Genomic DNA, 42272 nt, shown 5'->3' with positions numbered 1-42272 from the left:
GCGCCCCGGCGGGGCCCGGGGGGGGGCCCCCCCCCCCCCCCGCGCGGGGGGCGGGCGCCCCCCCCCCCCCCCCCGGCCCGGCGGGGGGGGGCCCCCCGCCCCGCCCCCCCCCACGACGGCACCTCCATGGTGACCCGGCTCACAGCACAGGCATACCCGACCGGCACCGCTCGTGCTGTACCCTCGGCGACTCCGGCTTCACTAGTCAAGTTTGAGGACTCCTGTCATCGCTGCGCAGACGACTCCCCCGGCACCCTCCTCCGCACCCTCCCCCCACTCCGAACTGGCCGGTTGTCCGGCCGTGTTCGTACCGGGCGATCCCGCCCGCACCGGCCGGGTCGCGTTCTGGCGGCCCGACGGCTCGCCCCCGCCGGCCGCGAACGCGGCGTCGGCCGAGGACCTGACCGTCGTGGTGCCCGGCGACGACGGGATCGAGGCAGTGCGTGTGCCCGCCACCGTGCTGCCGGTGCGCGACGCGCTCCCGTTCCTCACGCGCGCGCGTGCCGGTGGCACGGGGCACCGGGCCACCCTCTTCTGGGGGGCCGCCGCCGTGCACGCCCTGTACCTGGCGGCGCGCGGTCTGCTGCTGCCCGGCCTCTCCCCCGCCGACCACGACGCCTGGCGCGTCGGCCCGCTGGACGCGGAGGACGTCGAGGCGATCCGCCGGCTCGCCGCCTCGATGCCGCCCGAGGCGCACGCGATGCCGCTGGACGGCATTGAGCCACCGCGACTGCCCGACCCCGAACGGCTGCTGCGCGCCTTCCTCGACGCGGTCGCCGACACCCTCCCCCGCTCCCCCGCCGCCCGCCTCGCGACCGGCACCGCCGCCTTCGCGGCACCGGGGCCGCAACGGCTGCCCGGACTGCGGACCTGGGCCGCCGACATCGCCGCGGGCCACGACGCCGGCGTACGGCTGTCGCTGCGGATCGAGGTGCGCGGGCTCACGGACGCCGCTGACGCCGCGGACGTGTCGTTCCGGGCCGTCCTCCAGATGCACGGCGTGCACGACCCCGCCCTCGTCGCGGACGCCGCCGAGGTGTGGGCCGGTGCCTCCCCCGCGGCCTTCGGCTCCCGCGCGCGGACGGACGCCCTGCTCGCGCTGCGCCGCGCGGCGCGGGCCTGGGCGCCGCTCACCCCCTTGTTGTCGGCGGCCGTGCCGGACGCGGTGGACCTCGCGGAGGAGGAGGTCACCGAACTCCTCGGCGCCGGAGGCCGGATGCTCGCCGGCGCGGGTGTCGACGTCCACTGGCCCAAGGAGTTGGTCCGTGAACTCACCACCCGCGCGGAGGTCGGTCCCGCCGACGACGGGCCGGGGGCCCGAAGGACCGGGTCCGCGGACGGGCCGTCGTTCCTGTCCGCCGACGCGCTGCTCGCCTTCGACTGGTGGTTCGCCCTGGGCGACCGGCGGCTCACGCGCGGGGAGCTGGACCGGCTGGCCGAGGCGAACCGTCCTCTCGTACGGCTGCGCGACCAGTGGGTCCTGGTCGACCCGCAGGAGCTGGCCCGGGCCCGCGCGCGCCAGGACCGCAGGATCACGCCGGTCGACGCGCTCGGTGCGGCCCTGACGGGCTCCGTGGAGGTCGACGGCAGCCTGATCGAGGTCCGGCCCACCGGGTGGCCGGCGGACCTGCGGGACCGGCTCGCGGACCCCGGGGCGCAGGAGCCCGTCGAGCAGCCCGCCGCCCTCGCCGCCACGCTGCGGGACTACCAGCGGCGCGGCCTGGACTGGCTGGCCCGGACGACCTCCCTGGGCCTGGGCTGCTGTCTCGCCGACGACATGGGGCTCGGCAAGACCGTCACCCTGATCGCCCTGCATCTGCACCGCCAGGCCGATCCCGGGTCCGCGGGCCCCACGCTCGTGGTCTGCCCGACCTCCCTGATGGGCAACTGGCAGCGGGAGATCGAGCGGTTCGCGCCCGGCACACCGGTGCGCCGCTTCCACGGCGCGCGGCGGACGCTGGACGACCCGGCCGACGGCGGGTTCGTGCTCACCACGTACGGCACCATGCGGCTGGACGCCTCCCGGCTCGCCGAGGTCGCCTGGGGCATGGTCGTCGCCGACGAGGCCCAGCACGTGAAGAACCCGTACTCCTCGACGGCCCGCCGGCTGCGTTCCATCGGCGCACGCGCGCGCGTGGCGCTCACCGGCACGCCGGTGGAGAACAACCTGTCGGAACTGTGGGCGATCCTCGACTGGACGACTCCCGGCCTGCTGGGCCGGCTCGGCACCTTCCGGCGGCGGTACGCGGACGCCGTCGAGGGCGGGCAGGATCCGGCCGCGGCGGACCGGCTGGCCCGTCTGGTGGGGCCGTTCCTGCTGCGCCGCCGCAAGTCGGACCCCGGGATCGCGCCCGAGCTGCCGCCCAAGACGGAGACCGACCACACCGTGTCGCTCACCCAGGAGCAGACGGCGCTGTACGAGGCCGTGGTGCGCGAGGCGATGGCCGAGATCGCCGGCGCCGGCGGCACGGCGCGGCACGGACTGATCGTGAAGCTGCTGACCGGCCTGAAGCAGATCTGCAACCACCCGGCGCAGTTCCTCAAGGAGGAACGGCCGGTGGTCGCGGGGCGGTCGGGAAAGCTGGAGCTGCTGGACGAACTCCTCGAGACGATCCTCGCCGAGCAGGCCGGTGTCCTGGTGTTCACGCAGTACGTGCGGATGGCCCGGCTGCTGGAGCGCCATCTGGCCGCACGGGGCGTACCGGCGCAGTTCCTGCACGGCGGCACACCGGTCGCCGCACGCGAGGAGATGGTGCGCCGCTTCCAGGACGGCGGGGTCCCGGTCTTCCTGCTGTCGTTGAAGGCGGCGGGGACCGGGCTGAACCTCACCCGCGCGGAGCATGTCGTGCACTACGACCGCTGGTGGAACCCCGCCGTCGAGGCGCAGGCGACGGACCGTGCGTACCGCATCGGCCAGACCCGGCCGGTGCAGGTGCACCGCATCATCGCCGAGGGGACCGTCGAGGACCGCATCGCCGGTCTGCTGGAGCGCAAGCGTGAGCTGGCCGACGCGGTCCTCGGCTCCGGCGAGGCGGCGCTCACCGAACTGACCGACGCCGAGCTGGCGGAACTGGTCGAACTCCGAGGGGGACTGGGATGACCCGGTACGACGGTGACGGGGCCGGCGTGGAGCGCACCTTCGCCACGCTGCCGCCCGCGCGGGGGCGTGGTTTCGCGCAGACCTGGTGGGGCCGGGCCTGGCTGACGGCGCTGGAGGGCACGGCGCTGGACTCCGGGCAGCTCAGGGCGGGCCGCGGGCTCGCCCGCGCGGGCGCGGTCGGCGCGGTGTCGGTACGGCCGGGACGCATCACGGCGGTCGTGCAGGACCGGGACCGTACGGCCCACCGCGCGGACGTGCTGCTGCAGGAGCTGTCCGGGGAACAGTGGGACCGCTTCCTGGACATGACCGTGGAGCGGGCCGGGCATGTCGCGGCGCTGCTCGACCGCGAGATGCCGACGCACCTGGTCGAGGACGCGGAGCTGGCCGGCGTCGAACTGCTGCCGGGCCTCGGCGACCTGGAGCCGGAGTGCGACTGCGGCGCCTGGGACCACTGCGGTCACACGGCGGCGCTGTGCTATCAGGTGGCCCGGCTGCTGGACCAGGACCCGTTCGTCCTGCTGCTGGTGCGGGGACGGGGCGAACGCGCCCTGCTGGACGCGCTCCGGGCTCGGGGCGACGCGTCCGCCGGGCGGCCCGCCCGGGGTCCGGAGGGCGTGGACGCGGCCGAGGCGTACGCGGCCGGTGACATCCTGCCGTCGCTCCCCGGCCCTCCCGCCCTTCCCGTGGAGCCGGGGGTTCCGCCGTCGCTGGAGACGGGGGCGGAACCCGTGGCCGGGATCGATCCGTCCGCGCTGGAGTTCCTGGCCGCCCGGACCGCCGTGCAGGCCCACCGGTCGCTGGCCCGGGCACTCCGGGACGGGCACGAACGGCAGCCCGTGGAGCCGGAACCGGCCGTCGCGCGGGACGCGGTGCGGCTGGCCGCCGGGGAGCCCGGCCGCGCGGTGGCGGAGCGGCTCGCCGAGGGGTCGGGGCGCGGCCGGGAAGGGCTGGCCGTGGCCGTACGGGCCTGGCGGCACGGCGGTGCGGCGGCCCTGGCCGTGCTCGACGAGGAGTGGACTGTGGACGGCGAACGGCTGGCACGCGCGCGTGCCGCCCTCGACTCGGCGTGGGACGAGGACGAACGGCCGGTGCTCCGGGCCCGGGCCAACCGGTGGACGGTGGTCGGCGCACCCGTCCAGCTGCGCCTGGACCGCGAGGGCCGCTGGTGGCCGTACCGCAGCGAACGCGGCCGGTGGGTCCCGGCAGGGGGCTGCTCCCAGGACCCGGCGACGGCGCTGGCCTCGGCGGAGCGCGCACTCGACGGATAGCCACCGGCCGGGTCCCCGCCCCGCCCGCGGCACCCGGCCCGCGACGGACCCCGGCCGCCGTACCGCGGGGAACGCGGCCGCCGGGCCTCGGCGGGGACTACCACGGCGCCGGCCTCGGCGGAGGTCCCTTCGGGGGAGCGTGCCCGGCGTGGGGTTCCCCGTGGCGGGCCCGCTCCCTGCCGCCGGCGTGCGCCCCACGGTCGTACGGTGCACGGGGCGCGCCTGCAAGTTGCGTGGCGAGCCGGCTCGGGCCGCGCCCTCGCACGCGGGACGTCGCCGCCAGGAGGCCCCGCGCCGGCGCGGACACGGGCCGGCGCGGACACGGGCCGGCGCGGACACGGGCCGGCGCGGACACGGGCCGGCGCGGGCGTGGGCCCGCGCGGGCGTGGGCCCGCGCGGTCGCCGCGCCCCGGGCTCCTGCGCACGCGCGCAGCGCCTGCCACGACCGGGTGCGGACCACGCCGAGGGCGTGGCCCGCACCCGGACAGGTGCGCGAGGGCGTGGCCGTCCCGTGGCAGGGGCGGGACGGCCACGCCCTCGCGGCCGGGGTTCAGCCCCGGGCGCCCAGCAGGTGGTCCATCGCCAGCTGGTCGAGGCGCTCGAAGGCCATGCCCCGCGCGGCGGCCTCGTCGACGTCGAAGTCCTCGAAGGCGGACCGGTCGTCGAGCAGGGCCTGGAGGCCGTCGGCCGCCGTCGGCTGGGCCAGCTGGTCCAGCCGGGCCGCGCGCAGCGCCTCCTGCACCTCCGGGTCGGCGCGGAACGCGGCCGCGCGCTCCTTGAGGATCAGGTAGTTGCGCATGCAGCCGGCCGCCGAGGCCCACACGCCGTCGAAGTCCTCGGTCCGCGGCGGCTTGAAGTCGAAGTGCCGCGGTCCCTCGTACCCGGCCGACTCGAGGAGGTCCACCAGCCAGAACGCGGCCCGCAGGTCGCCCGCACCGAAGCGGAGGTCCTGGTCGTACTTGATGCCGGACTGGCCGTTGAGGTCGATGTGGAAGAGCTTGCCCGCCCACAGCGCCTGCGCGATGCCGTGCGGGAAGTTCAGACCGGCCATCTGCTCGTGGCCGACCTCCGGGTTGACGCCGTACAGCTCCGGGCGCTCCAGGCGCTCGATGAACGCCAGGGCGTGGCCGACGGTGGGCAGCAGGATGTCGCCGCGCGGCTCGTTCGGCTTGGGCTCGATGGCGAAGCGGATGTCGTAGCCCTGGGCGGTGACGTACTCGCCGAGCAGGTCGAAGGCCTCCTTCATGCGGTCGAGGGCGTCCCGCACGTCCTTGGCGCCTCCGGACTCGGCACCCTCACGGCCGCCCCAGGCCACGTAGGTCTCGGCGCCGAGCTCGACCGCGAGGTCGATGTTGCGGATGGTCTTGCGCAGCGCGTAGCGGCGCACGTCGCGGTCGTTCGCGGTGAACCCGCCGTCCTTGAACACCGGGTGGGTGAACAGGTTGGTGGTGGCCATCGGCACCTTCATGCCGGTGTCGTCCAGCGCCTGCCGGAACCGCTTGACGTGCTCCTCGCGCTCGCTGTCGCTCGAGCCGAAGGGGATGAGGTCGTCGTCGTGGAACGTGACGCCGTGGGCGCCCAGTTCGGCCAGGCGCCGCACCGACTCGACCGGGTCGAGGGCACGCCGCGTGGCGTCACCGAAGGGGTCCCGTCCCTGCCAGCCGACGGTCCACAGTCCGAAGGTGAACTTGTCCTCGGGGGTGGGCTGGTAGTTCATGCCGCGGCTCCTTGCTCGCTGAGGCTATTTCGTCATGGCGGTTTACAAATTAGTATGCAGGAACATTTCTGGGAAGAGACACACCCCGCCGGGGCGCGGAAGAGGGAGAGACCGATGTCAGCAGCCGAGGGTCCGCTCGTCGTCGGCGTGGACACATCCACCCAGTCCACCAAGGCGCTGGTCGTCGACGTGGCCACCGGCCGGGTCGTCGCGAGCGGCCAGGCGCCGCACACGGTGACCTCGGGGGCGGGCCGGGAGAGCGATCCTCGCCAGTGGTGGGACGCGCTCCGCGAGGCGCTGCGCCAGTGCGGCGAGGCGGCGCACGAGGCCGCCGCGGTGTCGATCGGCGGGCAGCAGCACGGCCTGGTCACCCTGGACGGGCACGGGGAGCCGGTCCGTCCGGCGCTGCTGTGGAACGACGTGCGTTCCGCGCCGCAGGGCCGCCGGCTGATCGAGGAGCTGGGCGGCGCGAAGTTCTGGGCCGAGCGCACCGGAAGCGTGCCGGCCGCCTCCTTCACGGTCACCAAGTGGGCCTGGCTGGCGGAGCACGAGCCGGACGCGGTGCGCGCCACCAAGGCGGTCCGGCTCCCCCACGACTACCTCACCGAGCGGCTCACCGGGGAGGGCACGACCGACCGCGGCGACGCCTCGGGCACCGGATGGTGGGCTTCGGGGACGGAGGCGTACGACGAGGAGATCCTCGCGCACGTGGGCCTCGACCCGGCGCTGCTGCCGCGCGTGGTGCGCCCCGGGGAGGTCGCCGGGACCGTGCGCGACAGCCACGACCTGCCGTTCTCCAAGGGGACCCTGGTGGCCTGCGGCACCGGCGACAACGCCGCCGCCGCGCTGGGCCTCGGGGTGCGTCCCGGCACGCCGGTGATGAGCCTCGGCACCTCGGGCACCGTGTACGCGGTGACGCAGCGCAGGCCGGCCGATCCGACCGGCACGGTGGCGGGGTTCGCCGACGCCCGCGGCGACTGGCTGCCGCTGGCCTGCACGCTCAACTGCACGCTGGCCGTGGACCGGGTCGCGGCGCTGCTGAACCTGGACCGCGAGGCCGTCGAGCCCGGGGGCGGCGTCACGCTGCTGCCCTTCCTGGACGGCGAGCGCACCCCGAACCTCCCCCACGCCTCCGGTCTGCTGCACGGGCTGCGCCACGACACCACCGGCGGGCAGCTGCTCCAGGCCGCCTACGACGGTGCCGTGTACTCCCTGCTGGCCGCGCTCGACCTCGTCCTCGACGAGGACGCCGACCCGTCGGCGCCCCTGCTGCTGATCGGCGGCGGCGCCCGGGGCACCGCCTGGCAGCAGACCGTACGGCGGCTGTCGGGGCGGTCCGTCCAGGTGCCCGGGGCCAAGGAGCTGGTCGCGCTCGGTGCGGCGGCGCAGGCGGCCGGGCTGCTCACCGGGGAGGACCCGGCCGCGGTCGCCCGGCGCTGGGACACGGCGGCGGGCCCGGTGCTGGAGGCCGTGGAGCGGGACGAGGAGACGCTGGCCGGGCTGGCCGGGGTACTCTCCGACGCGGCCCCGCTGCTCGACCGCGGTACGACCGCCGGCTGACGGCACCCGCCGGCACGGCGCCGGCCGGAGACACCGGCCGGCCGGCTGTGGCGGCCGTCGGCGCACGACGACCGCGGAGACCGAGGAACGACGGAGGAATGAGCGCACCGCTGCACAAGGCCCGCCCGGCCGGTCCGGGGCGCGCGCTGCCCGACACCCAGCAGGGCATGCGCCGCCGCAACCTCTCGCGGGTGATGCACACCGTCAGGGCCGAGGGGCCGCTGTCCCGGGCCGGTGTCGCCTCCCGCATCGGGCTGACCCGCGCGGCGGTGTCCACGCTGGTCGACGAGCTCATCCGCTCGGGCCTGCTGGAGGAACTGGGCCCGGAGCGGCCCGGACGCGTGGGCCGTCCCGGTTCGGCGCTCGCCGTCAGCGGGCGCGGCCCGGCGGGGATCGGTGCCGAGGTCGGCGTCGATCACCTCGCGGTCTGCGCGGTCGACCTGCGCGGCCGGGTCAGGTCGCGGGCGGTGCGGCACGTCCCGAACCGGGACCGCTCCCCCGGGCCGGTGCTCGGGGAACTCACCGAGCTGACGGAGCGGGTCGTCGCCGAGGTGGAGGGCGAGGGCCTGTGGCCGGCGGGGCTCGCGGTGGCCGTACCGGGTCTGGTGGCGCGCGACGCCCGGACCGTCGTGCGCGCCCCGAACCTCGGCTGGCTCGACACGGACCTCGGCGACCTGCTCCCGGCGGGCCTGCCGCTCACCGTGGCCAACGAGGCCAACTTCGGCGCGCTGGCCGAACTGTGGCTCGGCGAGGACACCCCGCGCGACTTCCTCCATGTGTCCGCCGAGATCGGTATCGGTGCCGCGGTCGTCGTGGACGGGCGGCTGCTGCACGGAAACCGCGGCTTCGCCGGCGAGTTGGGCCACGTACCGGTATGGCCGGACGGGCCGGGGTGCGCCTGCGGCGGGCGGGGTTGCCTGGAGCAGTACGCCGGTGAGGAGGCGGTGCTGCGCGCGGCCGGACTGGAGCCGGGCGAGGACCGCGTCGGCCTCCTCGCGGGCCGCGCCGAGCAGGGCGACGCGGCCGTACGGCGCGCCCTGGAGGAGGCGGGGACGGCACTCGGGATCGCCCTGACCGGGGCGGTCAATCTGCTGGACCCCGAGAGCGTGGTGCTGGGCGGAGCCCTCTCCGGGCTCGCACCCTGGCTGCTGCCGTCGCTCCGCTCCGAGCTGGCCCGCCGTACCGCGGGGCCGGCCTGTCCCGTCTCCGTGTCCCCGCTGGGGTCCGAGGGCCCGCTGCTGGGCGCGGCGCACTCGGTGGTGCGGGGAGTCCTGGACGACCCGGCGGCGGTGGCCGAACGGGCCTGACGCGCGCCCCGGGACACGCGGCCTACCCGCGCGCGAGCCTCTCCTCGAGTTCCGCGCGGTCGGCGACGAACCACATCTGGCGGCCGCGGTTCGCCTCCCGCACGAAGTCGCGCAGGGCGTCGCTCTCCGCAACGCGGGAGGCGATGTCGCCGACGATCACCAGACGGAGCCGGTAGTTGACGAACTTCTGCACCACGTCCCCGGCGACTCCCGAGCGCAGGGCGAAGAACTCGTCGGCCACCCGTTCGACGGGGACGGCCACCACCTCCGCGTGACAGCCCATGGCATCGCCGATCAGATCGAGGGCGGTGGCGCCGCCGCTCAGCTTCGGGCCGTCCTGGTCGCACACGAGGACGGGAACGCCGTGCCAGGTCATCAACTCGTCGACTGCCATGACATGATCGTATGTCAGGTTCTCACCGGTGTTCCGGCAACCTCACCACCTCACCTCTCGATTACGAATCGCCCAACTCCTGGTGTCCGGACGTTGAGCGGGTGACGATGAGGGCATGACACCGGCGCAGCGAGCCATGGAGCGACTGCTCACCTGGTCCGATCTCACGGCCTGTCCGGCCGGTTGCGGCACGGGGCAGGCGCTCCGCACCACCCGTGACGAGATCGTCCACTTCCACTCCGCGCGGGACGTGGACCTCCACCTCACCCGTCGGGCCATCCAGCGCTTCCACTACGACCTGGGCGGGTCGAGCGCGATACAACTGGTGCCGGACTCGGGCTGGGTGACGGTGCATCTGGACTGCGCCACGGACGTGGACCTGCTGCTCAGTCTGGTGAGCGTCGCCCTCAAGGCGCACCAGAACAGGCCCCCGTCCACGCCGCCGGCATCGGCGGGGTGCAACTTCCACCGCGTCACCGTGCTGCCGCGGGAGCCGGTCACCGACCGCTGAACCGCGTTCGGCGCGGTGGTCTCACGGCCGCAGACCGCCGACGATGTCGGCGGTCGCCGTGAGGCCGCTGTGGATCGTGGGCGCGATGCTCGTACCGGCCAGGTAGAAACCGAGCAGCAGGCAGACCAGCGCGTGGGAGATCTTCAGCCCGCCGTTGCGCAGGAAGATCACCGCAAGAACCGAGAGCAGCAGCACCACAGAGATGGAAATGGCCATCGTCAACCTCCTCCGCCACATCCGTTTCGCGGCGTTCGGCCGCAAGTGTGGCGTAGCGGAGGGTTCGTCCGGGCGGCTGACCTGTCCCCCGAACGTGTGGTGTCACGCCCGCCGGTGGGCGTCGAGGAAGGATTCCAGGCCCGCGAGGTCGTCCGTGTTGAGGTGGTCCACGTCCGCCGCCACCAGTTCGCCCCAGAGCGCGTCGCGGGCGGGCCCCGGCAGGTCGGGGGTGGCCCAGAACCGCACCCGCTGCCCGCGCGCGTGGGCGGTGCCCACGATGTCGCGCAGTTTCCGGCGCTCGGCGTCGGGGAAGGCGCCGACGCCCCGCCAGGTGAAGTTGAGCGTCCAGTTGTCGCTGATCAGCGGGACGAGGGAGGCCGGAGCGGTGCCGCCGAGGTCGGCGAGCCGGCCGTCGTAGAAGGCGTGGCGGACCTTCTGGGCCTCCATGGGGGCACGGGCCGCGCGGTCGCCGGAGACGACCGCGGTGACCGGTCCGGGCAGCACCCTGCCGTGGGCGCAGGTGGTGAACAGATGCCGGTGGCGGCGCAGACGGCGGTGGAGTTCGAGGTAGGTGGACGCGCCCTCGGTCTTGATGTCGATGAGCAGCTGGAGCGGCCCGCGGTGTCCGCGGTACACCGAGCCGTGGTGGGCGCGGACCCGGGCGGCGAGCGGGTCGAGATAGAGGGACTCGAGGGTGCGGGACGGGTCGAGGTCCTCGGGGTCGTGGGCGACGAGGAGTTGGCCGCCGACCAGGTGGACGTCGGCCTCGACGCTGCCGAAGCGGTGGTCGAGGGCGTCGAGGAGGGGACGGGGGTGCTCGTAGTCGTTGTGGGCGTGGGCTCGCCACAACGGGCGGGGTCGGCGCTTTTGTTCGCCGGCCAGTGCCTGGGCCGCGGGGAGGGCGACCGGGCCGGCGAGGGCGGCGCCGAGGGTGGTGAGGGCTCTGCGACGGGTGGTGAGGGCCATGCTCTGCCTCCCTGGAAGGGCCTGCGGACCTCAGTGAGTATGAGGTCCGCAGGTGTCCAAGGGGCATGCTCACGCGGGGAGTTGGCCGATCCGCCGCCGGTCGTTCACCTCACCGGAGCGGGACGCGCGAAGAAGCCCGCCCCCGGTGGGGCGGGCTTCTTGCGTGATTCGACCGGTCAGGGCGCCCGCAGGTCGACCAGTTCCGCCAGCGCCTCGCGGTGGGCGCCCGCCGTGCCGTAGGCGATCGAGTCGGCCTTGGCCCGCTTGAGGTGGAGGTGCACCGGGTGTTCCCAGGTCATGCCGATGCCGCCGTGCAGTTGCAGCGCCTCCTCGGCGGCCCGGACCGCGACGGGCGCGGCGTAGGCCTGGGCGACGACGACCGCCACGTCGGCGTCCTCGCCGGTCGCGAGCGCGTCGGCGGCGCCCCGGGCGGCGGCGCGGAGGTTCACGACCTCCAGCCACAACTGGGCGAGCCGGTGCTTGAGCGCCTGGAAGCCCCCGACGGGGCGGTTGAACTGCGTGCGGTCCTTCAGGTGGCGGACGGTCTCCGTCAGCGACCAGTCGGCGAGGCCGAGTTGCTCCGAGGCGAGCAGTCCGGCACCGGCCCGCAGGGCGCGGTGCACGGCGGTCGCCGCGTCGCCCAGCCGGTGCCCGGGCGCGCCGTCCAGGGTCACCCGGGCCACCGGTCGGGTCAGGTCCAGGGAGACCTGCGGGGTGACGGTGACCGCGTCGGCCCGCACCGCGTACAGCCCGCCGTCGTCGGCCGGTACGAGCAGGACGTCGGCGACGGCGGCGTCCGCGATGCCGGTCAGCTCCCCGTGCAGCGTGCCGCCCGCCGTCCGCACGGTGGCGAACGCGGCGCCGGGAGCGGTGTGCAGGCCGACGGCGAGGGTGCCGATCACGCGCCCCGACGCCAGCCCGGCGAGCAGGTCGCCGCCGTCCCGGCAGGCCAGCAGCGCCTCGGTGGCCACCACGGCGCTCGTCAGATACGGCACGGGAGCGACCGCGCGTCCCAGCTCCTCCAGGACGACGGCGGCTTCGCGGTGGGTGGCGCCCTGGCCGCCCCGTTCCTCGGGGACCAGCAGGCCGGCGAGGCCCATGCCGTCGGCGAGCGCCTTCCACAGGGACAGGTCGTGCGGGGCGTCCGACTCGGTACGGGCGATCACGCCCGCCGCGTCGCAGTGATCGGTGAGCAGGTCCCGGACGGCGGCGCGCAGCGCCTCTTCCTCCTCCGAGTACAGCAGATCGGGCTGTGCGCTCATCGGGCCAGGTCCTTCCAGGCGACGTCCTTGTCGGTGCGCGGCTCGGCGGGCAGGCCCAGGACGCGCTCGGCGACGATGTTCAGCAGGACCTCGCTGGTCCCGCCCTCGATGCTGTTGCCCTTCGAGCGGAGGTACCGGTAGCCGGCGTCGCGGCCGGTGAAGTCGACCAGTTCGGGGCGGCGCATGGTCCAGTCGTCGTACAGCAGGCCCTCCTCGCCCCTCAGTTCCACCTCCAGGCCGCTGATCTCCTGGTTGAGGCGGGCGAAGGCGAGCTTCAGGCCGGCGCCCTCGGGGCCGGGCTGTCCGGCGACGAGCTGCTGGCGCAGGCGTTCGCCGGTGAGCCGGGCGACCTCCGCCTCGACCCAGAGCTTCAGCAGCCGCTGGTGCAGGTCGTGGGTGCGCAGTCCGGGCCGTTCGCGCCAGGTCTTCGCGACCGGGCCGATCATGCCGCCCTCCCGGGGCAGCCGCATGCCGCCGATGGCGACGCGTTCGTTGTTCAGGGTGGTCTGGGCGACCCGCCAGCCGTCGCCGACCTCCCCGAGGCGGTGGGCGTCGGGGATGCGGACGTCGGTGAGGAAGACCTCGTTGAACTCGGCCTCACCGGTGATCTGGCGCAGCGGCCGCACCTCGACGCCGGGGTCGGTCATGTCGCACACGAAGTAGGTGATGCCCCGGTGCTTGGGCACGTCCGGGTCGGTGCGGGCGATGAGGATGGCCCAGCGGGCGAGGTGGGCACTGGACGTCCACACCTTCTGCCCGTTGACCACCCAGTGCTCGCCCTCCCGGACGGCACGGGTGCCGAGCGCCGCCAGGTCGGAGCCGGCGCCCGGCTCGCTGAACAGCTGGCACCAGACCTCCTCGCCGGTCCACAGGGGCTTCAGGAAGCGCTGCTTCTGCTCCTGCGTGCCGTACTGGAGGATGGTCGGCGCGGCCATGCCCAGGCCGATGCCGATGCGGCGCGGGTCGTTGTCGGGGGCCCCGGCGGCCTCCAGTTCGGCGTCCACGACGGCCTGCAGGGAGCGCGGGGCGCCGAGCCCGCCGAGCCCTTCGGGGAAGTGCACCCAGGCGAGTCCGGCGTCGAAGCGGGCGCGCAGGAAGTCGAGGCGGTCGGTGTCGGTGGACGAGGGGTGCGGGCCCGCAGGGCCCTCGCTCGAGGGTGGCGGCGGGAGGCGGGTGGGCGGGTGCGCGGCCAGCAGTTCCTGGGTGCGGCGGCGCAGTTCGGCGGCGTCGGTCATGCGGCGGCTCCGTTCTCCGGCGAGGGCAGCACGGCGACGCGCCCGGTGGTGACACCGTCCGCGACCCGCTGTACGGCGTCGGCGGCCCCGGCGAGCGGCACGCGCTCGCTCACCAGCGGTTTGATCGCGCCCCGCGCGGCGAGTTCGGTGAGCTGTTCGTGGCAGTGCCGGACCAGCCCGGGGTTCTTGGTGTTGTACAGGCCCCAGTGCAGGCCGAGGATCGCGTAGTTCTTGACGAGGGCGTGGTTCAGGGCGGGACTCGGGATGGACCCGCTCGCGAAGCCGACGACGACGATCCGGCCCTCGAAGGCGACGGCCTTGGCGGACTGGGCGTAGGCCTGGCCGCCGACGGGGTCGTAGATCACGTCGGCGCCCCGGCCGCCGGTGGCCTCCTTCACGGCGGCGACGACGTCCTGCTCGCGCCGGTCGATCACCACGTCACAGCCCAGCTCACGGGCGACGGACGCCTTCGCGGCACCGCCGACCACGCCGATGACGGTGGCGCCCGCCGCCTTGCCGAGCTGCACGGCCGCGCTGCCGACCCCTCCCGCGGCGGCGTGGACGAGCAGGGTCTCGCCGGCCTCCAGACCGGCCCTGCGGTGCAGGCCGAACCAGCCGGTCTGGTAGCCGATGTGCAGGGCGGCGGCCTCGGCGTCGTCCAGCGCGTCCGGCGCGGGCAGCAGCGCGGCGGCGTCCGCGACGGCGTATTCGGCGAAGCCGCCGTACGGCAGCGCGGGGTTGGCGATCACGCGGCGCCCGTCCTCGGTCTCGCCGCAGATCTCCACGCCCGGGGTGAACGGCAGCGGCGGCCTGACCTGGTACTGGCCCCGGCACATCAGCGCGTCCGGGAAGTTGATGTTGGCGGCACGCACCTTCAGCAGGACCTGCCCGTCACCGGGCGCCGGGCGCGCCGCCTCCGCGAGGTGCATCACCTCGCCCGGCTCGCCGAGCTCGTGCACTTGCCATGCCTGCATGCGGGGCCTCCACGGGAGCGTGAACGTCGTGTTCGCCTGACCGGGTCCACCGCATACTAAGCGGTCGCTTGCCCATCGGGGAACAGTCTCGTCCGTCACGTCCGCCTGGGCCGCGCCCGTACGTGCATCCGCTCCCCCTGCGGCCCGAACAGGCTGAGGAACTCCACCGGCCCCTCCCCCGTCGATCCGAACCAGTGCGGCACACGGGTGTCGAACTCGGCCGCCTCCCCCGCCGCGAGCACCACGTCGTGCTCGCCGAGCACCAGCCGCAGCTTCCCGGAGAGCACGTACAGCCACTCGTAGCCCTCATGGGTACGCGGTTCGGGTTCGAGCCTCCGCCGCGGTTCCAGCACCTTGTACGCCTGGAGGCCGCCGGGCTGGCGGGTGAGCGGCCAGTGGGTGCGGCCGTGGCGCCGGATCGGCTCGGACGCCCGGATGCGCGGATCGCCGACCGGCGGCGCGCCGACCAGTTCGTCCAGCGGCACCTGGTGGGCCTGCGCGATCGGCAGCAGCAGTTCCAGACTGGGTTTGCGCAGTCCGGACTCCAGCCGGGAGAGGGTGCTCACGGAGATGCCGGTCGCCTCGGACAGCGCCGCGAGGGTCACCTCCCGCTCCTTCCTGATCCGCCGCAGCCGGGGGCCCACTTCCGCGAGAACGTCGTCCGTAGTCATACCGGTATTGCAGATTCGGCAAAGTCGTTTGTCAATGCGGCAGCGGTCGGGGAACTGTCGTGGTGGAGGTGGTCACGATGAACGAGACATTCGGAAGCGAGACGTACGACGTGGTGGTCGTCGGCGGCGGGGCGGCGGGGCTGTCCGCCGCGCTGGTGCTCGGCCGGGCCCGGCAGCGCACGCTGGTCGTCGACGCGGGCGAGCCGCGCAACGCGCCCTCGTCGCACATGCAGGGCTATCTGTCCCGGGACGGGATGGCGCCGGCCGAGTTCCTGGCGCTGGGCCGGGAGGAGATCGCGCGCTACGGCGTACAGCTCGTCCGGGACCGGGTGACGGACGTCACGAGGGACGGGGACTTCACCGTCGCGCTCGGGGCGGGACCGGCCGTACGGGCCCGGCGGCTGGTCGTCACCACCGGGCTGCGGGACGAGATGCCGGCGGTCCCCGGGGTCGCCGAGCGGTTCGGGCGGGACGTGCTGCACTGCCCGTTCTGCCACGGCTGGGAGGTGCGCGACCAGGCGTTCGGTGTGCTCGCGTCGAGCGCGTCGAGCGTGCACCAGGCGCTGATGGTGTCCCAGTGGTCGAAGGACGTCACCTTCTTCCTGCACGGGGTGGCCGAGGAGGAACTGTCCGACCAGGACCTGCGCCGGCTGGCCGCCGCCGGGGTCGGGGTGGTGCCCGGTGAGGTCGCGGAGCTGGTGGTCGAGGACGACCGGCTCACCGGGGTGCGGCTGGCCGACGGCACCACGCACGCCCGTTCCGTGCTCTTCGTCGGACCGCGCCCGGTGCCGCGGACGGGTCTGCTGGAGCGGCTGGACGCCGAGATGAACGAGACCCCCTTCGGCACGTACCCGGTGATCGACTCGACCGGTCTGACCACGGTGCCCGGGGTCTGGGCGGCGGGCAACGTGATCGGCTTCTCCGAGCAGGTGGTGCACGCGGCGAGCGGCGGCTACCGCGCGGCGGCCGCGATCGTCGGGGACCTGCTGATGACCGGCCTGGACGCCGCGGTGGACGGGTAGGCGCCGGACGGCGGGGGTGTGGAGCGCCCGTCTCCGGAGCACTATGACTGCATGCTGCTGTCCCGGCTGGCCCGTGTGTCCCAGGAGGTCGCCGCCGCCTCGGCGCGGTCCCGGAAGATCGCCCTGCTCGCCGAGCTGTTCCGGGAGGCGGAGGCGGACGACGTGCCGGTCGTCATCCCGTATCTGGCGGGGCGGCTGCCGCAGGGCCGGATCGGGGTCGGCTGGAAGGCGCTGAGCCGTCCGGTCGCCCCCGCCGCCGAGCCGTCCCTGACGGTGCGCGAGGTCGACGCGCTGCTCACCGCGCTCGGCCGGGTGTCCGGCCCGGGTTCCCAGGCGGAGCGGGCCCGGCTGGTCGGCGAGCTGCTGGGCGCCTCCACCGGGGACGAGCAGCGGTTCCTGTCCGGGCTGCTCACCGGCGAGGTCCGGCAGGGCGCCCTGGACGCGGTCGCGGTGGAGGGGCTGGCGCAGGCCACGGGGGCGCCGTCGGCCGCCGTGCGGCGGGCGGTGATGCTGGCCGGCTCCCTCCAGTCGGTGGCCGAGGCGCTGCTGGCGGACGGCCCCGGGGCGCTGGAGCGGTTCCGGCTCACCGTCGGCCGTCCGGTGCTGCCGATGCTGGCGCACAGCGCCTCCTCGGTCGCTGAGGCGGTGGAGAAGCTGGGGGCCTGCGCGGTGGAGGAGAAGCTCGACGGCATCCGCGTCCAGGTCCACCGCGACGGGGACACCGTGCGCGTGCACACCCGCACCCTCGACGACATCACCGACCGGCTGCCGGAAGTGACCGCGGCGGCCCGGGAGTTGCCGGGCGAACGGTTCATCCTGGACGGGGAGGTCATCTCCTTCGGCGAGGACGGCCGCCCCCGCTCCTTCCAGGAGACCGCCGGCCGGGTCGGCTCCCGGGTGGACGTGGCGACGGCCGCCCGGGAGGTGCCCGTCTCCCCCGTCTTCTTCGACGCGCTCTCCGTCGACGGCCGTGACCTGCTGGACCTGCCGTTCGCCGAGCGCCACGCGGAACTGGCCCGGCTGGTCCCGGAGCCCATGCGGGTGCGGCGCGCTCCCGTGTCGGGGCCCGGGGACCTGGGCGCGGCCGAGGAGTTCCTCGCCGAGACGTTGGCACGCGGCCACGAGGGCGTCGTGGTCAAGGGTCTGGACGCCCCCTACAGCGCCGGCCGGCGCGGCGCGTCCTGGCTGAAGGTCAAGCCCGTCCACACGCTCGACCTGGTGGTGCTGGCCGCCGAGTGGGGCCACGGCCGCCGCACCGGGAAGCTCTCCAACCTGCACCTGGGCGCCCGCACCGCCGACGGCGGCTTCGCCATGCTCGGCAAGACCTTCAAGGGCCTGACCGACGCGATGCTGGCCTGGCAGACCGAACGGCTGCGGGAGCTGGCGGTCGACGAGAGCGGTCATGTCGTGACGGTGCGCCCCGAACTCGTCGTGGAGATCGCCTACGACGGCCTCCAGCGCTCCACCCGCTACCCGGCCGGCGTCGCCCTCCGGTTCGCCCGTGTGATCCGCTACCGCGAGGACAAGCGCCCCGAGGAGGCGGACACGGTCAAGGCTCTGCTCGCCGCGCATCCCGGGGTACGGCCGTGAAGGGCGCCCGGAGCGCCGGACTGCTGTTGTTCCGACACACCGGTCAGGGCGTCGAGGTGTTGCTCGGTCATATGGGTGGCCCGTTCTTCGCCCGGCGGGAGAGCGGGGCGTGGACCGTGCCGAAGGGCGAGTACGGCCCCGGTGAGCCCGCCTGGGAGGCGGCGCGCCGCGAGTTCCGGGAGGAGCTGGGGCTGCCGCCGCCGGACGGGGAGGCCCTACCGCTCGGGGAGGTCCGGCAGTCCGGCGGGAAGACCGTCACCGCCTGGGCGGTGGAGGCGGACCTCGATCCGGCGGCGGTCGTCCCCGGCACCTTCGCGATGGAGTGGCCGCCGAAGTCGGGGCGGATCCAGGAGTTCCCGGAGCTGGACCGGGTGGCGTGGTTCCCCCTGGAGCGGGCCCGCGAGGTGATCGTCGGCGCGCAGGCCGCGTTTCTCGACCGCCTGGCGGAGCACTCGCCCTGAGGAGGCCTCCCGCGTTGCGCCGCCCACCACCGCGCGGGAAGGTCGGAAAGCACAGCCCGCCCCAGGGAGGTCAGCGATGCACATCGCCACGGTGAACCCGGCGACCGGCGAGACGGTCAAGACGTACCACCCCATGGACGAGGAGGAGATCGGGCACCGGATCCAGCTCGCGGAGGCCACGTTCCGTACGTACCGGACGACGACCTTCGACGAGCGTGCCCGTCTGATGCACCGGGCCGCCGAGATCCTCGACGAGGACCAGGAGACCATCGGCCGGGTGGTCACCACGGAGATGGGCAAGCCGATCAGGCAGGCCCGCGCGGAGGCCGCGAAGTGCGCCAAGGCGATGCACTGGTACGCCGATCACGCGGCGGAACTCCTCGCCGACGAGGAACCCGACGCCTCCGACGTGAAGGACTCCGGCGCCTCCCGGGTCCTGGTGCGCTACCGGCCGCTCGGCCCGGTGCTCGCCGTGATGCCGTGGAACTTCCCGCTGTGGCAGGTGGTGCGGTTCGCCGCACCCGCGCTGATGGCGGGCAACGTGGGACTGCTCAAACACGCCTCGAACGTGCCGCGGACCGCCCTGTACCTCGAGGACCTCTTCCACCGCGCGGGCTTCACCGAGGGCTGCTTCCAGACCCTGCTCATCGGCTCCGCCGCGGTCGACGACATCCTGCGGGACGAGCGGGTGAAGGCGGCCACCCTCACCGGGAGCGAGCCCGCGGGCCGCGCGGTCGCCTCCACCTCCGGGGAGATGATCAAGAAGACGGTGCTGGAGCTGGGCGGCAGCGACCCGTACGTGGTCATGCCCTCCGCCGACCTGGACCGGGCCGCCGAGGTGGCGGTCACCGCGCGGACGCAGAACACGGGGCAGTCCTGCATCGCCGCCAAGCGGTTCATCGTGCACACGGACGTCTACGACGCCTTCGCCGAGCGCTTCGTCGCGGGCATGAAGGCACTCAGGGTCGGTGACCCGATGGACGAGGAGACCGACGTCGGCCCGCTCTCCAGCGAACGGGGCCGGGAGGACCTGGAGGAACTGGTCGACGACGCCGTGCGCGCGGGCGCCACCGTGCTGTGCGGCGGCGAGCGCCCCGACGGGCCCGGCTGGTTCTACCCGCCGACCGTCCTGGCCGGCATCGGCCGGGAGATGCGCATCCACCGCGAGGAGGCCTTCGGCCCGGTCGCCACGCTCTACCGCGCGGCGGACGTCGACGAGGCGGTCCTGATCGCCAACGACACCGACTTCGGGCTGAGTTCCAACGTCTGGACCCGCGACGAGGCCGAGGTCGACCGGTTCGTACGGGACCTGGAGGCGGGAAGCGTGTACGTGAACGGGATGACGGCGTCCCATCCGGCGTTCCCCTTCGGCGGGATCAAGCGGTCGGGTTACGGACGTGAGCTGTCCGGGCACGGAATCCGCGAGTTCTGCAACATCACGACGGTTTGGCAGGGTGCGTGATGCCCGCGCGACTACGATCCCGACTGTGAACCGCGAAGTGACTCTGCCTCTGATCGTCGACGACCGCGGGACCTTGCAGGTGGCCGCCGCCGAGGTCAGCAAACTGCTGCGCACGGTGGGCGGGCGGTGGGTCCGGCTCGTCGAGGCCGGGGAGGACGGGCTCGACGAGGACACGGTCGCCGCGCTGACCATCGAGCTCGCGAAGCTCGCCGATCGGATCGACGTGGCGTGCATCGCCCACAGCAGTGGGGGTGCGCCGTAGGCCCCGCCCGCCGGCGATCCACCCGGCCGGCACGGGAACGGGGGATGTGACGTAACCCTTACGCCGGCACCGGAAAGGCTGACGGGGGACGTCCGGTGGTGTGGACTCCTGAGCGACCGAGTGATCGATCGTGTGATGGAGCAGCCATGAGACGGAATCGTTCCGCGGCCGCCGTGGCCACGGGGCTGGCGGCCGCCTGCCTGGGCCTCGGCCTTCCCGCCACCGCGTGGGCCGCCACCCCCGACGTCCCCGAGGCGTTGCGGATCTCCACCGGTGCCTACGCGGGCTTCCAGCAGTGCGGCGCCCCGACCCCGCCGACGTTCAGCACCGCCAACGGTTCCGCACCGTTGTTCGCCGCCTCGGTCAAGGGCCTGGAACCCCGACCCGGCCTGGACGGGACGATGGAGTTCGCACGCCTCGGCGAGCAGCCGTTCCGCACCTTCCGGACCGACACGGGGGCCGGCTACGTGTGGGCCCTGCAGATTCCCACCAGCACGTTCGGTCCGGGCGACTACCAGTGGCGGATCCGCGCCGAGGGCGCCGACGGCCCGTCCGACTGGTCCGCCTGGTGCACGTTCACCGTGACCGGCCCGGAACCCGCGCCCACGGAGTTCGCCTACAGCCCCGACGGCGGCCGGCACTGCCTGGACGTGAGCGGCGCCGGCCGGGAGGACGCCACGAGGGTGCAGTTGTGGGACTGCAACGGCTCCCTGGGCCAGACCTGGAGGACCACGCCCGAGGGCACCCTGGTGAACCCGAACTCGGGCAAGTGCCTGGACGTGGCCGACGGGGGGACCGCCAACGGCACCAAGGTGCAGATCCACACCTGCAACGGCACCGACGCCCAGCAGTGGCGCTACGACCGGACCGTCCCGGCCGGCTTCGTCAACCCCCGGTCCGGCGCGTGCCTGGACGTGCCCTACGCGGACTTCGCAGCCGGCGTCCAGGTCCAGATCCACGAGTGCAACGGCACCGAAGCCCAGGTCTGGAAGGAACTCACTCCCGCCTGACCGGCCGGGCCGCGGACCGCAGGGTCTCCCAGAACATGGCCTCGTAGCTCTGCAGGAGACGCCCGTGACGGCGGGCGCGGTGCTCGTCCAGGCGGCCCGCGTCCAGGGCGGCCCGGACCGCCGCCCGGGCCGTGCGGTCGAGGTCCGGGGCCGGTGCGGCGAAGAAGTCGAAGAAGGCGCAGGCCTCGTCGGAGAAGCCGTAGTGGGTGCGCAGGGCCTCGGCGATCGTGGCGCAGTAGCCGCCCCAGGCGGAGAAGTTGGCCGTCACGGCCAGGACGGCGTCGGCCGGTGCGGCGTTGAGGGCCAGCCAGGCGACGTAGGCCGGGTAGGCCTGGCACCCCGGCAGGGGCGCGTGGGCGTCCGCCCGGGACGCGTCGACACCGCAGGCGGCCGCGAACGGTTCCAGGTGCTCCCCGGCGAGCGCCTCGCCCTCCGCGAGAGCGGTGAAGAACGCGGCGGAGTCCGGTTCGGCCGCGGACCTGTCCGCCAGGTGCAGGAACGCGCGGCGGTCCGCGGGGATCACCAGGCGCTGCTCCAGGGCGAGCGCGGCCAGGACGTCCCGCTCCGCCTCGCCGCGGGCGATCAGCGGCACGAGGGGGTTGGCGCGCGGGTCCGGGGCCAGGTCGCGGGTGAAGCCCTCCATCAGGTCGCGGGCGGTGCGGGTCATCGCGTCCTCCGTCGCGTCGGTCACGCACGAGCCTTCCCCGGAAGCGGGGCGGGGGTAACCCGGCGGTGCCGCCCGCACCGCCGGGCCGTCCGTGCGGCCGTCTCAGCGGATGGGCATGCCCGACAGGGTGCGGGCGATGACCAGGCGCTGGATCTCGCTCGTCCCCTCGAAGATGGTGTAGATGGCGGCGTCCCGGTGCATCCGCTCGACCGGGTACTCGCGGGTGTAGCCGTTGCCGCCGAGGATCTGGATCGCCTGGCCGGTGACCTTCTTGGCCGTCTCACTGGCGAACAGCTTGGACATCGAGCCCTCGGCCGCCGTGAACGGCTTGCCGTTGATCGCCATCCAGGAGGCGCGCCACACCAGGAGGCGGGCGGCGTCGATCCGGGTGCGCATGTCGGCGAGCTGGAAGGCGACGCCCTGGTTGTCGATGATCGGGCGGCCGAACTGCTCACGCGTGGTCGCGTAGTCGAGGGCGACCTCGTACGCCGCGCGGGCGGTGCCCACCGCCATGGCGCCGACGGCCGGGCGGGACGCCTCGAAGGTGGCCATCGCGGCGTTCTTCACCCTCCCCCACTCTCGGCTTCGCTCGAGCGGGGGGACCCCCATGCCGCCCTGCTTCGCCTTCTCGCGGGCGCGGGCCAGGCGCTCGTCCAGCTTCTCCTTGCCGCCGAGCAGGCAGGAGCCGGGGACGCGCACGTCGTCCAGGATGACCTCGGCGGTGTGCGAGGCGCGGATGCCGTGCTTCTTGAACTTCTGGCCCTGGGAGCAGCCGGGGGTGCCCGGCGGGACGATGAAGGAGGCGTGGCCCTTGGAGCCGAGGTCCGGGTCGACGACCGCGACCACGACGTGGACGTTGGCGATGCCGCCGTTGGTCGCCCAGGTCTTGGTGCCGTTGATCACCCACTCGTCCTTGGCCTCGTCGTACACCGCGCGGGTGCGCATCGAGGCCACGTCGGAGCCCGCGTCGGGCTCGGAGGAGCAGAAGGCGGCGACCTTCACGTCATTGGCATCGCCGTACATCTGGGGGATCCAGGTGCCGATCTGCTCCTCGGTGCCGTTGGCGAGGACGCCGACGGCGGCCAGGCCGGTGCCGACGATCGACAGGGCGATGCCGGCGTCGCCCCAGAAGAGCTCCTCCATGGCCATCGGGATGCCGAGACCGGTTGCGTCGAAGTACTGCTGGGCGTAGAAGTCCAGGGAGTAGATGCCGACCTTGGCGGCCTCCTGGATGACCGGCCAGGGAGTCTCCTCACGCTCGTCCCATTCGGCGGCCGCGGGGCGGATCACATCGGCGGCGAAGCCGTGCAGCCAGTCCCGGACCTCCTTCTGTTCGTCGTTGAGCTCCATGGTGAACTCGGCCATGACCCCTCCAGCGGCACACTGCGTGTTACTTGCGGTAACCCCGAGTCTGTTACCGGCGGGTAGGAAAAGTCAACTCCTCAGGACCGGTCGGCATCCCGTTCGATGGGCGGATCGCCTTCAGTGTTAGTTTGCGCAGGCGTCACCGAATCAGCACGGGTGGGGAGAGCTCATGAACACCACACAGCGGACCGATCAGCAGCGGTCCGCCGACCGACGCCGGCGCGAGCTGCTGGAGGCCGCCGACCGGGTGGTGCTGCGCGACGGCCCGGGGGCCTCGATGAACGCGATCGCCGCCGAGGCGGGCATCACCAAGCCGATCCTCTACCGGCACTTCGGTGACAAGGGAGGACTCTACGCCGCCCTGGCCAAACGGCACACCGACGCGTTGCTGGACTCGCTGCGGGCCGCGCTGGACGCCCCGGCGGACCGGCGCGAACGGGTCGAGGCCACCCTGGACACCTACCTCTCGGCGATCGAGGCACGGCCCCAGGTGTACCGGTTCCTGATGCATCCGGCGGAGGAGTCGCAGAGCGACCAGGGTTTCGACGTCGGCAAGCACTCGGCACCGCTGCTGCGCCGGATGGGCGAGGAACTGGCCCAGGTCATCGGGGAACGGCTGGATCTCGGGCCGGGCGGCCAGCAGCTGGCCCGGGTGTGGGGGCACGGCATCGTCGGCATGATGCACGCGGCCGGCGACTGGTGGCTCGGCGAACGGCCCTGCCCGCGGGCGGAACTGGTGCGGAGTCTGGCCGATCTGCTGTGGGGGCGCCTGGCGGCCGCGGGGGACAAGGTGGGGGGTCCCGGGTTCTGAGCGCTCAGTCCGGCCGGTGCCAGGAAGCCCGGCCCACCTGACGCATGAGCCTGCGGTGGCGCCATCCCGTCAGCCGGTCGGCGTAGATCCGGCCCTCCAGGTGATCGCACTCGTGCTGCAGGCAGCGGGCGAAGAACCCGGTGCCGTGGACCGTGACCGGTTCGCCGGTCACCGTGAAGCCCTCGACGACCGCGTGATCGTACCGCTCCGTCCCCGCCTCCAGGCCGGGCAGGGACAGACAGCCCTCGGGCCCGCGCACCACCACCCCGTCCGTCTCGACCAGCCTCGGGTTCACCACATGGCCCAGGTGGCGGACGTCCTCGTCGTCCGGGCAGTCGTAGACGAACACCCTCGACGGCTCGCCGATCTGGTTGGCGGCCAGGCCCACGCCCCGCGCCGCGTACATCGTGGCGAACAAGTCGTCCACCAGGCGGGCGAGTTCCGGGCCGAAGTCGGTGACCTCCCGGCAGGGCGCGTGCAGCACCGGGTCGCCGAGCAGGATGAGGGGCCGTACACGTCCGTGGACGCCGGGGATGGAGCCGTGTCGCATGGCGGCAAGAGTACGGTCCTTGCAGCAACGCCCGTCTCACGATGGTGCCGCGGTTCTGGAGTGCGAATGGATCTCGATAGGCTGAGGTCTCACCACGTGGCCGTCAGGCACAGACGCGGCGCGTACGCAAGGAGGATCGAGAACTGATGGCAGGCAACTCGGACCCGCTCACGCCGCGGGCCAAGCTGGCCGTGACCGCGGGCAAGGCGGTCGCGGCGGCATCCCGCGCCGCCGGACGCGGCAGCGGTTCGGTGATCGGCGGCCGGGTGGCACTCAAACTCGACCCCGATCTCCTCGCCCGGCTCGCCCAGAACCTGGACTGCGTCCTGGTCTCGGCGACCAACGGCAAGACCACCACCACCCGGCTCATCGCCGAGGCGCTGCGGGCCGCGGGGCCCGTCGTCTCCAACGCGCTCGGCGCCAACATGCCGGCCGGCATCACCTCGGCGCTGGCGGGCGGCTCGGACGCGAAGTTCGGCGTCATCGAGGTCGACGAGAAGTACCTCGCGGGCGTCGCACGGGACACCGACCCCAAGTGCATCGCCCTGCTCAACCTCTCCCGCGACCAGCTGGACCGCGCCGCCGAGACGCGGATGCTCGCGGAGAACTGGCGCGAGGGCCTGGCCGGCTCCAAGGCCGTGATCGTCGCCAACGCCGACGACCCGCTGGTGGTGTGGGCCGCGTCCTCCTCCCCCAACGTGATCTGGGTCGCCGCCGGCCAGATGTGGAAGGACGACGCCTGGTCCTGCCCGTCCTGCGGCGGTGTGATGCAGCGCCCGGGCGACGACTGGTTCTGCGGCGAGTGCGGCTTCCGCCGGCCGACCCCGAGCTGGGCGCTCTCCGGGGACCACGTGCTCGACCCGCACGGCTCCGCCTGGCCGATCCACCTCCAGCTGCCGGGCCGCGCCAACAAGGCCAACGCCGCGAGCTCCGCGGCCGTCGCCGCCGTCTTCGGGGTGCCGCCGCAGGTGGCCCTGGAGCGCATGTACCAGGTGCAGGCCGTGGCCGGCCGCTACGACGTCGTGCAGTTCGAGGGCCGTGACCTGCGGCTGCTGCTCGCCAAGAACCCCGCGGGCTGGCTCGAGACGTTCTCGCTGATCGACCCGCCGCCCACGCCGGTGATCCTCTCGGTGAACGCGCGCTCCGCCGACGGCACCGACACCTCCTGGCTGTGGGACGTCGACTACACCCGGCTGACCGGCCACCCGATCTGCGTCGTCGGCGACCGGAAGCTGGACCTCGCGGTGCGCCTGGAGGTCGCGAACCAGCAGTTCCAGGTCTGCGAGAACCTCGACCAGGCGGTGCAGCTGTGCCCGCCGGGCCGGATCGAGGTCATCGCCAACTACACCGCGTTCCAGGACCTGCGCCGCCGCGTCGGCAACTGACCAACGACACCCCAGGGGACTTGAAGTGAGCGACAACCAGCTGCGGGTCGTGTGGATCTACCCGGACCTGCTCAGCACGTACGGCGACCAGGGCAACGTCCTCGTCGTGGAGCGCCGGGCGCGGCAGCGCGGCCTGGACGTGGCGCGGCTCGACGTGCGCAGCGACCAGCCGATCCCGACCTCCGGCGACATCTACCTGATCGGCGGCGGCGAGGACCGTCCGCAGCGGCTGGCCGCCGAGCGGCTGCGCCGGGACGGCGGTCTGCACCGGGCGGTGGGCAACGGCGCGATCGTCTTCTCGGTCTGCGCCGGCTACCAGATCCTCGGCCACGAGTTCATCAACGACCTCGGCCAGCGCGAGCCCGGCCTCGGCCTGCTCGACGTGGTCTCGGTGCGCGGCGAGGGCGCCCGGTGCGTGGGCGACGTACTGGCGGACATCAATCCGCAGCTGGGGCTGCCCCCGCTGACCGGGTTCGAGAACCACCAGGGCGTCACCCACCTGGGCCCCACGGCCCGTCCGCTCGCCCAGGTGCGTTTCGGCAACGGCAACGGCACCGGGGACGGCACGGAGGGCGCGTACAACGAGACCGTCTTCGGCACCTACATGCACGGTCCGGTGCTGGCCCGCAACCCGCAGATCGCGGACCTGCTGCTGAAGCTGGCGCTCGACGTCAACGCGCTGCCGCCGACCGACGACCACTGGTACGAGGCGCTGCGCAACGAGCGCATCTCGGCGGCGCAGCAGCCCGCCTGAGAAGGTCCGCGGACCCGCGTCCGCGGGCCGCGGGCACCCGGGTGTCGGACGGGCGCGACCGGCCCGTCTGACGACTGGTCCGCACAGGTGAGCGGGGTCGTCCAGCAGGCGGACGCCAGGTGCGGCCCCGCCCCCCGAAGCGGCTAGGGTGACGGAGATCGAGCCGGACGACGCGGTCCGGTCCCGGCCCACATCGAGAAGGTTGTTTCGGGCTATGCGCATTGGTGTCCTCACGTCCGGCGGCGACTGCCCCGGCCTGAACGCCGTCATCCGGTCCGTCGTGCACCGTGCCGTCGTCGACCACGGCGACGAGGTCATCGGCTTCCGGGACGGCTGGAAGGGCCTCCTGGAGTGCGACTACCTCAAGCTCGACCTCGACGCGGTGAGCGGCATCCTCGCCCGCGGCGGGACGATCCTCGGCTCCTCCCGGGTACGCCCCGAGCATCTGCGGGACGGCGTGGAGCGGGCCAGGGGGCACGTCCGGGAGCTCGGCCTCGACGCGATCATCCCGATCGGCGGTGAGGGCACGCTGAAGGCGGCCCGGCTGCTCTCGGACAACGGCCTGCCGATAGTGGGCGTGCCGAAGACCATCGACAACGACATCGCCGTCACCGACGTCACCTTCGGCTTCGACACGGCCGTCGGCGTGGCGACCGAGGCCCTGGACCGGCTGAAGACCACCGCCGAGTCGCACCAGCGTGTGCTGATCGTCGAGGTCATGGGCCGGCACACGGGCTGGATCGCGCTGCACTCCGGCATGGCGGCCGGCGCGCACGCCGTCGTCGTACCCGAACGGCCCTTCGACATCGACGAGCTGACCGCCAAGGTCGGCGAGCGGTTCTCGGCCGGCAAGCGGTTCGCGATCGTGGTCGCCGCGGAGGGGGCCAAGCCGAAGGCCGGGACCATGGACTTCGACGAGGGCGGCAAGGACGTCTACGGTCACGAGCGGTTCGCCGGGATCGCCCGGCAGCTCTCCCTGGAGCTGGAGGCGCGGCTCGGCAAGGAGGCGCGGCCGGTGATCCTCGGGCACGTGCAGCGGGGCGGGACGCCCACGGCGTACGACCGGGTGCTGGCGACGCGGTTCGGGTGGCACGCGGTGGAGGCGGTGCACCGCGGGGAGTTCGGGCGGATGACCGCGCTGCGGGGTACGGACATCGTGACGGTGTCCCTCGCGGAGGCGGTGGAGACGCTGAAGACGGTGCCGGAGGAGCGCTACGCGGAAGCGGAGTGCGTGCTGTGAGCGCGCGGCGCCGATAGCCGATAGGGGCCCGGTCCGCCGCGGGCCGCAGGTGGTCCGTCGCGCGCTCCCCCGCGCCCCCGGAGGGTGCTCCCCCCGACCCCGGTCACCGGTGTGGCCGGGGTCGGCCGTACTCTGAGTGCGGACGGATTGCGTACAACCTGCACGAAACTGGAGCCGGTGGATGGATCACAGCGGGCACGGCATGACCATGGATCTGCCGCCGTTCACGCTGGGGCGGGGGCTCGCCTGGTCGGCGGATTCCTTCTTCCTCATCGCCTGCCTGCTGGGGCTGGCGCTGTACGGCTGGGGCGTGGTCCGTCTGGTGCGGCGCGGCGACACGTGGCCGGTGGGGCGGACCGTCGCGTTCGTCACCGGTGTGCTGAGCATCGGGCTCATGATGTGCACCGCGCTGAACGACTACGGCATGGTCATGTTCAGTGTGCACATGGTGCAGCACATGGTGATCAGCATGGTGTCGCCGATCCTGATCCTGCTCGGCGCCCCGATCACCCTCGCCCTGCGCGCGCTGCCGCCGGCCGGGCGGGGCCGCACGGGACCGCGCGAGCTGCTGCTGATGCTGCTGCACAGCCGCTACATGCGGGTCGTCACCCATCCGGTGTTCACCATTCCCCTGTTCATCGCGAGCCTGTACGGCCTGTACTTCACCCCGCTGTTCGACTTCCTGATGGGCTCCAGGGCGGGGCACATCGCGATGATGGTGCACTTCCTCGCCGTCGGCCTGGTCTTCTTCTGGCCGATCATGGGGGTGGACCCGGGTCCGCACCGGCCTGGGCATCTGATGCGGATGCTGGAGCTGTTCGCGGGCATGCCGTTCCACGCGTTCTTCGGCATCGCGCTGATGATGGCGTCGACCCCGATGGTCACGACGTTCGAGAACCCGCCCGCCTCGCTCGGGATCGAGGCCCTGTCCGACCAGAACGCGGCCGGCGGCATCGCCTGGGCGTTCAGTGAGGTCCCCTCCGTCCTGGTGCTGCTCGCGCTGCTGTTCCAGTGGCACGCCTCGGACCAGCGGCAGGCCAGGCGCAAGGACCGCGCAGCCGACCGGGACGGGGACAAGGAACTCGAGGCGTACAACGCCTATCTGGCCTCACTGAACGCACGCGGGAACTGAATACACCGTCTCCCGGACCCCCTTGAAAGGGAAATGTCCACCGGTAGCATGAATGCTTCGGGGGAAACCGCCGGGGGGAGCGGTGATGGCACTGCGCGCGTTCATGCACAGGGCGGGAAAAGCGGCGATTCGGAGGATCGCCGTCCTGTCATTGTCGATTCTTGCCGCCAGTGGGTGCGATTCCGGCGCACCCCTGTCCGACGTGAGGGCGGTGGCCGCGGGGACCGGCCTCCCTCGCGCCGTTCTTCGACGAGCGCAGCGGACCCGGACGGGACGCCGACGTGCGGTCGCGGCCCGCTCACGGCGGTCTGCAGCAGGGGGACACGCCCGGCCCCTGTACGGGGGCACCGGCGAAGCGCCGGTCTGCGACGTCGAGCGGTCGAAGCGGTACCTCGCCGAACCCCGCAACGACCGCAGGGCACGCGTCTGGGCCGGGGCGCTGGAGCTCCGTACGGACGAGATACCGGGGTATCTCGACCGGCTCACCCCTGTCCTCCTGCGTCACGACACTCTGGTGAGGAACCACGACTACACAAAGGGAAAGGCCGTTCCCTTCGACGCGCTGCCCCAGGCGGGAATCGCGATTCCGGTCGACGAGCGGGGACTGCCTGCGGTGAAGTGCTCGTGCGGAAATCCGCTGCGGCCCTTCGAGGGGGACAAAAGCAGGATTTCCGTGTCGTTCGACGACGGAGACAAGGAGTGGAAGGGGTACGACCTCTCCGAGGTCGTGGTCGTGCGGCCCGCGTCCCGGGAACCGGAGCGGATCGCCCTCGTCGGACCCGGGAGTGACCGGATGCCCTCATCCCCGACGCCGGGAGCGGGCCGGGTCGTCGCCGGCCGCTATCTGCTGCTGCACCGGCTGGGCAGCGGCGGCATGGGGTACGTCTGGCTCGCCCACGACCGGGGACTCGCGTGCGAGGTGGCGCTGAAGGAGGTCGTGTTCGGCGACCCGGCCGAGCCCGGCCGGGAGCGGGAGGCCCGGGTCGGCCGGGCCCGCGCGGAGGCCCGGCACGCGGCGGGGCTGCGCGGTCACCCCCACGTGGTGACCGTGCACGACGTCCTGGAGCACGAGGGGCTGCCGTGGATCGTCATGGAGTACGTGGCGGACGCCGTCGACCTGCGGGAGCTGATCGCCCGGGGCGGTCCGCTCGCCCCGGCCGAGTGCGCCCGGATCGGGCCGGCCGTGCTGGACGCGCTGACCGCCGGGCACGAACGGGGCGTGATGCACCGGGACGTGAAACCGGCGAACATCCTGCCGACCTGCGCGGACCAGGCGCCCGACGGGCAGGTCGTGGCGTTCGTCCGGGCCGCCTCGGCCGGGGAGGCCCGGGAGCGGGGCCCGGACCTGTGCGAGGAGCGGACGCGGGAGCTGCGCGGCCGGCCGGCCGACGTCCGCGGCCTGGCCGTCGTGCCGACGGCGGACGGGGTCGATGCGGCCGGGGGGCGTACCGCCTGTCTGGTGCTGGGGGCGCACGGACCGGTGTACGGACCGCTCGGGGACCTGCGCCGCCCCGGGACGGCGTTCGCCGACACGGCGACGATGCAGCGGCGGGACTGTCTGGACGTGCGGTCCCGCCGGGAGGCGCGGCCGGTGCCGTGCGACGGGAGGTACGACGAACAGGTGCTCGGGTTCACCCGGCTGGGCGAGGACGTCACGCTCTCCGAGGCGCGCACCGAGTCGGACGCGGCGTGCGCGCGAGGTGCCGCCGCGTGACTACGGCTTCGACCCGTCGGTCCACGAAGCCGGGTCGTGGACCAGTGAGGGGCCCTGGAAATCCGGTACGCATGTCGTCGTGTGCACCGTAAGGAGGCAGAACGGGGGCACCATGGAGGGAGCCGAACCATGAGGAGGGTGTTGCGATGCCCGGTTCCACGAACGGTTCCACGTCGACGAAGACCATGGGAGTGCTCACCGTCGGCGGCCTGGTCGCCGTGACGGCGTACACGGTGGCGCTCGGCAGCAACGGCTGGCTGTGGTTCGGCTGGGTCGTCCTGGGGCTGATCACCTTGGGGATGGTCGCCACCCGCAGCACCTGAGGGGCGGCCGGCCTCACTTCGGGGTGAGCCGCCCCGCCAGGTGCACGCCCGGCTGGTACTTCGGCAGCCGGACGGTGATCTTCATGCCCGCGCCGACGGCGGTCTCGATGACGAGGCCGTGGTCGTCGCCGTAGACCTGGCGGAGCCGGTCGTCGACGTTGGACAGTCCGATGCCGCCGGTGGGGCTGACCTCGCGGGCGAGGATGCGGCGCAGCAGGCCGGGGTCCATGCCGGCGCCGTCGTCCTCGATGACGACGAGGGCCTCGGCGCCGGCGTCCTGCGCGGTGATCTGGATGCGGCACGTGTCGGCCTTGCCCTCCAGGCCGTGCTTGACGGCGTTCTCCACCAGCGGCTGGAGGCAGAGGAAGGGCAGGGCGACCGGCAGTACCTCGGGGGCGATCTGCAGGGTGACGGAGAGGCGGTCGCCGAAGCGCGCCCGCACCAGCGCCAGGTAGTGGTCGATGGCGTGGAGCTCGTCGGCGAGGGTGGTGAAGTCGCCGTGCCGGCGGAACGAGTAGCGGGTGAAGTCGGCGAACTCCAGGAGCAGTTCGCGGGCCCGCTCGGGGTCGGTGCGCACGAACGAGGCGATCACGGCGAGCGAGTTGAAGATGAAGTGCGGGGAGATCTGGGCGCGCAGGGCCCTGATCTCGGCCTCGATGAGCCGGGTACGGGACTGGTCGAGGTCGGCGAGTTCGAGCTGGACGGAGACCCAGCGGGCGACCTCCCCGGCGGCCCGGACCAGGACCGCGGACTCGCGGGGCGCGCAGGCGACGAGTGCGCCGTGCACCCGGTCGTCCACGGTGAGCGGGGCGACCACGGCCCAGCGCACCGGGCAGTCGGGGGTGCCGCAGGTGAGCGGGAAGGCCTCGCCCCGGCCGGTGTCGAGGGGGCCGGTCAGGCGTTCCATGATCTCGGCGCGGTGGTGGGCGCCGGCGCCGTCCCAGACGAGGACCCGTTCGCGGTCGGTGAGGCAGAGGGCGTCCGTGCCGAGCAGGGAGCGCAGCTTGCGGGCGGACTTGCCGGCGGTCTCCTCCGTCAGGCCGGCCCGCAGCGGGGGCGTGGCCAGGGACGCGGTGTGCAGGGTCTCGAAGGTGGCGTGCTCGACGGGGGTGCCGAGCCCGGCGAGGCCGGCGGGGCGGGCGGTGCGCCGGCCGATCCAGAACCCGGCGGCCAGCAGGGGCAGGACGGCGACGAGCAGACCGGCGAGGAAGCCGCTCATGCGGACACCTCCGTACGGAGTTCCTCCGGCAGGTGGAAGCGGGCCAGTACCGCCGCCGTGCCGGGCGGCACCCGGCCGGGGGTGGCCAGGGAGACCAGGATCATGGTGAGGAAGCCCAGCGGCACCGACCACAGCGCGGGCCAGGCGAGCAGGGCGTGCCAGGGCCCCGTGCCCGGGTAGCCGGCCATGGTCGCGGCGACGGCGGCGAACGCGGAGCCGCCGCCCACCAGCATCCCGGCCGCCGCGCCGGGCGGGGTCAGCCGGCGCCACCAGATGCCGAGGACGAGCAGCGGGCAGAACGACGAGGCGGACACGGCGAAGGCGAGTCCCACGGCGTCGGCCACCGGCAGTCCGCCGACCAGGAGGCTCGCCCCGAGGGGGACGGCCATGGCGAGGACGGTGCCGAGCCGGAAGTGCCGCACGCCGCGCGAGGGGAGCACGTCCTGGGTGAGCACGCCGGCCACGGCCATGGTGAGCCCGGAGGCCGTCGACAGGAACGCGGCGAAGGCGCCCCCGGCGACGAGCGCGCCGAGGAGGTCGCCGGCCGTTCCGCCGATCATCCGGCCGGGCAGCAGCAGGACGGCGGCGTCCGCGTCGCCGGTGAGGGTGAGTTCGGGCGCGTAGAGACGGCCGAGGGCCCCGTAGACCGGGGGGAGGAGGTAGAAGGCGCCGATCAGGCCGAGGACCGCGACGGTGGTGCGGCGGGCGGCCACGCCGTGCGGGCTGGTGTAGAAGCGGACCACGACGTGGGGCAGTCCCATGGTGCCGAGGAAGGTGGCGAGGATCAGTCCGTACGTGGCGTACAGCGGGCGTTCCTCGCGGGACTCGGCGCGGGAGGGCGACAGGGCGTCGTCGGCGCCGCGTCCGGCGGCGGGGACCTCGGCGCCCTCGGCGAAGGTGAGCCGGGTGCCGCCGTCGATGCGGTGGGTGCCGGCGGACAGGCCGATCTCGGTGCCGTCGTGGTCGCGGCCGTCGACGGTGCCGTCCACCGTGACGGTGAGCGGTTCCTCGAGCCGGAGGTCGAGGGTGTCGTCGACGCGGACCACCCGCTGTTCGCGGAAGGCGGCCGGCTCGTCGAAGGCGTGGCTCGGGGCGCCGTCGTTCTGCCAGGCGGCGATCAGGAAGAGGGCGGGGACGAGCAGGGCGGTGAGTTTCAGCCAGTACTGGAAGGCCTGCACGAAGGTGATGCTGCGCATGCCGCCCGCGCCGACGATGACGGTCACCACCACGGCGACGATCACCCCGCCGAGCCAGTCGGGCGCTCCGGTGAGCACGGTCAGGGTGAGCCCCGCTCCCTGGAGCTGCGGCAGCAGGTACAGCCAGCCGACGCCGACGACGGAGGCGCCCGCGAGCCGTCGTACCGCCGGTGAGGCGAGCCGGGCCTCGGCGAAGTCGGGCAGGGTGTAGGCGCCGGAGCGGCGCAGCGGGGCGGCGACGAACAGCAGCAGCACCAGGTAGCCGGCGGTGTAGCCGACCGGGTACCAGAGCATGTCCGGGCCCTGGACGAGGACGAGCCCCGCGATGCCCAGGAAGGAGGCGGCGGAGAGGTACTCGCCGCTGATGGCGGCCGCGTTGAGGCGGGGGCCGACGGTGCGGGAGGCCACGTAGAAGTCGGAGGTGGTGCGGGAGATGCGCAGGCCGAAGGCGCCGACGAGGACGGTCGCGAGGACGACGAGGGCGACGGCGGGGACGGCGTAGGTGGAGTTCACGGTGCTGGAGGTCCCCGGTCTCAGCGGTCCTCGACGAGCCGTACGAAGTCGCGTTCGTTGCGTTCGGCGCGGCGCACGTACCAGCGGGCGAGCAGGACCAGCGGGGGGTAGAGCCCGAAGCCGAGCACCGCCCATTCCAGGCGGCGGGCGTCCGGGGCGGCGGCGAAGACCAGCGGGAGCGGGCCGATGAGCAGGGCGAGGACGGCGAACACGGCGAGTCCGGTGCGCAGCTGGATGCGCATGAGGGAGCGGACGTAGGTGTGGCCGAGGGTGGTCTGCTCGTCGATCTCGGTGCGCGGGCGGTAGCGGCCGGAGGAGTGGGGGGTGCGGCGGGGCGGGCCGGTGACGACCACGCGGCGTTCGGTCGGGTCCTGTGGCATGTGCGCTCCCCCTGTCTAGCCCGTGGTCCGGCGCATCAGCAGGTCCCGCAGTTCGCGGGCGTGCCGTCGGCTGACCTGGAGTTCCTCGGAGCCGATCAGGACGCTCACGGTGCCGGCGCCGAGCCGGAGTTCGCCGATGTGGCGCAGGGCGACCAGATGGCGGCGGTGGATGCGGACGAAGCCGCGGGAGCGCCAGCGCTCCTCCAGCGTGGACAGCGGGATCCGTACGAGGTGGCTGCCCCGGCCGGTGTGCAGGCGGGCGTAGTCGCCCTGGGCCTCGACGTGGGTGATGTCGTCGACGGCGACGAAGCGGGTCACACCGCCGAGTTCGACGGGTATGTGGTCGGGGTCGGGTTCGTGCACGGGGATGCGCGGGGCGGCGGTGCCGCGCTGTGCGGCGGCGCGCAGTTCGACGACGCGGCGGACCGCCTCGGCCAGCCGTTCCTTGCGCACCGGTTTGAGGACGTAGTCGGCGGCCTTGAGGTCGAAGGCCTGGACGGCGAAGTCCTCGTGGGCCGTGACGAACACGATGAACGGCGGCCGGGCGAACCCGGTGAGCAGCCGGGCCAGGTCGAGGCCGTCGAGGCCGGGCATCTGGATGTCGAGGAAGACGACGTCGATGGCCTCGGGCCCGTCGGGGCCCGATTCCAGCGCGCGGTTGATGCGGCGCAGCGCCTCGGTGGCGTCGCCGGCGCCCTCGGCGTCGGCGACGCGGGGGTCGGCGTTCAGCAGGTAGAGCAGTTCCTCCAGTGAGGGTCGTTCGTCGTCGACGGCGAGGGCACGCAGCATGAAGGTGGAGTGTAGGGGTGATTTCCACGTCTGGACATGCCCCGGACGTGGGCGTTCGCGCTGGATACAGTGCCCGCATGAACAGCAGGCCCGCGTCGTTCGACGAACTCGACCGGAAGATCGTCACCGCGTTGATGGCGAACGCCAGGACGTCCTTCGCCGAGATCGGCGCGGCCGTCGGGCTGTCGTCGACGGCGGTCAAGCGCCGGGTGGACCGGCTGCGAGAGTCCGGGGTGATCACCGGGTTCACGGCGACGGTGCGGCCGTCGGCGCTGGGCTGGCGCACCGAGGCGTACGTCGAGGTGTACTGCGAGGGGGCGGCGCCGCCCCGCCGGCTGGCGGAGGTGGTGCGCAACCATCCGGAGATCGCCGCGGCGATGACGGTGACCGGCGGCGCGGACGCGCTGCTGCACGTGCGGGCGCGGGACGTGCAGCACTTCGAGGAGGTGCTGGAGCGGATCCGCCAGGAGCCGTTCATCCGCAAGACGATCAGTGTGATGGTGCTGTCCCACCTGCTGCCGGACAGTCCTGAGGCAGGAGTGAGTCAGCCCGCGCCGGACGGCGCATCAGACGTGCGCTGAACGGCGGAACCGCGCAGCGTTCCTGCGTGAACACGCAGCTCCTGTTCCTTGTCGCCCGTATCCCCGCTTCCTACCGTGGTCTCACCCCCTGTCGAGACCGCGTGGAAGCGGAGGAACCCCTCTGTGCCCGACTTCCGTGTGGCGTCCCGGCGGCGCTACCTCGTCTGCGAACCCAGACACTTCGCCGTGCGGTACGCGATCAACCCCTGGATGCACCCCGACCGTCCCGTCGACGTCTCCCTGGCCCGGCGCCAGTGGCGGACGCTGGTCGACGCCTACCGCGCCCACGGCCATACCGTGGAGACCGTGAAGCCGGAGCCCGGACTGCCCGACATGGTGTTCGCCGCGAACGCGGCGGTCGTCGTGGAGGGCCGCGTCTTCGGCTCCCTTTTCCTGGCGCCCGAGCGGCGCCCGGAGTCCGTGCCGTACGAGGCCTGGTTCAAGGCCGAGGGGTACGAGGTGCGCCTTCCCGGGTCGGTGTGCGAGGGCGAGGGCGACCTGGTGCCCGCCGGGCGCTGGATCCTCGCCGGCACCGGGTTCCGCACCACCCGGGAGGCGCACCGCGAGGTGCAGGAGTTCTTCGGGGTGCCGGTGATCGGCCTGACGCTGGTGGACCCGTACTTCTACCACCTGGACACGGCGTTGTTCGTGCTGGACGAGGAGAACGTCGCCTACTACCCGGAGGCGTTCTCGCCGGGCAGTCGCGAGGTGCTCGCCCGGCTGTACCCGGACGCGGTGCTCGCGACCCGTGAGGACGCGACGGCGTTCGGGCTGAACTCCGTCTCCGACGGACGCCATGTGTTCGTCTCCCCGGGGGCCACGGCCCTCGCCGCCCGGCTCGCCGACCGCGGCTACGTCCCCGTCCCCGTCGACCTGTCCGAGTTCCACAAGGCGGGCGGGGGCATCAAGTGCTGCACACAGGAGATCCGCTCATGACCTCTGTCGTCCCCGCGCGTACGTCCGCCGAGCTGATCGGCGCGGAGGAACCGGTCCTCGCGCACAACTACCACCCGCTGCCCGTGGTCGTCGCCCGCGCGGAGGGCGCGTGGGTGGAGGACGTGGAGGGCCGGCGGTACCTCGACATGCTGGCCGGCTACTCGGCGCTCAACTTCGGCCACCGGCATCCGGCGCTGATCGAGGCGGCGCACCGCCAGCTGGACCGGCTCACGCTGACCTCGCGCGCGTTCCACAACGACCGGCTCGCCGAGTTCGCGGAGCGGCTGGCCGCGCTGACCGGGCTGGACATGGTGCTGCCCATGAACACCGGCGCGGAGGCGGTGGAGAGCGGGATCAAGGTGGCCCGCAAGTGGGCCTACGACGTGAAGGGCGTCCCGGACGGCCGGGCGACGATCGTGGTGGCGGCCGACAACTTCCACGGCCGTACGACGACGATCGTGAGTTTCTCGACGGACGAGGTCGCGCGGGCCGGGTTCGGGCCGTTCACCCCGGGCTTCAGGGTGGTGCCGTACAACGACCTGGCGGCGCTGGAGGCGGCGGTCGACGAGACGACGGCGGCGGTGCTGCTCGAGCCGGTCCAGGGCGAGGCGGGTGTGATCGTCCCGGACGACGGCTACCTCGCCGGGGTGCGGGAGCTGACCCGCCGCGCGGGGTGCCTGTTCGTCGCGGACGAGATCCAGTCGGGTCTGGGCCGTACGGGCCGCACGCTCGCCGTGGAGCACGAGTCGGTCGTCCCGGACGTGGTCCTGCTCGGCAAGGCGCTGGGCGGCGGCATCGTCCCGGTGTCGGCGGTGGTGGCCCGGCGGGAGGTGCTTCAGGTACTCCATCCGGGTGAGCACGGATCGACCTTCGGCGGCAATCCGCTGGCCGCGGCGGTCGGCACGGCCGTGGTGGAGCTGCTGGAGACGGGCGAGTTCCAGCGCCGGGCCGCGGACCTGGGCGGGATCCTGCGCGAGGGCCTGGAGTCGCTCGTCGGCAAGGGCGTGGTCGGTTTCCGCTCCCGCGGTCTGTGGGCGGGCGTGGACGTCGACCCGGCGCTCGGCACCGGCCGCGAGATCGGCGAGCGCCTGATGCGGGAGGGCGTCCTGGCCAAGGACACCCACGGCTCCACCATCCGCCTGGCCCCGCCGCTGACCGTCACCGCGGAGGAACTCCAGGGCGCCCTGCACACCCTGGAGAAGGTTCTGGCCCGGCAGGTCTGAGCCGCTGCCGTCCGTTTCCGTTCCCCGCCGGGTCCGGCGGGGAACGGAAACGGACGAAACATCCCGGAAAGCCCTCATGCCTCTCCAAGGGTGAAGATGGGGACAAGAGGGGGTAGACCACTCTCAGCGACAGAGAGGTCGGCCGTGGGCGGACACAAGGAGCAGGACGTTGCCCGGCAGGGGTTCGATGTGGCCGACGCCGTTCCCCTGCTGCTCGATCCGCACGGCATGGTGTCGAGCTGGACCGGCGGGGCCGAGCGGCTGCTGGGGTACCGCGCCTCCGAGGCCGTGGGCCGCAAGTTCGCCGAGCTGCTGGTCCCCGAGGACGCCGAGCGGGTGCCGGACCTGGTCGAGCGGTGCCGCTCGGACGGGGACTGGGCGGGCCTGCTGACGGCCCGGCACCGGGACGGGCGGCCGGTCGCGGTGATGGTGCGGATCACGCCGACGGTGGAGCCGCGGGGCCGTTCGTCGCTGCTGGTCCTGCTCTCGGAGCTGGCCGGCTCGGCCGGCTGGGACATGAGCCGCGCCGTGCTGGAGCAGATGGTCGCCGGTACGCCGATCGGCATCGCGATCGTGGACACGGAGCTGCGTTTCGTGTGGTCCAACGCCGCGCTCGAACAGTTCGGCGGCGGGCCGGCCGGGCAGCGCCTGGGGCTGCGGTTCGCGGACGTCCAGCCGGGTATGGACGCCGAGGCGGTCGAGGCGCAGATGCGGCACGTACTGGAAACCGGCGAACAGGTGATCGACTACCAGCACGTCGGCCGGGTCCGCTCGGCACCGCTGCGCGAGACCGCGCACATGCTGTCGTTCACCCGCCTCGACGACGACCGCGGTCGGCCGATGGGCGTGTACTACACCGTCGTGGACGTCACCGAGCGGCACCGGGCCCGTCAGCGCCTCGCCCTGCTCGACCGGGCCGGCGAGCACATCGGCCGCACCCTGGACATCCTGCGCACCGCGCAGGAACTGGCGGACATCGCCGTGCCGGACCTCGCGGACTTCGTCATCGTGGACCTGCTGGAGACGGTGCTGCGCGGCGCCGAACTGCCCCCCGGACCGCTCACCGATTCCGACCGGGTGCCGCTGCGCCGCGCGGGGCACAGGTCGCTGTACGACGACCTGCCGCGGACGGCCGTGGAGAGCGGGGCGGTCGTGTCGTACCTGGCGGGTTCGCCCCCGGTGCGCTGTCTGACCACGGGCCGGTCCTGGCTCCAGGAACAGCTCGACCCGCTCGCCCCCGAGTGGGCCGTGGGGACGCCGGGCGACCGGGAGCACACCTTCCTGGAGCTGGGTCTGCAGAGCGTGATGGTGGTCCCGATCCGGGCCCGGGGCGTCACCCTGGGCGTCACCACGTTCTTCCGTCGCCGCCGCCCGGAACCCTTCGGCGCGGACGACCTCGCTCTGGCCGAGGACCTCGTCTCCCGCGCGGCCGTCAGTGTGGACAACGCCCGGCGCTACACGCGCGAGCGGGACGCCGCGCTGGTCCTCCAGCGCAGCCTGCTCCCCCGCAGGCTGCCCGAGCAGGACGCCGTGGAGGTGTCCGCCTGCTACCGCCCGGCCGACGAGCTGACCGGCCTGGGCGGCGACTGGTACGACCTGATCCCGCTGTCCGGCGCCCGCGTCGCCCTGGTCGTCGGCGAGGTGCCGGGGCACGGCATCGACGCCGCCGCGGCCATGGGGCGGCTGCGCACCGCCGTACGGACGCTGGCCGCGATCGACCTGCCGCCCGAGGAGGTGCTCGCCCATCTGGACGACCTGGCGTCCCGGCTGGCGCGGGACGAGGGCGACGGGGAGTCCGGGGACTCCCCCGGCCGGTCCGTCGGGTCCGGCTGCCTGTACGCCGTCTACGACCCGGTGGACGGGCGGTGCACGATGGCGGCCGCCCACCATCCCGCGCCCGCCGTGGTGGCACCCGACGGCACGGTCACCTTCGTCGACCTCCCGCAGGGACCGGCGCTCGGTGTGGGCGGCCCGCCGTTCGAGGCGGTGGAGCTGTCCCTGGCCGAGGGCAGCACGCTCGCCCTGCACACGGACGGTCTGCTGGCCGGCGGGAAGCCCTCGCCCGACCCCACGGACCGCGAACGGCTGCGGCAGGCGCTGCAGGGCGCCACGACCGCGCTCGAGCCGAGCTGCCGCACGGTGGTCGACATGCTGGTCCCGGCCCGGCCCTACGACGACGTGGCCCTGCTGATGGCCCGCACCAGACGTCTCGCCCCCGGACAGATCGCGGTCTGGGACCTGCCGGCGGATCCGGCGGTCGTGGCCGAGGCCCGCAGGTCCGCCACCCGGCAGCTGGCCCGCTGGGGGCTGGACGACCTGGTCTTCACCACGGAGCTGGTCGTCAGTGAACTGGTCACCAACGCCATACGGCACGCCGGCGGCCCCGTGCGGCTGCGGCTGATCCGTGAGCGGGCGCTGGTGTGCGAGGTGTTCGACAGCGGCGCCACCGCACCCCATCTGCGGCACCCCCGCGCGATGGACGAGGGCGGGCGCGGGCTGCTGCTGGTCTCCCAGTTGGCCCAGCGGTGGGGCAGCCGGTTCGTTCCCGGCGGGAAGATCATCTGGGCGGAGCAGTCGCTGACCGCGCCGCCGGAGTGAGGCGATGGCCCATGGCGGAGGCGTCGATCGACTACGCGGCGGTCTACCAGGCCCTGCCCGGCATGGTGGCGCTGCTGACCCCTGATCTGGTGTACGCGGACGTCAACGAGGCGTTCACCCGGGGGACCGGGCGTTCCCGCGAGACCGTGGTGGGCCGCTTCCTGTTCGACGTGTTCCCGGAGAGCCCGAACGACCCGGTGGCCACGGGCGCGCACCAGCTGCGCGCCTCGCTGCTGCGGGTCCTGTCCACGGGTGAGCGCGACACCATGGCCGTGCAGCGCTACGACGTGGAGAGCCCGGAGCGCTCCGGGCACTGGGAGGAGCGCTACTGGAGCCCGGTGAACACCCCGGTGCTCGGCCCCGACGGACGGATCGTGCTGATCGTGCACCGGGTCGAGGAGGTCACCGAGCTGATCCGGCTCCGGGGCGGCGCGGGTGACGGCCGGGGGCGGGTGCTGGAGGCCGAACTGTACGAGCGCGCCCGTGAACTGCAGGACCTCAACAACCGGCTGCGCCGGGCGCACGCCCGGGAGCGCGAGGTGGCCCTGGCGCTGCAGGAGGCGATGCTGCCCGCCCGCCGGCAGGTCGGCCACCACCGGGCAGCGGTGCGCTACCGGCCGGCGGTGGGCGCGCTCAACGTCTGCGGGGACTGGTACGACCTGGTCGACCTGGTGGGCGGGCACCGTATCGGCGTGTCCGTGGGCGACGTGGTCGGCCACGGGCTGGCGGCGGCCGGGGTGATGGGCCAGCTGCGCAGCGCGCTGACCGCCGCCTCCCGGGTGGCGGACGGGCCGGCGCAGGCGCTGAACGTGGCGGGCCGCTACGCCCATGTGGTGGACGGCGCCGAGTCCGCGACCGCCGTGACGACCTTCGTCGACTTCGACCGGCACACCATCACCTACAGCAGTGCCGGTCATCCGCCGCCCGTGCTGCTCCATCACGACGGACGCGTGGAGTTCCTCGACCGGGCGACCGACCCGCCGCTCGACGCCCAGCCCGACCCGGCGCCCCGGCCGGAGGCGACGACCGGGTTCGCACCGGGGGCGACCCTGGTGCTCTACACCGACGGGCTGGTCGAACGGCGCCGGGAGGACATCGACACGGGGCTGCTGCGGCTCGCCGAGGCCCTGCGCCGTCACCGGACGCAGGATCCCGAGACGCTCGCGGACACCGTGCTGCTGGAACTGCTGCCGCCGGGCGGCGCCACCGACGACACGGCGCTGGTCGTCGTACGGCTGTGACCGCCCCGACGGCCGTCCCGGGTCAGGGGCCGGTCCGCTCCCGGTCGAGGCGTGCCGTGCGTTCCACGTTGCGCCGGTCCTCCGGGTCGTCGCTGGGCGCGCCGGCGAACCAGGCGTCGAGGATCTCCGTCAGCAGCGGCACGGAGGTCAGCCGCAGGCTGAGCGCCAGCACGTTGGCGTCGTTCCAGCGGCGCGCGCCGTCCGCCGTGTAGGCGTCCGTGCACAGGGCGGCCCGGACGCCGGGCACCTTGTTCGCGGCGATCGAGGCGCCGGTGCCGGTCCAGCAGCACACCACCGCCTGGTCGGCCGAGCCGACGGCGACCTCACGGGCCGCGGCCTCGGAGCAGACGGCCCACCGCGGGTCGTCCCCGGGGTTCAGGGCGCCGTGCGCGCGTACCTGGTGGCCGCGCTCGCGGAGCTCGGCGAGAAGGGCGCGGGCCACGGGTTCGTCCATGTCGGAGGAGACGGAGATCCGCATGCGTCCGAGCCTACTCCCCGCGACTCACCCCTGACGGGCGCTCACCGCCCCCGCGCGGTGCGCTCCGTCGCGTCGAACGTGATGCCGGGCCACGGCGCCCCGACCTAGACTGGCACCCCACGACGTGCCGGATGGCCTGCCGGGATGCGGCGGCACCGCCCGTCCGCCGGAGTCGAGGAGCGTGTCCTT

39 protein-coding genes and 2 pseudogenes (1 of these 41 cut by a window edge) are annotated in these 42272 nt (G+C 73.6%); 25 read left to right on the top strand and 16 right to left on the bottom strand.

Features of this window, described 5'->3' with window-relative positions; genetic code table 11:
- Positions 1-301 precede the first annotated feature (301 nt).
- Both ACFY3N_RS30050 and ACFY3N_RS30045 read left to right on the top strand, forming a co-directional pair.
- The gene (locus ACFY3N_RS30050) at positions 302-3100 is read left to right on the top strand and encodes a DEAD/DEAH box helicase (protein ID WP_390819926.1); all 2799 of its coding nucleotides are present in this window, start codon (positions 302-304) and stop codon (positions 3098-3100) included.
- On the top strand, positions 3097-4368 hold the full coding sequence (locus ACFY3N_RS30045; RefSeq protein WP_390819925.1) for an SWF or SNF family helicase: 1272 nt from the start codon (positions 3097-3099) through the stop codon (positions 4366-4368). Before ACFY3N_RS30050 ends, ACFY3N_RS30045 begins: the two co-directional genes overlap by 4 nt.
- Positions 4369-4918: 550 nt before the next feature.
- Here the strand turns inward: ACFY3N_RS30045 and xylA are convergent.
- Positions 4919-6085: a xylose isomerase gene (gene xylA / locus ACFY3N_RS30040; RefSeq protein ID WP_390819924.1), complete on the bottom strand. Its 1167-nt coding sequence runs from the start codon at positions 6083-6085 to the stop codon at positions 4919-4921.
- Positions 6086-6199: 114 nt separating this feature from the next.
- Here xylA and xylB point away from each other — a divergent pair, with 114 nt between their 5' ends.
- Both xylB and ACFY3N_RS30030 read left to right on the top strand, forming a co-directional pair.
- On the top strand, positions 6200-7645 hold the full coding sequence (gene xylB / locus ACFY3N_RS30035; protein WP_390819923.1) for a xylulokinase: 1446 nt from the start codon (positions 6200-6202) through the stop codon (positions 7643-7645).
- A gap of 98 nt (positions 7646-7743) precedes the next feature.
- Positions 7744-8952, top strand: a complete 1209-nt coding sequence (locus tag ACFY3N_RS30030; protein ID WP_390819922.1) for an ROK family protein — start codon at positions 7744-7746, stop codon at positions 8950-8952.
- A 22-nt stretch (positions 8953-8974) separates the two neighbouring features.
- Here the strand turns inward: ACFY3N_RS30030 and ACFY3N_RS30025 are convergent, their stop codons facing one another.
- Positions 8975-9346 carry a DUF4180 domain-containing protein gene (locus tag ACFY3N_RS30025; RefSeq protein WP_390819921.1) on the bottom strand — a complete coding sequence of 124 codons (372 nt, stop codon included), beginning with the start codon at positions 9344-9346 and terminating at the stop codon, positions 8975-8977.
- 115 nt (positions 9347-9461) lie between these two features.
- Here ACFY3N_RS30025 and ACFY3N_RS30020 point away from each other — a divergent pair, with 115 nt between their 5' ends.
- Positions 9462-9857, top strand: coding sequence for a luciferase family protein (locus tag ACFY3N_RS30020; protein WP_390819920.1), 396 nt, complete (start codon positions 9462-9464; stop codon positions 9855-9857).
- 21 nt (positions 9858-9878) lie between these two features.
- Here the strand turns inward: ACFY3N_RS30020 and ACFY3N_RS30015 are convergent, their stop codons facing one another.
- The 6 genes from ACFY3N_RS30015 to ACFY3N_RS29990 form a co-directional block, all read right to left on the bottom strand.
- Positions 9879-10073 (bottom strand): hypothetical protein, encoded by a 195-nt coding sequence (locus ACFY3N_RS30015; protein WP_390819919.1) that lies wholly within the window; start codon positions 10071-10073, stop codon positions 9879-9881.
- Positions 10074-10175: 102 nt separating this feature from the next.
- Complete coding sequence (locus ACFY3N_RS30010) at positions 10176-11039, bottom strand: phosphatidylinositol-specific phospholipase C/glycerophosphodiester phosphodiesterase family protein (protein ID WP_390819918.1); 864 nt, start codon at positions 11037-11039, stop codon at positions 10176-10178.
- A 176-nt stretch (positions 11040-11215) separates the two neighbouring features.
- Complete coding sequence (locus ACFY3N_RS30005) at positions 11216-12301, bottom strand: acyl-CoA dehydrogenase family protein (protein ID WP_390819917.1); 1086 nt, start codon at positions 12299-12301, stop codon at positions 11216-11218.
- Positions 12298-13536 carry an acyl-CoA dehydrogenase family protein gene (locus ACFY3N_RS30000; protein ID WP_390819916.1) on the bottom strand — a complete coding sequence of 413 codons (1239 nt, stop codon included), beginning with the start codon at positions 13534-13536 and terminating at the stop codon, positions 12298-12300. The genes ACFY3N_RS30005 and ACFY3N_RS30000 overlap by 4 nt, the downstream gene beginning before the upstream one ends.
- Positions 13533-14510 (bottom strand): NADPH:quinone oxidoreductase family protein, encoded by a 978-nt coding sequence (locus ACFY3N_RS29995; RefSeq protein WP_390819915.1) that lies wholly within the window; start codon positions 14508-14510, stop codon positions 13533-13535. Before ACFY3N_RS29995 ends, ACFY3N_RS30000 begins: the two co-directional genes overlap by 4 nt.
- Positions 14511-14605: 95 nt before the next feature.
- Positions 14606-15181 (bottom strand): helix-turn-helix domain-containing protein, encoded by a 576-nt coding sequence (locus ACFY3N_RS29990; protein WP_390819914.1) that lies wholly within the window; start codon positions 15179-15181, stop codon positions 14606-14608.
- 77 nt (positions 15182-15258) lie between these two features.
- On the opposite strand from ACFY3N_RS29990, the gene ACFY3N_RS29985 reads away from it, so the two are divergent.
- From ACFY3N_RS29985 to ACFY3N_RS29960, 6 genes are all read left to right on the top strand, one after another.
- Positions 15259-16203: an NAD(P)/FAD-dependent oxidoreductase gene (locus ACFY3N_RS29985; protein WP_390819913.1), complete on the top strand. Its 945-nt coding sequence runs from the start codon at positions 15259-15261 to the stop codon at positions 16201-16203.
- A 51-nt stretch (positions 16204-16254) separates the two neighbouring features.
- Complete coding sequence (locus ACFY3N_RS29980) at positions 16255-17793, top strand: ATP-dependent DNA ligase (protein ID WP_390819912.1); 1539 nt, start codon at positions 16255-16257, stop codon at positions 17791-17793.
- The gene (locus ACFY3N_RS29975; protein ID WP_390819911.1) at positions 17790-18254 is read left to right on the top strand and encodes an NUDIX domain-containing protein; all 465 of its coding nucleotides are present in this window, start codon (positions 17790-17792) and stop codon (positions 18252-18254) included. The genes ACFY3N_RS29980 and ACFY3N_RS29975 overlap by 4 nt, the downstream gene beginning before the upstream one ends.
- 76 nt (positions 18255-18330) lie before the next feature.
- Complete coding sequence (locus tag ACFY3N_RS29970; RefSeq protein ID WP_390819910.1) at positions 18331-19716, top strand: NADP-dependent succinic semialdehyde dehydrogenase; 1386 nt, start codon at positions 18331-18333, stop codon at positions 19714-19716.
- 25 nt (positions 19717-19741) lie between these two features.
- Positions 19742-19978 (top strand): DUF6213 family protein, encoded by a 237-nt coding sequence (locus ACFY3N_RS29965; protein ID WP_390819909.1) that lies wholly within the window; start codon positions 19742-19744, stop codon positions 19976-19978.
- 146 nt (positions 19979-20124) lie between these two features.
- A complete protein-coding gene (locus tag ACFY3N_RS29960; protein WP_390819908.1) occupies positions 20125-20988 on the top strand; it encodes an RICIN domain-containing protein in 864 nt (287 codons plus the stop codon).
- Here the strand turns inward: ACFY3N_RS29960 and ACFY3N_RS29955 are convergent.
- Both ACFY3N_RS29955 and ACFY3N_RS29950 read right to left on the bottom strand, forming a co-directional pair.
- Positions 20975-21655 (bottom strand): transcriptional regulator, encoded by a 681-nt coding sequence (locus ACFY3N_RS29955; protein ID WP_390819928.1) that lies wholly within the window; start codon positions 21653-21655, stop codon positions 20975-20977. The genes ACFY3N_RS29960 and ACFY3N_RS29955 overlap by 14 nt on opposite strands.
- A 102-nt stretch (positions 21656-21757) precedes the next feature.
- Entirely contained in the window at positions 21758-23020 is a 1263-nt protein-coding gene (locus ACFY3N_RS29950; protein ID WP_390819907.1) for an acyl-CoA dehydrogenase family protein, read from the bottom strand.
- Positions 23021-23189: 169 nt separating this feature from the next.
- On the opposite strand from ACFY3N_RS29950, the gene ACFY3N_RS29945 reads away from it, so the two are divergent.
- A complete protein-coding gene (locus ACFY3N_RS29945) occupies positions 23190-23831 on the top strand; it encodes a TetR family transcriptional regulator (protein WP_390819906.1) in 642 nt (213 codons plus the stop codon).
- Positions 23832-23835: 4 nt separating this feature from the next.
- Here the strand turns inward: ACFY3N_RS29945 and def are convergent, their stop codons facing one another.
- Positions 23836-24381, bottom strand: coding sequence for a peptide deformylase (gene def, locus ACFY3N_RS29940; protein ID WP_390819905.1), 546 nt, complete (start codon positions 24379-24381; stop codon positions 23836-23838).
- Between the two features lie 146 nt (positions 24382-24527).
- Between def and ACFY3N_RS29935 the strand changes: the two genes are divergently transcribed.
- The 7 genes and pseudogenes from ACFY3N_RS29935 to ACFY3N_RS29905 all read left to right on the top strand — a co-directional run bounded on the left by ACFY3N_RS29935 (position 24528) and on the right by ACFY3N_RS29905 (position 30929).
- Positions 24528-25766 (top strand): MurT ligase domain-containing protein, encoded by a 1239-nt coding sequence (locus ACFY3N_RS29935; RefSeq protein ID WP_390819904.1) that lies wholly within the window; start codon positions 24528-24530, stop codon positions 25764-25766.
- A 25-nt stretch (positions 25767-25791) separates the two neighbouring features.
- Positions 25792-26520 (top strand): type 1 glutamine amidotransferase, encoded by a 729-nt coding sequence (locus ACFY3N_RS29930; RefSeq protein ID WP_390819903.1) that lies wholly within the window; start codon positions 25792-25794, stop codon positions 26518-26520.
- Positions 26521-26734: 214 nt separating this feature from the next.
- Positions 26735-27760: a 6-phosphofructokinase gene (locus tag ACFY3N_RS29925; RefSeq protein WP_390819902.1), complete on the top strand. Its 1026-nt coding sequence runs from the start codon at positions 26735-26737 to the stop codon at positions 27758-27760.
- A gap of 181 nt (positions 27761-27941) precedes the next feature.
- Positions 27942-28892 carry a cytochrome c oxidase assembly protein gene (locus ACFY3N_RS29920; RefSeq protein WP_390819901.1) on the top strand — a complete coding sequence of 317 codons (951 nt, stop codon included), beginning with the start codon at positions 27942-27944 and terminating at the stop codon, positions 28890-28892.
- Between the two features lie 52 nt (positions 28893-28944).
- Positions 28945-29670: pseudogene (locus ACFY3N_RS29915) on the top strand (DUF6777 domain-containing protein); the annotation flags it as partial.
- 15 nt (positions 29671-29685) lie between these two features.
- A pseudogene (locus ACFY3N_RS29910) lies at positions 29686-30739 on the top strand (septum formation family protein).
- A 13-nt stretch (positions 30740-30752) separates the two neighbouring features.
- Positions 30753-30929 carry a membrane protein gene (locus tag ACFY3N_RS29905; protein WP_030865508.1) on the top strand — a complete coding sequence of 59 codons (177 nt, stop codon included), beginning with the start codon at positions 30753-30755 and terminating at the stop codon, positions 30927-30929.
- Between the two features lie 13 nt (positions 30930-30942).
- On the opposite strand, the gene ACFY3N_RS29900 is transcribed toward ACFY3N_RS29905, so the two are convergent.
- From ACFY3N_RS29900 to ACFY3N_RS29885, 4 genes are read right to left on the bottom strand one after another with little or no spacing between them, the layout of a single operon-like run.
- Positions 30943-32148 (bottom strand): sensor histidine kinase, encoded by a 1206-nt coding sequence (locus tag ACFY3N_RS29900; RefSeq protein ID WP_390819900.1) that lies wholly within the window; start codon positions 32146-32148, stop codon positions 30943-30945.
- Positions 32145-33857: a cation acetate symporter gene (locus ACFY3N_RS29895; RefSeq protein ID WP_390819899.1), complete on the bottom strand. Its 1713-nt coding sequence runs from the start codon at positions 33855-33857 to the stop codon at positions 32145-32147. Before ACFY3N_RS29895 ends, ACFY3N_RS29900 begins: the two co-directional genes overlap by 4 nt.
- A gap of 20 nt (positions 33858-33877) precedes the next feature.
- Positions 33878-34237 carry a hypothetical protein gene (locus ACFY3N_RS29890; RefSeq protein ID WP_390819898.1) on the bottom strand — a complete coding sequence of 120 codons (360 nt, stop codon included), beginning with the start codon at positions 34235-34237 and terminating at the stop codon, positions 33878-33880.
- Between the two features lie 15 nt (positions 34238-34252).
- Positions 34253-35026 carry a LytR/AlgR family response regulator transcription factor gene (locus ACFY3N_RS29885; RefSeq protein ID WP_390819897.1) on the bottom strand — a complete coding sequence of 258 codons (774 nt, stop codon included), beginning with the start codon at positions 35024-35026 and terminating at the stop codon, positions 34253-34255.
- 77 nt (positions 35027-35103) lie between these two features.
- On the opposite strand from ACFY3N_RS29885, the gene ACFY3N_RS29880 reads away from it, so the two are divergent.
- The 5 genes from ACFY3N_RS29880 to ACFY3N_RS29860 all read left to right on the top strand — a co-directional run bounded on the left by ACFY3N_RS29880 (position 35104) and on the right by ACFY3N_RS29860 (position 41605).
- Positions 35104-35607, top strand: a complete 504-nt coding sequence (locus ACFY3N_RS29880; RefSeq protein ID WP_390819896.1) for an Lrp/AsnC family transcriptional regulator — start codon at positions 35104-35106, stop codon at positions 35605-35607.
- Between the two features lie 123 nt (positions 35608-35730).
- On the top strand, positions 35731-36543 hold the full coding sequence (ddaH, locus tag ACFY3N_RS29875) for a dimethylargininase (RefSeq protein ID WP_390819895.1): 813 nt from the start codon (positions 35731-35733) through the stop codon (positions 36541-36543).
- Positions 36540-37766, top strand: a complete 1227-nt coding sequence (gene rocD, locus ACFY3N_RS29870; RefSeq protein WP_390819894.1) for an ornithine--oxo-acid transaminase — start codon at positions 36540-36542, stop codon at positions 37764-37766. Before ddaH ends, rocD begins: the two co-directional genes overlap by 4 nt.
- Positions 37767-37910: 144 nt before the next feature.
- Positions 37911-40364: a SpoIIE family protein phosphatase gene (locus tag ACFY3N_RS29865; RefSeq protein ID WP_390819893.1), complete on the top strand. Its 2454-nt coding sequence runs from the start codon at positions 37911-37913 to the stop codon at positions 40362-40364.
- Between the two features lie 11 nt (positions 40365-40375).
- On the top strand, positions 40376-41605 hold the full coding sequence (locus ACFY3N_RS29860; RefSeq protein WP_390819892.1) for a PP2C family protein-serine/threonine phosphatase: 1230 nt from the start codon (positions 40376-40378) through the stop codon (positions 41603-41605).
- Between the two features lie 22 nt (positions 41606-41627).
- On the opposite strand, the gene ACFY3N_RS29855 is transcribed toward ACFY3N_RS29860, so the two are convergent.
- Complete coding sequence (locus tag ACFY3N_RS29855; protein WP_390819891.1) at positions 41628-42083, bottom strand: RpiB/LacA/LacB family sugar-phosphate isomerase; 456 nt, start codon at positions 42081-42083, stop codon at positions 41628-41630.
- A 187-nt stretch (positions 42084-42270) separates the two neighbouring features.
- Here ACFY3N_RS29855 and ACFY3N_RS29850 point away from each other — a divergent pair, with 187 nt between their 5' ends.
- Positions 42271-42272 carry a 2-nt sliver of a lysophospholipid acyltransferase family protein gene (locus ACFY3N_RS29850; RefSeq protein ID WP_390819890.1) on the top strand. 724 nt of this gene lie beyond the right edge of the window, so a 2-nt sliver of its 726-nt coding sequence is all that appears in the window; its start codon straddles the right edge of the window (only 2 of its three bases are visible, at positions 42271-42272); the stop codon falls past the right edge of the window.

The organism is Streptomyces sp. NPDC000348 (assembly GCF_042898795.1).
Lineage (GTDB): Bacteria > Actinomycetota > Actinomycetes > Streptomycetales > Streptomycetaceae > Streptomyces.
The sequence above is the reverse complement of the archived record's forward strand: the minus strand, read 5'-3'. Positions and strand labels throughout refer to the sequence as shown.

Excerpts from the sequence above, each read along its gene's own strand:
- ACFY3N_RS29955 (WP_390819928.1), bottom strand. The coding sequence starts at position 21,655 with ATGACCCGCACCGCCCGCGACCTGATGGAGGGCTTCACCCGCGACCTG.
- ACFY3N_RS30015 (WP_390819919.1), bottom strand. The coding sequence starts at position 10,073 with ATGGCCATTTCCATCTCTGTGGTGCTGCTGCTCTCGGTTCTTGCGGTG.
- xylB (WP_390819923.1), top strand. The coding sequence starts at position 6,200 with ATGTCAGCAGCCGAGGGTCCGCTCGTCGTCGGCGTGGACACATCCACC.
- ACFY3N_RS29950 (WP_390819907.1), bottom strand. The coding sequence starts at position 23,020 with ATGGCCGAGTTCACCATGGAGCTCAACGACGAACAGAAGGAGGTCCGG.
- ACFY3N_RS29995 (WP_390819915.1), bottom strand. The coding sequence starts at position 14,510 with ATGCAGGCATGGCAAGTGCACGAGCTCGGCGAGCCGGGCGAGGTGATG.
- ACFY3N_RS29900 (WP_390819900.1), bottom strand. The coding sequence starts at position 32,148 with ATGAGCGGCTTCCTCGCCGGTCTGCTCGTCGCCGTCCTGCCCCTGCTG.
- ACFY3N_RS29960 (WP_390819908.1), top strand. The coding sequence starts at position 20,125 with ATGAGACGGAATCGTTCCGCGGCCGCCGTGGCCACGGGGCTGGCGGCC.
- ACFY3N_RS29885 (WP_390819897.1), bottom strand. The coding sequence starts at position 35,026 with ATGCTGCGTGCCCTCGCCGTCGACGACGAACGACCCTCACTGGAGGAA.
- ACFY3N_RS29980 (WP_390819912.1), top strand. The coding sequence starts at position 16,255 with ATGCTGCTGTCCCGGCTGGCCCGTGTGTCCCAGGAGGTCGCCGCCGCC.
- ACFY3N_RS30020 (WP_390819920.1), top strand. The coding sequence starts at position 9,462 with ATGACACCGGCGCAGCGAGCCATGGAGCGACTGCTCACCTGGTCCGAT.
- ACFY3N_RS29945 (WP_390819906.1), top strand. The coding sequence starts at position 23,190 with ATGAACACCACACAGCGGACCGATCAGCAGCGGTCCGCCGACCGACGC.
- ACFY3N_RS30045 (WP_390819925.1), top strand. The coding sequence starts at position 3,097 with ATGACCCGGTACGACGGTGACGGGGCCGGCGTGGAGCGCACCTTCGCC.
- ACFY3N_RS29990 (WP_390819914.1), bottom strand. The coding sequence starts at position 15,181 with ATGACTACGGACGACGTTCTCGCGGAAGTGGGCCCCCGGCTGCGGCGG.
- ACFY3N_RS29970 (WP_390819910.1), top strand. The coding sequence starts at position 18,331 with ATGCACATCGCCACGGTGAACCCGGCGACCGGCGAGACGGTCAAGACG.
- ACFY3N_RS29880 (WP_390819896.1), top strand. The coding sequence starts at position 35,104 with ATGAACAGCAGGCCCGCGTCGTTCGACGAACTCGACCGGAAGATCGTC.
- ACFY3N_RS29935 (WP_390819904.1), top strand. The coding sequence starts at position 24,528 with ATGGCAGGCAACTCGGACCCGCTCACGCCGCGGGCCAAGCTGGCCGTG.
- ACFY3N_RS30030 (WP_390819922.1), top strand. The coding sequence starts at position 7,744 with ATGAGCGCACCGCTGCACAAGGCCCGCCCGGCCGGTCCGGGGCGCGCG.
- def (WP_390819905.1), bottom strand. The coding sequence starts at position 24,381 with ATGCGACACGGCTCCATCCCCGGCGTCCACGGACGTGTACGGCCCCTC.
- ACFY3N_RS29985 (WP_390819913.1), top strand. The coding sequence starts at position 15,259 with ATGAACGAGACATTCGGAAGCGAGACGTACGACGTGGTGGTCGTCGGC.
- ACFY3N_RS30005 (WP_390819917.1), bottom strand. The coding sequence starts at position 12,301 with ATGAGCGCACAGCCCGATCTGCTGTACTCGGAGGAGGAAGAGGCGCTG.
- ACFY3N_RS30000 (WP_390819916.1), bottom strand. The coding sequence starts at position 13,536 with ATGACCGACGCCGCCGAACTGCGCCGCCGCACCCAGGAACTGCTGGCC.
- ACFY3N_RS29890 (WP_390819898.1), bottom strand. The coding sequence starts at position 34,237 with ATGCCACAGGACCCGACCGAACGCCGCGTGGTCGTCACCGGCCCGCCC.
- ACFY3N_RS29860 (WP_390819892.1), top strand. The coding sequence starts at position 40,376 with ATGGCGGAGGCGTCGATCGACTACGCGGCGGTCTACCAGGCCCTGCCC.
- ACFY3N_RS29905 (WP_030865508.1), top strand. The coding sequence starts at position 30,753 with ATGCCCGGTTCCACGAACGGTTCCACGTCGACGAAGACCATGGGAGTG.
- rocD (WP_390819894.1), top strand. The coding sequence starts at position 36,540 with ATGACCTCTGTCGTCCCCGCGCGTACGTCCGCCGAGCTGATCGGCGCG.
- ACFY3N_RS29925 (WP_390819902.1), top strand. The coding sequence starts at position 26,735 with ATGCGCATTGGTGTCCTCACGTCCGGCGGCGACTGCCCCGGCCTGAAC.
- ACFY3N_RS30010 (WP_390819918.1), bottom strand. The coding sequence starts at position 11,039 with ATGGCCCTCACCACCCGTCGCAGAGCCCTCACCACCCTCGGCGCCGCC.
- xylA (WP_390819924.1), bottom strand. The coding sequence starts at position 6,085 with ATGAACTACCAGCCCACCCCCGAGGACAAGTTCACCTTCGGACTGTGG.
- ACFY3N_RS29855 (WP_390819891.1), bottom strand. The coding sequence starts at position 42,083 with ATGCGGATCTCCGTCTCCTCCGACATGGACGAACCCGTGGCCCGCGCC.
- ACFY3N_RS30025 (WP_390819921.1), bottom strand. The coding sequence starts at position 9,346 with ATGGCAGTCGACGAGTTGATGACCTGGCACGGCGTTCCCGTCCTCGTG.
- ACFY3N_RS29920 (WP_390819901.1), top strand. The coding sequence starts at position 27,942 with ATGGATCACAGCGGGCACGGCATGACCATGGATCTGCCGCCGTTCACG.